The organism is Butyrivibrio sp. WCD3002, assembly GCF_000424265.1.
Classification (GTDB): domain Bacteria; phylum Bacillota; class Clostridia; order Lachnospirales; family Lachnospiraceae; genus Butyrivibrio.
This window is the reverse complement of sequence record NZ_AUJO01000001.1, coordinates 1-57,671: the sequence shown is the minus strand read 5'-3', so window position 1 is coordinate 57,671 and position 57,671 is coordinate 1. Positions and strand designations below refer to the sequence as shown.

The 57,671-nt window shown below is 42.4% G+C and carries 51 protein-coding genes (1 of these 51 running past the window's edge); 3 read left to right on the top strand and 48 right to left on the bottom strand.

All coding sequences use genetic code 11. From position 1 onward, the window contains the following. Together G608_RS0100255 and G608_RS0100250 are read right to left on the bottom strand one after the other, a co-directional pair. A protein-coding gene (locus G608_RS0100255; RefSeq protein WP_081677233.1) for a leucine-rich repeat domain-containing protein crosses the window boundary here: on the bottom strand, window positions 1-421 show its beginning. The gene continues 1,016 nt to the left of window position 1, outside the view; 421 of the gene's 1,437 nt are visible here — the first part of the coding sequence; its start codon is at window positions 419-421; its stop codon lies beyond the left edge, outside the window. Between the two features lie 308 nt (window positions 422-729). Continuing rightward, window positions 730-2,121 (bottom strand): PhoH family protein, encoded by a 1,392-nt coding sequence (locus G608_RS0100250; RefSeq protein WP_026494303.1) that lies wholly within the window; start codon window positions 2,119-2,121, stop codon window positions 730-732. A gap of 210 nt (window positions 2,122-2,331) precedes the next feature. Here G608_RS0100250 and G608_RS0100245 point away from each other — a divergent pair, with 210 nt between their 5' ends. Beyond that, window positions 2,332-3,600, top strand: a complete 1,269-nt coding sequence (locus tag G608_RS0100245; protein ID WP_026494302.1) for a hypothetical protein — start codon at window positions 2,332-2,334, stop codon at window positions 3,598-3,600. Window positions 3,601-3,896: 296 nt separating this feature from the next. Here the strand turns inward: G608_RS0100245 and G608_RS0100240 are convergent, their stop codons facing one another. Next, window positions 3,897-4,625: an SEL1-like repeat protein gene (locus tag G608_RS0100240; protein ID WP_026494301.1), complete on the bottom strand. Its 729-nt coding sequence runs from the start codon at window positions 4,623-4,625 to the stop codon at window positions 3,897-3,899. A gap of 88 nt (window positions 4,626-4,713) precedes the next feature. Here G608_RS0100240 and G608_RS22030 point away from each other — a divergent pair, with 88 nt between their 5' ends. Beyond that, on the top strand, window positions 4,714-5,772 hold the full coding sequence (locus G608_RS22030) for a CPBP family intramembrane glutamic endopeptidase (RefSeq protein WP_051208644.1): 1,059 nt from the start codon (window positions 4,714-4,716) through the stop codon (window positions 5,770-5,772). A 65-nt stretch (window positions 5,773-5,837) separates the two neighbouring features. On the opposite strand, the gene G608_RS0100230 is transcribed toward G608_RS22030, so the two are convergent. From G608_RS0100230 to G608_RS0100125, 22 genes are all read right to left on the bottom strand, one after another. Next, complete coding sequence (locus tag G608_RS0100230) at window positions 5,838-6,089, bottom strand: hypothetical protein (protein WP_026494300.1); 252 nt, start codon at window positions 6,087-6,089, stop codon at window positions 5,838-5,840. An 18-nt stretch (window positions 6,090-6,107) separates the two neighbouring features. Further along, complete coding sequence (locus tag G608_RS0100225; RefSeq protein ID WP_026494299.1) at window positions 6,108-7,586, bottom strand: methyl-accepting chemotaxis protein; 1,479 nt, start codon at window positions 7,584-7,586, stop codon at window positions 6,108-6,110. Between the two features lie 128 nt (window positions 7,587-7,714). Beyond that, entirely contained in the window at window positions 7,715-8,869 is a 1,155-nt protein-coding gene (locus G608_RS0100220) for a fibronectin type III domain-containing protein (RefSeq protein WP_026494298.1), read from the bottom strand. A 54-nt stretch (window positions 8,870-8,923) separates the two neighbouring features. Continuing rightward, entirely contained in the window at window positions 8,924-10,273 is a 1,350-nt protein-coding gene (locus tag G608_RS0100215) for a BspA family leucine-rich repeat surface protein (protein ID WP_026494297.1), read from the bottom strand. Window positions 10,274-10,421: 148 nt separating this feature from the next. Further along, window positions 10,422-10,919 (bottom strand): hypothetical protein, encoded by a 498-nt coding sequence (locus tag G608_RS19335; RefSeq protein ID WP_155833187.1) that lies wholly within the window; start codon window positions 10,917-10,919, stop codon window positions 10,422-10,424. A 10-nt stretch (window positions 10,920-10,929) separates the two neighbouring features. Beyond that, complete coding sequence (locus tag G608_RS0100205; protein WP_026494296.1) at window positions 10,930-11,991, bottom strand: glycosyltransferase; 1,062 nt, start codon at window positions 11,989-11,991, stop codon at window positions 10,930-10,932. Continuing rightward, window positions 11,984-13,873, bottom strand: coding sequence for a hypothetical protein (locus G608_RS0100200; protein ID WP_026494295.1), 1,890 nt, complete (start codon window positions 13,871-13,873; stop codon window positions 11,984-11,986). Before G608_RS0100200 ends, G608_RS0100205 begins: the two co-directional genes overlap by 8 nt. A gap of 19 nt (window positions 13,874-13,892) precedes the next feature. Next, window positions 13,893-15,494 (bottom strand): helicase HerA-like domain-containing protein, encoded by a 1,602-nt coding sequence (locus G608_RS0100195; protein ID WP_026494294.1) that lies wholly within the window; start codon window positions 15,492-15,494, stop codon window positions 13,893-13,895. Between the two features lie 477 nt (window positions 15,495-15,971). Next, window positions 15,972-16,250 carry an HU family DNA-binding protein gene (locus G608_RS0100190; RefSeq protein ID WP_026494293.1) on the bottom strand — a complete coding sequence of 93 codons (279 nt, stop codon included), beginning with the start codon at window positions 16,248-16,250 and terminating at the stop codon, window positions 15,972-15,974. 195 nt (window positions 16,251-16,445) lie between these two features. Next, window positions 16,446-17,867 carry an amidophosphoribosyltransferase gene (locus tag G608_RS0100185; RefSeq protein WP_026494292.1) on the bottom strand — a complete coding sequence of 474 codons (1,422 nt, stop codon included), beginning with the start codon at window positions 17,865-17,867 and terminating at the stop codon, window positions 16,446-16,448. A gap of 24 nt (window positions 17,868-17,891) precedes the next feature. After that, window positions 17,892-19,259, bottom strand: a complete 1,368-nt coding sequence (locus tag G608_RS0100180) for a GGDEF domain-containing protein (protein ID WP_026494291.1) — start codon at window positions 19,257-19,259, stop codon at window positions 17,892-17,894. A gap of 114 nt (window positions 19,260-19,373) precedes the next feature. Continuing rightward, on the bottom strand, window positions 19,374-20,495 hold the full coding sequence (glgD, locus tag G608_RS0100175) for a glucose-1-phosphate adenylyltransferase subunit GlgD (RefSeq protein ID WP_035794228.1): 1,122 nt from the start codon (window positions 20,493-20,495) through the stop codon (window positions 19,374-19,376). After that, the gene (locus G608_RS0100170; RefSeq protein WP_026494289.1) at window positions 20,482-21,636 is read right to left on the bottom strand and encodes a glucose-1-phosphate adenylyltransferase; all 1,155 of its coding nucleotides are present in this window, start codon (window positions 21,634-21,636) and stop codon (window positions 20,482-20,484) included. Before G608_RS0100170 ends, glgD begins: the two co-directional genes overlap by 14 nt. Window positions 21,637-21,912: 276 nt before the next feature. After that, entirely contained in the window at window positions 21,913-22,665 is a 753-nt protein-coding gene (gene nadE, locus G608_RS0100165; protein WP_026494288.1) for an NAD(+) synthase, read from the bottom strand. 17 nt (window positions 22,666-22,682) lie between these two features. Beyond that, window positions 22,683-23,156 carry a GAF domain-containing protein gene (locus G608_RS0100160; protein ID WP_026494287.1) on the bottom strand — a complete coding sequence of 158 codons (474 nt, stop codon included), beginning with the start codon at window positions 23,154-23,156 and terminating at the stop codon, window positions 22,683-22,685. Between the two features lie 173 nt (window positions 23,157-23,329). After that, window positions 23,330-25,132: a glycoside hydrolase family 35 protein gene (locus G608_RS0100155; protein WP_026494286.1), complete on the bottom strand. Its 1,803-nt coding sequence runs from the start codon at window positions 25,130-25,132 to the stop codon at window positions 23,330-23,332. A 157-nt stretch (window positions 25,133-25,289) separates the two neighbouring features. Further along, window positions 25,290-26,990, bottom strand: coding sequence for an ABC transporter substrate-binding protein (locus G608_RS0100150; protein ID WP_026494285.1), 1,701 nt, complete (start codon window positions 26,988-26,990; stop codon window positions 25,290-25,292). Between the two features lie 62 nt (window positions 26,991-27,052). Next, the gene (locus G608_RS0100145; RefSeq protein ID WP_081677232.1) at window positions 27,053-27,979 is read right to left on the bottom strand and encodes a carbohydrate ABC transporter permease; all 927 of its coding nucleotides are present in this window, start codon (window positions 27,977-27,979) and stop codon (window positions 27,053-27,055) included. Between the two features lie 14 nt (window positions 27,980-27,993). Next, on the bottom strand, window positions 27,994-28,953 hold the full coding sequence (locus G608_RS0100140; RefSeq protein WP_026494283.1) for an ABC transporter permease: 960 nt from the start codon (window positions 28,951-28,953) through the stop codon (window positions 27,994-27,996). Between the two features lie 278 nt (window positions 28,954-29,231). After that, window positions 29,232-30,293, bottom strand: coding sequence for a LacI family DNA-binding transcriptional regulator (locus G608_RS0100135; protein WP_242829311.1), 1,062 nt, complete (start codon window positions 30,291-30,293; stop codon window positions 29,232-29,234). Window positions 30,294-30,879: 586 nt separating this feature from the next. Beyond that, window positions 30,880-32,205, bottom strand: a complete 1,326-nt coding sequence (locus G608_RS0100130; RefSeq protein ID WP_026494281.1) for a glycoside hydrolase family 27 protein — start codon at window positions 32,203-32,205, stop codon at window positions 30,880-30,882. A gap of 98 nt (window positions 32,206-32,303) precedes the next feature. Beyond that, entirely contained in the window at window positions 32,304-33,425 is a 1,122-nt protein-coding gene (locus tag G608_RS0100125) for a DUF362 domain-containing protein (RefSeq protein ID WP_026494280.1), read from the bottom strand. A 239-nt stretch (window positions 33,426-33,664) separates the two neighbouring features. Between G608_RS0100125 and G608_RS0100120 the strand changes: the two genes are divergently transcribed. Next, complete coding sequence (locus tag G608_RS0100120; protein WP_026494279.1) at window positions 33,665-33,925, top strand: hypothetical protein; 261 nt, start codon at window positions 33,665-33,667, stop codon at window positions 33,923-33,925. 43 nt (window positions 33,926-33,968) lie between these two features. Here the strand turns inward: G608_RS0100120 and G608_RS0100115 are convergent, their stop codons facing one another. The 23 genes from G608_RS0100115 to G608_RS0100005 all read right to left on the bottom strand — a co-directional run bounded on the left by G608_RS0100115 (window position 33,969) and on the right by G608_RS0100005 (window position 57,485). Beyond that, a complete protein-coding gene (locus G608_RS0100115) occupies window positions 33,969-34,439 on the bottom strand; it encodes a hypothetical protein (protein WP_026494278.1) in 471 nt (156 codons plus the stop codon). Window positions 34,440-34,520: 81 nt separating this feature from the next. Beyond that, window positions 34,521-35,501 carry a phage tail tip lysozyme gene (locus tag G608_RS0100110; RefSeq protein WP_026494277.1) on the bottom strand — a complete coding sequence of 327 codons (981 nt, stop codon included), beginning with the start codon at window positions 35,499-35,501 and terminating at the stop codon, window positions 34,521-34,523. 13 nt (window positions 35,502-35,514) lie between these two features. Continuing rightward, complete coding sequence (locus G608_RS0100105; RefSeq protein WP_026494276.1) at window positions 35,515-36,297, bottom strand: CheR family methyltransferase; 783 nt, start codon at window positions 36,295-36,297, stop codon at window positions 35,515-35,517. A 165-nt stretch (window positions 36,298-36,462) separates the two neighbouring features. Next, entirely contained in the window at window positions 36,463-36,906 is a 444-nt protein-coding gene (locus G608_RS0100100) for a DUF3021 domain-containing protein (protein ID WP_026494275.1), read from the bottom strand. Next, window positions 36,899-37,390 carry a LytTR family DNA-binding domain-containing protein gene (locus G608_RS0100095; RefSeq protein WP_026494274.1) on the bottom strand — a complete coding sequence of 164 codons (492 nt, stop codon included), beginning with the start codon at window positions 37,388-37,390 and terminating at the stop codon, window positions 36,899-36,901. The genes G608_RS0100100 and G608_RS0100095 overlap by 8 nt, the downstream gene beginning before the upstream one ends. Before the next feature lie 152 nt (window positions 37,391-37,542). After that, window positions 37,543-38,973 (bottom strand): Ig-like domain-containing protein, encoded by a 1,431-nt coding sequence (locus tag G608_RS0100090; RefSeq protein WP_026494273.1) that lies wholly within the window; start codon window positions 38,971-38,973, stop codon window positions 37,543-37,545. 266 nt (window positions 38,974-39,239) lie between these two features. After that, window positions 39,240-40,376, bottom strand: a complete 1,137-nt coding sequence (gene rpsA / locus G608_RS0100085; RefSeq protein WP_026494272.1) for a 30S ribosomal protein S1 — start codon at window positions 40,374-40,376, stop codon at window positions 39,240-39,242. Then, entirely contained in the window at window positions 40,357-41,211 is an 855-nt protein-coding gene (ispH, locus tag G608_RS0100080) for a 4-hydroxy-3-methylbut-2-enyl diphosphate reductase (RefSeq protein WP_026494271.1), read from the bottom strand. Before ispH ends, rpsA begins: the two co-directional genes overlap by 20 nt. Window positions 41,212-41,227: 16 nt before the next feature. Next, window positions 41,228-41,890: a (d)CMP kinase gene (gene cmk / locus G608_RS0100075; RefSeq protein WP_026494270.1), complete on the bottom strand. Its 663-nt coding sequence runs from the start codon at window positions 41,888-41,890 to the stop codon at window positions 41,228-41,230. 74 nt (window positions 41,891-41,964) lie between these two features. Further along, window positions 41,965-43,269: an NAD(P)/FAD-dependent oxidoreductase gene (locus G608_RS0100070; RefSeq protein ID WP_026494269.1), complete on the bottom strand. Its 1,305-nt coding sequence runs from the start codon at window positions 43,267-43,269 to the stop codon at window positions 41,965-41,967. Window positions 43,270-43,292: 23 nt separating this feature from the next. Continuing rightward, a complete protein-coding gene (locus tag G608_RS0100065) occupies window positions 43,293-43,847 on the bottom strand; it encodes a TetR/AcrR family transcriptional regulator (RefSeq protein ID WP_026494268.1) in 555 nt (184 codons plus the stop codon). A 213-nt stretch (window positions 43,848-44,060) separates the two neighbouring features. Further along, window positions 44,061-44,963, bottom strand: coding sequence for a hypothetical protein (locus G608_RS0100060; RefSeq protein ID WP_026494267.1), 903 nt, complete (start codon window positions 44,961-44,963; stop codon window positions 44,061-44,063). Window positions 44,964-45,311: 348 nt separating this feature from the next. Next, window positions 45,312-46,661 carry an NCS2 family permease gene (locus tag G608_RS0100055; protein ID WP_196810106.1) on the bottom strand — a complete coding sequence of 450 codons (1,350 nt, stop codon included), beginning with the start codon at window positions 46,659-46,661 and terminating at the stop codon, window positions 45,312-45,314. A gap of 184 nt (window positions 46,662-46,845) precedes the next feature. Then, window positions 46,846-48,861 carry a methyl-accepting chemotaxis protein gene (locus G608_RS0100050; protein ID WP_026494265.1) on the bottom strand — a complete coding sequence of 672 codons (2,016 nt, stop codon included), beginning with the start codon at window positions 48,859-48,861 and terminating at the stop codon, window positions 46,846-46,848. A 140-nt stretch (window positions 48,862-49,001) separates the two neighbouring features. Further along, window positions 49,002-49,751 (bottom strand): triose-phosphate isomerase, encoded by a 750-nt coding sequence (tpiA, locus tag G608_RS0100045; RefSeq protein WP_026494264.1) that lies wholly within the window; start codon window positions 49,749-49,751, stop codon window positions 49,002-49,004. Between the two features lie 27 nt (window positions 49,752-49,778). Further along, window positions 49,779-50,276, bottom strand: a complete 498-nt coding sequence (locus tag G608_RS0100040; protein ID WP_026494263.1) for a shikimate kinase — start codon at window positions 50,274-50,276, stop codon at window positions 49,779-49,781. A 90-nt stretch (window positions 50,277-50,366) separates the two neighbouring features. Then, window positions 50,367-51,113 carry a triose-phosphate isomerase gene (tpiA, locus tag G608_RS0100035; RefSeq protein WP_026494262.1) on the bottom strand — a complete coding sequence of 249 codons (747 nt, stop codon included), beginning with the start codon at window positions 51,111-51,113 and terminating at the stop codon, window positions 50,367-50,369. A 266-nt stretch (window positions 51,114-51,379) separates the two neighbouring features. Continuing rightward, window positions 51,380-52,615: a phosphoglycerate kinase gene (locus tag G608_RS0100030; RefSeq protein WP_026494261.1), complete on the bottom strand. Its 1,236-nt coding sequence runs from the start codon at window positions 52,613-52,615 to the stop codon at window positions 51,380-51,382. 67 nt (window positions 52,616-52,682) lie between these two features. Further along, window positions 52,683-53,708, bottom strand: a complete 1,026-nt coding sequence (gene gap / locus G608_RS0100025; RefSeq protein ID WP_026494260.1) for a type I glyceraldehyde-3-phosphate dehydrogenase — start codon at window positions 53,706-53,708, stop codon at window positions 52,683-52,685. Between the two features lie 208 nt (window positions 53,709-53,916). After that, window positions 53,917-54,681 carry a DNA-processing protein DprA gene (gene dprA, locus G608_RS19330; protein WP_207637674.1) on the bottom strand — a complete coding sequence of 255 codons (765 nt, stop codon included), beginning with the start codon at window positions 54,679-54,681 and terminating at the stop codon, window positions 53,917-53,919. 38 nt (window positions 54,682-54,719) lie between these two features. Next, the gene (locus G608_RS0100015) at window positions 54,720-56,327 is read right to left on the bottom strand and encodes a YifB family Mg chelatase-like AAA ATPase (protein WP_026494259.1); all 1,608 of its coding nucleotides are present in this window, start codon (window positions 56,325-56,327) and stop codon (window positions 54,720-54,722) included. 83 nt (window positions 56,328-56,410) lie between these two features. Next, entirely contained in the window at window positions 56,411-57,040 is a 630-nt protein-coding gene (locus tag G608_RS0100010; RefSeq protein ID WP_026494258.1) for a transposase, read from the bottom strand. Window positions 57,041-57,119: 79 nt separating this feature from the next. Further along, window positions 57,120-57,485, bottom strand: coding sequence for a helix-turn-helix domain-containing protein (locus G608_RS0100005; RefSeq protein ID WP_026494257.1), 366 nt, complete (start codon window positions 57,483-57,485; stop codon window positions 57,120-57,122). Between the last annotated feature and the right edge of the window lie 186 nt (window positions 57,486-57,671).

Sequence of the window (57,671 nt, the reverse complement as noted above, 5' to 3'; positions counted from 1 at the left end):
ACTTACATTCGCCATAGGAAATCCGAGATACCTTACTGAAATTGGAGCTCGGATTTATATTATTAACACTTTTTTCATCCTGCTTATAGACGGAAATTTTACAGAAGGAAGAAGATCCTACATTACTGTATCCGACAGTTATTTCATCCCCTCTCTTAAACAGGAACTCTCCTGCAGGGAACTGATTGGACAGAGCATTTATGGATTCATTGTTATAATTGAAAATATTTGTGGTATCAATCTGATATGTGGTTGCAAGAACTGTTATTGAAGTCATAACAAGCATAGCCGCCGCGGCTACGATGCCAAGCTTCCTGCCTTTACCAAACTTATTGAAAATTTTGAAACTATGGTTACACGAATTATCAGCGCTTATAACCTTTCTGATTCTTTTCATTCTTAAACTATCGTTGCTTTGCATAGAAATCCCCCTCTTCAACAAAAAACATAACCACTTCTTATATTATACCATTTTTAGCAAATTACGACTCGCCACATATATATCAAAAAGCTCCATCAGCGTTTTTATACTGACAGAGCTTTTGTTTTGGATAAACACGTCGGTTTTTATGAAATTATTTTCAAGCTACGGATCTCTTGGCAACAACCTTTATTCCCTTATTGGGATCGGGGCAAACAACCAGATAAACTGTGATGCCAAGAACTACAAATTATAATAAGCGTCAAAATCATTTGCCGCTTACTATTGCGCTATACATCCGAAAGCCTCTACATGGTCACCTTGTCTCGCATTCTGCCTATTGCATCCATTGCAAGCCTTGATCTCTCACACTCTTCTGTAGTAAGTGATATCTGCCAGCAAAGCTCAGAGCCCTTCATGTGCTCTGATGCATAGGACAGACCGTTGGTCCTCTCATCAAGGAACGGGCGGTCTATCTGATTGGGATCCCCGAGAAGGATTATCTTGGTATCCTTACCTGCTCTTGTGATGATACCCTTGGCCTGGGCCGGTGTCATGTTCTGTGCTTCATCGATAATAAGATAGGTCTTAAGAATAGAGCGGCCTCTTATGAAGTTGAGAGCCTCGCACTGAACAATGCCTCTCTCGAAGACCTCCTCTGTTTTATCCTGAAGTTCCTTCTCATTCTTGTAGCGCTCTTCTTCGCTGGAATCAATGAGCTGTTCCAGGTTATCAATGATAGGTCTCATAAGAGGACCTATCTTGTCCTGCTCATCGCCCGGAAGAAAGCCTATATCATCATCAAACTGTGAATTCGGCCTGCACACAAGAATTCGTCTGTACTCGTCTGTTGGACGATTGATCATCTTTTCAAGACCTACAGCCAGTGAATAGAAGGTTTTAGCTGTACCTGCCATTCCCTTTACTATTACAAGCGGTGCCTTGTCAGCAGGCTGCATAAGAGCTTCCTGAAGGAAGTACTGTCCTGCATTTCTCGGCGTTACGCCGTATGGCTGTGCCTTTTCAAACTCAAGCTTCTTAATTACTCCATGATCGACTCTTCCCATCTGTGTCTTGTTGGTGGACTGATCGCTCTGAAGTATTACAAATTCATTTTCATATAGCTCCGGCTTAACCTTTTCCCCCTTTTCATCGCAGATGTACACTGCCTCTACCGGAACGCCTTTTCTCCTAAACTCCTTAAAAATCTCCTCCGGTGCAAATACTCTGATACGGCCGGAGTACTGCTCGCCATGCGATACAACCTGCTCAGTAGTAAAGTCCTGAGCTTGTATTCCAAGGAGCTGCGCCTTGATTCGCATGAGAATGTCTTTGGTTACAAGGATGACCTTCTTTTTCTGCGTATCTGAAAGTCCCTTACATACTCTCAGGATACGGTTATCGGATTTGTATTCCACCATATCCTTCGGAAGCTCCACGTCCTTATAGTTCTTCTCAACTCTAAGCATGGCGCCATCCTGCAGCTCTACCCCTTTTGTCAGATCTCCTTTCTCCCGCAGCGCTTCAAGCAGGCGGATAACTTCTCGGACATTGGCACCGCGCTCACCCTCGTCGCGTTTGTGCGTATCCAGTTCTTCAAGTACCACAAGCGGCAGAACGACGTCATTATCGTCGAAGCATCTCAGCGCGTGCGGAGCCTGAATGAGGACGTTAGTATCGAGTACATAGATCTTTTTCATGCACCTTCTCCCCTCTGCTTATAATAGATAACATTTCCTGCTTTCACAGGGTATTATCCTTTTGAACAATTATACCATATTTTGTATTTAGAGTGAGTTTTAATTACAATAAATTGTGTTTTTGAAGAAAATTTTCTGATTTTCAAATGTGAGAATTTAGGCTATACTAAAGATATCTATGAAGTTAAATTCTTTGGGGAGATTAAGGCTTTGGCACTTTTTGGGCGAAACACTTTCGACGAACTTGATAACGACTATATACCGCTTGAAGAATTTGCTCCTACCTTAAGTAAGCAGGAGGTTGTAAAGCGTCACAAGCTTGCTGAACTCATTGCCCCAATCCGTGATATTCCCATGGCTCTTCGCGGCAGACGCGATCAGATTGAAAATGACCTTAATGCTTTTTGCATAGATCAGGATGAGGATTTTGAAGACCTTCAGAAGGCATTTCTTGCCATGAGAGAAAACCAGATAGGTCATATTGATGATGTGATCACACTGCTTAATACCATGGAACAGGTAAGAAACGCTGCGGATGAAGTAAGCAGCGCGGTTGAGGAGGAGCCTGAATCTCCGGAACAGCGAGTATTTATGGCAGAAACAGAAATCCCTACCATAAATCTTAAAAAGCTCTCCGAGGAATACATGCCGGATCCGGAAATGGTTGAGCAGATAAGAAGCTACTCTTCCTTTTCCCATATATTAAAAAAATCTACAGAATATGCCGTATCAGCAATAAATCAGTATCACGAGCAGGTTAAGAATCTGTCCGCCAGACAAAAGGAGCTTGGCGAGCTGGCTGCTGCCGCAGACCTTTTAGCTCTCCATGCAACTATAGATGCCACCCATATGAGCGAAGAAAGCCGCGAATTCTCCACAAAAATCGCAGGAGAAATAAGTGACTTATCAAGAAAAATCCATGAGCTCTCCGCTTCCCTTGATGCAGAGCTCGGAGTACTGGAGACCGGCTACAATTCAGTACATTCCTCAATGCATACTATTGAGTCCGCCCACAGAGACTGCACTAAATATATGGATATGTATTCATCAAACTGCAATGAATATTACAGGCAGAGTACCAATTACACCAATATCCTTATAAGCAGCCTATCTACTCTGAACCAGGAATTTCGCGAGACTCTTAAAAAGAAGGACGCCGCAACTGAAGATTACCTCAAGGCCTTTGATTCCTTCTGCAAAAAAATATCTAAGAATTACAAACAGATTCACACCAAGAATGAAGGGCTAAAAAGTGTCATCGACGGCTGTATAAGAGGTGCCGCTTCTCTTTCAGAGGAAATGGATACCACCATGAAGCTTATAGGCGAAATACGTGAATCGCTGTTGGCCATAAGAAAAACAGACAGTGTGAGAAAGTCAAAGTATTCAAAGGCTCTTCTTAAGGCTTTTGATCAGGACCTTCTGTGGCTGAGTAATAAGATTGAATCAACCTTTGAAAAGGCTGAGGAAACAGACTAAACGCAAAGGACCGATGCTGCAAAGCACCGGTCCTTTTCCCTCATACAATTAAAACCGCAGAACGATTTATAAATTCTACTGTTAAAAAATTCATTTGTTATAAAAAGATTTTATCATATCACCGCAATAAATCAATATGCATATCAAATTTTGCAATGTTTTTATTAAAAATTGCTCTCTTTTTATATCCCAGAAACTAATTATTAGTTTAACAGATAATCCCCATTTTTCAAGCCCTTTCGATGGAAACTTTATAAAAATTATCGTTTCCTTTAACTTTTGAGTGATTTACCACACTAAAATTTCATATATCTGGGTCGTCCGGAGCTTACCACATAATCCTCTGCACAGATAAATGCCACAAGCTTTCCCCTGTAGTAAAACTCTGTTCTGTTGCCTCCATGCCCGTTCATCACAAGGTTTACGGAATCGATCCTTATACAGTCCGCAGACTCGCTATACCAGATATCTGAAACATTTTGTGCGTAGGTAATAACAAAATCCTTGAGCTCACAATAATGGAATCTGTCATAGGTTATCAGCATTCTTCCATGGGGGCTCTCTTTTCTGCCGCTCTTTGGAATTCTTGCTGCAACAACCTTGATCCTTCCGCTTTTCATGCGTCTAAAGGACGCCATCAGCTCATGCCCCTCTGAAAGCGCCTGATATAAAACGAAGGGATGTGTGCTGCAATAAAGTCTTTCACTGCCATAGCCCAGTCGCCTTCTTAGCTGAGTAAGTGCAAGTCTCACCCTGGCAAGAAAAGCCTCATCCTCTGAAGATCGTCTGACCTGAAGACGCAGTGTAACAGCGTACTCAGCCTGAAGGTAATAGAAGTAAGCCTGGGCGATATCCACAGGGCCTCCCTCTCCCTTTCTATACATATCTCCTATCTCATAGGCTGCTTCTGCAAATCTGCATCTGTAATGCCCGATTCCTTCACTTATAAACTTTTTCAATTCCGTGCGGTACTCATGTCGCTTCTTAGTGCGTATGCCTACCCTGCTCTCATCTCTTTCTTTCATAGTCCCTATGATAGCATACTTTACCTTGCTTTACACAGTGGTTTTAATCTCTTATAATCAGCATGAAGACAGTTTTTAAGGAGGAGTTATGAACGCAGTTAAGCGAAAGTTTTCACATCTTGGATTTGCACTTATAGCATACCTTATAATTGCGAACGTTCTAGGATCAATATCTTCAGGAATCTATACATTTATCAAAATTTTAACAGAAATGATAAGCACGGCATCAGCCGGCGGAGATCTTACACAATTCACAGATCCGGCATATATAATGTCTGTATCAGGAAGCCTTTCTTCAAATGCATTGCTTCTTGTAATCATCTCAATGGTGCCCGGCTATTTTATCGGTGTTCCGCTTACACTTTTAATTCTTAACGCAGGAAAATACAGGGATGTGCCCCTTAAGGGACTTGATTTCTACACTCCCTATGAAAAGACCATGAAAAGAGATCTGTCCCTGAAGGAATTCTTAATGTTCTTCTTATTTACATTCCCCATGGGCATTATCGGATCTACGGTCGGCGGAGTTCTTGCAGCTGTATTTACACGCCTTACAGGCTATGATATGACGAACGTTCTTGACTCAGTTCTTGTAGGCATGAGTCCTGTAGCGGTACTAATTTCAACAGTAATCCTTGCACCGATATTCGAAGAAATACTTTTCCGCTACGGTGTTATCGGCTATGCAAGGCGCTATGGCGAATGGAACGCCATCATTGTATCAGCAGTAATATTTGGTCTAATCCACACTAACGTTTTCCAGTTCTTCTATGCATTTTTACTAGGAATAATGTTTGGATACATCTACGTATATACAAGGCAGCTTAAATACACCATCGGCCTTCACATACTGTTTAATTTCTTTGGTGCCTTTGTTCCGCTTATGATTTCACCGGATGCCAGCATGACACCTGCGCTTGCATTTTATTCAGGCCTGCAGTATTTGGTAGCGGTCATCGGTCTTGTATTCCTTATTCTGTTTATTAAAAAGGGAAATCTGATAAAGGCCACAGAAGGCTCGCCGGTTCCCGGAATTTGCAGCAAGGATTCCTTCCTGAACTTTGGAATGATAAGCTTTATCATAGTGTGCCTTGTTCTCACAGTATTTATCGGCATGTCATCTTCGATTTTGGAATCACTTATGTAAAAAGACATAAAGCTGCCCCGATAGGCTAAAAACCTATCGGGGCTTAATTATTTTCAATATCAAATTTACAGCATCTCTACTCTCTGCTGTGAGAAATCAGCGAAGCCATTCTTATACAGCTCCTGGACAAATTCAATTGCACTCTGTCCTGATTCTTCAATGGGAACATCCTGACTGTAGATGAACTCAATCTTGTTTCCGTTTGCCATAATAAAGTTTATCTGGGTACCGATGATCTGTCCGTCACCTACATCCATTCCTACTACTTCGACATCAGTTACTTCTCTAACTCTGCCTGCTGCGAATAATACTCTCATTTGATGTCCTCCTTAGCTTTACTCGTCATCATCTCCTGCATCACTCAGCTCATTAAGCTTGTGTGCCTGCTTATAAATACCATCAAGTGCCTTTCTGAATGCTTCAAACTTATCAACTGCATCCTGGGCATTTGTAAGTCCATCATTGGAAAGAGCTGCAACCTCTTCACTGGTAGCTGACAGGTTGGAAATACTGTCGTTAATCTCATTTGTGGATTCATTGATAAGCTCCATGCTTCCACCAATATCATTTATGTTGGAGATAAGCTCTGCTACGTTGTGATCGATTGTCTCGAATGCTGCTGCAGTATCATGAATAACTTCATTCTGAAGCTCAACGGATTCAACAGTCTTATCGATACTCTCCATTGCCTTATTTGCATCATCAGTAAGCTCTCCGATAATCTTTGTGATCTCACTGGATGCATTGTTTGTCTGCTCTGAAAGCTGTCTGATATCATCAGCAACTACTGCAAAGCCTTTTCCTGCTTCACCTGCTCTTGCTGCCTCGATTGAAGCATTAAGCGCAAGGAGGTTGGTCTGCTTGGAAATCGCCATGATAGAACCAAGAATCTTCTGAACATCATCTACCTTATCAATAACTGCCTTTGTGGAGTCAGCAGTAATATTACTTGCATCTCTAACGCCTCTGGCCTTATCTCTGAGAACTTCAATAGTCTCAGCAACCTTAGAAACGATTTCCTGAGTATTCTTTGAGGATTCGATCATCTTTTCGCGCTGAGTATCAGCAACAGCTGTCTGCTCTTTAATCTCAGATACTTTCTGAGCTTCATCAGTAACGGCCTGTGCCGTACTCTCTGTAGATGTAGCTATATCGCGCATTCCGGAGCTTGTATTTTCAATAATCTGCTCAAGCTCTTCCACATTCCCCTGAGCCTGATCAAACAGCTTTGAGATTCTGTTTGCAATCTTGCTCATTTCCTTGGATGTAGCTTCCTGAGTTTCTGTATGTTCCTGAATTGTAGCGTTATTTTCTTCATTAAATGCGAGAATAAGTGAAATCGAGAAATATGCTGACATTACGCACAAAAGCGTTGCAATACCGAATATTGCAACCTCTGCGCTGACTGAACCCTTTGAGATAATTACACGAAAAGCCGTAATGACGGACATAATTCCAATCGCTGTGCTTCCGCCAATTACGATTCTCTTATTCATGTAGATCATAGATGAAAACAGGATTGCAAGTCCAAATACGCCGCAACCGATCTGCACTTCTACCAGCATAACAATTATATAGGAAACCGTAGCCCCCAACATGATCATCGCTGCACCTGTCTTGTTATCTCTAAACTTAATCGCAGCCACATTCATAATTACTATACTTATCGCAAAAGCAACAAGTTCGAGGACTCTTCCAACAGTAAATCCACTCTTTGTTCCCTCATAAATAAAAGCAATGGCACATACCACCACTATGATCATACAAACTGTAAGTGCTCTTTGATTAGCTCTTTGGAATTGTTCCTTATTCATCTTTTTTCCTCCTGATTAGGATAATCGATATTCAAAATACACCTACAGATATTTTATCAAAATTAACGAAATAAAGTTCTAAATTTTTACTAAATAAAGCCCCTTTCTATTTATACTTAATTTATAAATTAACTTTTATCCTTGGCGCTTTTTGGCTTACTCCAATCAGTGTAAAGCTTACCGCTTCCGCTGTTTTTATAGCCTCTAATGCGAACGTAATATTTACCCTTCTTAAGTTTTTTAACCACCTTTGAAGTAGTCGATGTTTTCTTAATTGTGATAGTTTTTACCTTTTTGCCAAAGCTCTTATCTGTGCTGTACTGAACCTCATATCCGTTCAAGCCTTTGGCAGCCTTTTTCCAGGTAATCTTCATCTGCTTTTTGCCTGCTGAGACTTTCTTAATTGCAGGCACTTTAAGCTTACTGTCGACATTTTCTGCTTTTTGCGTTGTAGCTGAAGATGAGTCCGCGCCCGTGCTTGTAGCACTTGGATTCTGCGGCTTATCAAGTTCCTTTTTCTCATCATCCTTCGGAGCCGGCTTCGGTACCGGATCTTTGGGCTCTTCCTTGGGCGGGAGATCAACTGCAGGTCCCACCACTATAACAAGATCCGAATTTATTTTGGTAGTTAAATCGTCGGTTAAATGACGTAAAACTATTTCTGTTTCTTTGCTTCTGGCATCAACATGCGTGCAATTCATCTGACCTATTGTGACCATGGTTGCGTTCGGAGAGCCAACAAACATCGCCATACTCTTTTTATCTTTGTTATCCCAGGATATTTCATATTTTATGCCATAGTAATCTACTACTTTTACTTTCAGGTTAGATGGCACTTTCATCTTATCGCTGCCACTCAAAGTATATGTTTTTGAAGCAACTACTGCATCGGTTCTTTTCTGATAATCCTCCAATGTATCGCAATAATTTTGAGATTCATAGTTTTTACTTGCAAAAACATATAGCTTTATTGTTCCTGAATAATTGTATCTTTTCAAAAGTCTGTAATCGACTTCCTCATAGACTTCATTAGCCTTCAATTCCTTGTTGTAGACTCCGGAAAGCAGACACTCTTTTCCGCCTGATTTCTTGTAGGTGACAAGAGACGTATAATATCCATCAAAGGAGGCCTTGTAGTGTATTTTATTTTTCACAAACTTAACTTCGGTGGGAGCTTTTAACTTAGCCTCAGCCCTTACAGCCACAGAAACACCGCCAAGCATAATAAACACACAAAAAAATGCTGCTATTATATTTAATTTCTTTACCCTGTTCTTTCTCATAACTATTTCCCCTAAAATCATTAAGACTTATCCTGTTATACCAGGCCTGCTCTCTTACTTTACAGATGCATTAGTCTGCTTTTTGATTCTTGAAATAACCTTTTTCTTTGAGTTTCCTTTTACGCCATTAACCTTAATAGTTGCTCCCTTTTTAAGCTTCTCGAAAGCCCCTTTACCGACAGCAAGCTTTTTGCTGCAGGTAACAGTGATTTTTGAAAGCTTCTTGCAACCCTTAAACGCATTCTTTCCTACAGATTCCAATTTTGAAGTGATGGTAAGCTTTTTAATTCGTGTATTACCCTTGCAGGCATTGTCAGCTATAGCGCAGACACTGTACTCTGCGCCGTTATGTGTAACCTTTCCAAGCTTAACGCTTCCCTTTGCGGTTATAGAAGTAACCATTACCTTCTTATCGCCAATAATCTGATAAGTGATTCCTGAATCTGAAAATGTATTTCCGGAAGATGCTGTTTTATCTGCATTTTTAGTATTGGTTTTTGTATCTTCTTTGGGACTGTCCGGTTCTGCAGGCTTCTTTTTCAGTAACCTTGCATTGCGGTATATGTTGCTTTTATCAGAAGGAAGTATTGCTGTATATATCTGGTCAGAATCAGCATATTCATCATCATTATTGTCTATTGCCATTTCTGTATACATATCTATGGACTTGGCAGTCTTTTTGGGCGAAATAACACACGCGAAGTCACTGCCTGTATTAAGCATGGAAGTGACATCGGTGTCCTCACGGATCGTTAAACCGCTGAGATTTACACCACTTAAGGATGTACAATTCAAGAACATACGATTCATGTCTTTTACCTTTGATGTATCAAATGCCGATAAATCCAAGTGATTTAAACGATAACATCCACTAAACATTGAATGCATATCTTCTACATTTGATGTATCGAAATCATCCAAATACAGCCACCCGATCTGGCCTGCCCTGTAAAACATACATTCCATGGTTGTTACCTGAGAAGTATCTACTACCTCATCATCAAAGCTTATATTATCCAAAGTCCTGAATGAGGCAAACATAAAGTCACAATCAGGATTAAACTTAATCTTATCGGGGCTGTATACATATATAACGTTCCTGCCTTCGGTGAAATATGCATAGACATCGTTTCCTACAACCACCTTGGTAGGCAATTTTTCTATTCTTTTCTTATTATTTGTAAATATAATTGAATCAATTATCGTATCTTCTGATGTCCCGATAACTACCTGATTGGCATGCTCTTTAATTATGGTATTAAATCTTCTGCCACTATAAAGCATTCCTTTTTCCGGATTAACAATGACTTTTGCCTGGGAATTGATGGACGAACGTCCAAACACTAAAAAAAGACACAGTAAAACTGCGCCTGAAGTTACAAACTTCCCCCAAAATCTCTTCATTACAATTTCCCCTTTAACTTCCCTTACTGAGAAATCACTTTTTTCTTCCCCTCAACAAACCAAATTATACCAAACAGTTTCCTTCCGCTCAACAAATTAATCCGCGATGGAACTTTGTTTTCATTAAAAGTTCCGGCGCGGATTTTCATCACTGACGATCGTAGTAGTCTTTGCCACTACAGATAAAATATGTACGGATATAGCCGTCTGTGGAGACAAAGGCTATCTCGTCTGTTGCTTCAAGATAGTAGACATCATCACCATCCTCTGCCTCATATTTATGAAGCGCTTCAGGATTATTGATAAGAGCATTAGCAGCATCAAGGTATGCCTCCGGGCTATCAAAGCCCATCTCGATACCGTGCTTATCATAGTGACTGTCACGCTGCTTCTTAGTCCTGAAGTAGCGATATTCATTCTTCTGTTCAATAGCTTCAATTGCCGCTGCTGTGGCATCGTCCTCTTCAACAACTGATGTCTTTTCCTCAAAGGACGAAACCACTCCTGAATTTGCATCGTCCTCAGCCTCCTGCCAGGTGGCAAACTGGGGATATATGATTATATACATAGCGCAGAAAAACAAAAGCACTATCATTCCGGTTGAATAGGTCTTAGACATCTTGGGACGTCTCTTATTATTTTTCATGACAAATCCTTTACTTATAAACGATTTCCCTTTGTACCACAAAGCTCATAAGGAACAAAAAGCAGTCAACAGGGATCTTTACATATAACTCCGGGGACCCGGGAACCATGCTGTGGAAAAAGCTTACCAGCGTTCCACTAAGAAGCATTATTATAACCGCCAGAATCACATAGCGGACAGCGGCTTGGGTCTTACTTCCCTTCCCCTTAAATACAACCTTGTAATTTATAAAGAAGTTGTATATAGCCGAAATAATTCGGGCAAGCACCGTGGACACCATGATATACCCAAATGGAATCCCCGATACGCCTCTGAAGATTCCGCAAAATATCGCAAACATCACCATATCAACAACGCTTGATGACAATGATGAAAAAAGGAATTTCAGGAATACCGCATAGATCATGGCAGAATCCTTAATGGGCCTAAAATGGCTGGTCCTGTTTTCCTCGATATAGATAGTCTTTATGGGTACTTCAACTATCTTAATCTCCTCTTCCTTAGTCATAAGGAGCATATTGGTCTCAAACTCAAACCGCTCTCCATTGCAGCTAAGGAGCTTTTCCATAAAGCTCTTTGAAATAGCACGTAGCCCCGTCTGGGTATCGCATACGCTGACCCCGGCCAGAATTGACATAACCTTGCTTGTAACTTTATTTCCAAAAACCGATCTTGCAGGAACGCCGGACTTATCAAAATCTCGAACTCCCATGATAAGCGCCTTCGGGTTCTCCCTCAAAGCCTTCATGCACTTTTTTATATCCTCTACGCTGTGCTGTCCGTCTGAGTCCGCTGTAACAACGCCCACAAGGTCTCTATATTCATTGAGGCAGTAATTAAAGGCATCCTTCAAAGCGCGGCCCTTTCCAAGATTAACCGCATGCCGCAGAATAACTGCATCAAACTCTATTTCAGCCTTTTTAAAATAGCCTCCGTACAATGAGACATCAGAGCCGTCATCATACACAATAACCGGCGAAGCGCCTGCACTTTTAAGCTCGGATAAAAGCTTTATCAGCTTCTCATCCGGTTCGTATGAGGGTATTATTACCGGTATTACTCCATTAGTCATGTATCAAAACTCCACCATTTGTTCTATCTATTTTATACACATATCCTGCGCTGAATTTCTGCCCATCCTTCATAAGAGAATCAAAAACCTTAAGGGATTCTCTCTCCTGTGGCTCCACATACAGATACTCCGCGTGTGAATTTACTAATTTTTCTGTCATGGAAGCCTCTGTATCATCATCCATCAGGGTCTCATAGATAACAGGCACAGGAGATGCTTCCTTGCTTAAATAGGTATCATGAACCCAGTGATTAAAGCTACTGCTTCTGACATTCAGGACGCGGTGACCCCACAGGTCCTCTCGTCCGTCTACGGTCTTAAGGAAATGAGCGGCGCCTTCATCTATCATATCAGAATTATACTGAACCTTCTCGGCTACGCTGTCCCTGTAGCCATAAAGGGCATAGGCCGTTCCGGTATAGTCAGCAGTAAGCAATATAAAAATCACTATAACTAAATATACAACTCCAAAATAAGACGAACCTAAAAGCTTAGCGCCAAATTTTAAATCAGCGCTCTTACCCTCACCTGCAACTGCCCACCTAAGAGCAGCCATAATCAGCAGATACATACATCCCAGTATAAACGGTGCGCCGTATCTGGCAATGGAATTTGTCATAGCAAAGGCATCAAGATACTGATCCTCTGACTGAAAAAGCGATACATGAGCCACAAAAATAAGGCCGTAGGTGATCACAAAGGTAAGTGCGAAAAATATTGAAACCGCCTTACTCTCACCCTTCTTAAATGCGCCCTTCTTTATCAGCAAAATTAAAGCTATCAGAATTATAATAAACATTCCGCCAATAGGCAGATCGAAGGTTATGTTGTGATCTGCGTGCATATGCATTGTCCAGAGTCCAAGGAAAAAGTATCTTGCCTTATCGGCCGCATTTGCAGGAACCGCATAGGAGCCTGTGGCCATCTTTATTCCTAGTCCCGTAACCTTGGCAACTCGCCTGTTTATGAGACAGAACATCAGCCAGCTTCCGTAAAAAGCTGCTGCAGGAACGGCTGCCTTGAAGATTCCAAAATCCTTTTTATATAATAGAAACCAGAAAATAAGGGCAAATACAGCCCATTCAATTCCCACGGATTTTGTTAGAAACAGCACTGATGTATATACCGCTATCCTGCCATAATAAAACAGGTTTGTGTGTCCCTCTCTGTCCCAGATTGCACACAGAACAGCGCCATACACAAGTCCCATGGTTATATCAGCAGGTGTTCCGTAAAATACGATTCCGTTAACTATACCGGGAATCATGAAAACTGCCACTGTAAAAAGTGCCGTAAGAAGCTTTTTTTCTGTCTTCTCCACATATTTAACAAGGGGAAGAAGCATGAGAAAGCTAAGCACATAGTATCCCGAAAACTGAAGTCCTTCTTTATATACATCTCCCGAAAGCTGTAAAAATATCCATTTAAACAGCGAGGTTACCGGCGGATAATCGCCAAATTCAGGAGAAACATTTCCATATTTACCGGGAAATCCCTTCAGGTAAAAAATCTGCTTTGCATCTGAGGACCAGAAATTGATGTCATCCCACCAGGAAAATACCTGATCCTTTGTAAGAATTGTAACCACCACTGACACTGCAAAAAATGTAAGCGTCGCAGGTGATATCAGCCGTTTACCAACCTCTGAAAGCAAAACCATCCGCCTGCTTTTTTCAGCTCTTGTGACCGCAAAAATAAACACAAGAAGAAAAATGCATGCCAGCGGAAATATCACAGGTAATGCATCAAAAAATCCGAGTATGTATAAAGCCAGGATCAGTCCTGCCCCGGTAACGGGCAGGACATCACACATGCTTTCATTATAGTGAATGGATAATGCAGCGGCGAATATGAAAAATGCCGCCATCAAAAGAAACCACATAAAATCGCTCTCAATCTGTTTATAGTTTAAAGAGGGTTCCGATTATACCTCTTCCAAGGCTGGCACCAAGATTGCCGCCGAGGGTCTTACCGAACTTACCAAAGCCGGAGCCCACTGATTTTCCGACCTCTCTGCCAACAGTTCCTGTAACTGATGAGGCAACGGCCTTGGCAGCGCGCTTTTTCGCATTTGCAGCCTGCTGCTTTTCTCTCTCTTCCTTCTTTGCAGCAGCGGCAGCTTCTCTCTCAGCAGCCTTTGCTGCGGCTGCTTCTTCCTTTGCCTTAGCCTTAGCTGCCTCTGCTTCTGCCTTTGCTTTTGCTGCTTCCTCGGCGTCGATCACGCCCTTTCTAAGAAGCATCTCGTAGGCAGAGTCATTGTCCACAGCTTTATAATATCTGCTGTAAAGAAGACTTCCCTTAATAGCATTGTCTCTTGCAGCATCATCGATTGTGCCAATCTTACTCTGAGGAGGCAGGATAAATGCTCTTTTTGCAATTGTGGGAATACCGCCCTCATCAAGGAAGGAAACAACAGCTTCTCCTGTTCCAAGCTCCATGATTACATCGAAGGTCTTAAAATCAGGATTCTCCCTGAAGGAATCAGCAGCTGCCTTAACAGCCTTCTGATCTGCAGGAGTATAAGCGTGAAGAGCATGCTGAATCTTATTTCCAAGCTGCGCAAGGACGCCGTCCGGAATATCTCTCGGATTCTGAGTGATGAAGTAAATGCCGACACCCTTTGAGCGGATGAGCTTAACCACCTGCTCTATCTTATCAAGCAGAGCCTTGGAGGTATCCTTGAAAAGAAGATGTGCTTCGTCAAAGAAGAATACCATCTTGGGCTTCTCAAGATCTCCCACCTCGGGAAGTGTCTCAAAAAGCTCTGAAAGCATCCACAGAAGGAATGTAGAATACAAAACACCGTTGTTGATAAGGCTCTCGGAATCAAGGATATTTATCATTCCTCTTCCGTTTGTATCTGTTGTAAACCAGTCTGTAAGGTTAAGTGCCGGCTCACCAAAGAAGTTATCCCCACCCTGAGTCTCAAGAGCTACAACGCTTCTGATGATCGCACTTATGGAAACAGGACTCATCTTGCCGTAATCAGCAGCATAGTCCTTATTATTTTCAGATAACTCATTTAAAAGCGCCTTCAGATCCTTTGTATCAAAAAGGAGCCACCCATTGTCATCTGCTATTTTAAACGCAATTGTGAGGATATCGGACTGAAGGTCATTAAGTCCTAAAATTCTTGAAAGAAGAATGGGGCCCATCTCTGTAATCGTGGTACGAAGCTGGATTCCCTTTTCTCCGAAAAGATCCCAGAAATTAACCGGGTATTTTTTATATTCATATCCTGTGCCAGAGAGACCAAATCGCTCAATTCTCTCTTCCATGCCACTGCCTTCACTTATCATACCTGCCAGGTCGCCCTTAACATCAGCAAGAAAAACCGGCACTCCCATATCACTGAAGGATTCTGCCAGGACCTTCAGGGTTACTGTCTTACCTGAGCCTGTTGCCCCTGCAATAAGCCCATGCCTGTTGGCCATTTTAGGAAGCAGGAATATTTCCTCTCCTTCCCCGGTCTTTGCCGCCAGTATTTTGCCATCCTTTACCATACCTATGCCCTCCGTTTATATTTTTAGCTTTTTTATGCTAATTTGATATACCCTATACCCTTCTAGTCTATCATATTTGCATGGAAAATGGGCGCAAAAAAGCCCTGCCCCTCTATATGAGCAGGCAGGACTTTTATCATATTACTTTATTGTGTCTTCATCCAGATATTCTTATTCTTGTCATTCGTAAGAAGTATCCAACCATAATATTAGAATATAATGCCCTTCGTCTGCGCCATCCCCCTTTCCAGAAATAATAAAAAGCTTTTCCAAAAGCCATATGGTCACATAACTATTTTATCAAAATAACCATATAGCAAACACAAAATAAAGAGGCTTTATAAAAAGTTAATGAATACGATATGTACAAAGTATTACTTACGGTCTTAGCTTTTGGGAAAACACCCGGAAATAAAAACTGGCAGACATACATAATGTCTGCCAGCCTTCTTCATCAATTTCTTGATTACTTCTTGATTATTTCTTATTAACAAGATCCTTAAGAGCCTTACCAGCCTTAAACTTAGGAGCGATTGAAGCAGGAATCTTTATGCTTTCGCCAGTCTGAGGGTTCTTACCTGTTCTAGCTGCTCTCTTAGATGTCTCGAATGTACCAAAGCCAACAAGCTGAACCTTGTCCTTCTTCTTAAGCTGCTTTGAAACAACATCAACGAAAGCCTTAACAGCCTTCTCAGAATCCTTCTTAGAAAGACCTGTCTCCTTTGCAATTGCTTCTACTAATTCTGTCTTGTTCATATTTTTTTCCTCCAAAAAATAAGAAAATTTAGCTACATTGACTATGTTAGCATTGAAATTATTGAAAAACAAGCCTTTTTTAGCATTTGAAGTCGAATTTTTCCCTATTTTATCGCTTTTTGGTGAAACTATTCAAAAAATAATCAGTATTCTTGTACAATTAAGCTATTGAAACTTTGAAAAAAGTAGTATTTATCACTCTTTTCCGCTCCAACAATATGTACAAAGCTTGCAGGGTTCAATGGGAATAGCCTCCACCATATCATCAAGTCTGTGATAATGAAGTGATGTAAAGTTAAGCTCCTTCCTGATTTCTTCAAGCATTGCCTCATACTGAGGTGAATCGGGATCTGTGTACTTTCTTACAGTCTCTTCTCCCGGCTTTGGATATCCCTCAAGTTTCTCAATAACTCTTCTTGTGATAAGCTCCATCTCAGAGTTGGATCTTGAGAAGTTAAGATACTTACAGCCGTAAATAAGCGGAGGACATGCAGGTCTTATATGAACCTCGCTGGCACCGCTCTTATACAGGAACTCTGTGGTCTCACGAAGCTGGGTTCCTCTTACGATTGAATCGTCGATAAGAAGAAGGCTCTTATTTTTTATGAGCTGATTGATTGGAATAAGCTTCATCTTGGCTATCAGATCGCGTCTTGCCTGAACTGTGGGCATAAAGGATCTGGGCCATGTGGGTGTGTATTTTACAAAGGGTCTTGAATAGGGGATGCCTGATGCATTGGAATATCCGATGGCGTGCGCAACACCTGAATCCGGAACCCCCGCTACAAGATCAGGGTGGAGACCTCTTTGCATATCGCGCTGTGCAAGCTTTTTACCACAGCCATATCTCACATCCTCTACGTTAAGTCCCTCGTAGGCAGATGCCGGGAAACCATAGTAAATCCAAAGGAATGTACAGATTCTCATCTCCTCGAAGGCAGGAGCAACTATCTCAACGCTTTCCGGAGTGATATAAGCTATCTCGCCTGGACCAAGCTCCCTGTAGGGATCGTATCCAAGATTTAAATATGAGAAGCTTTCAAAGCAAACACAGAAGCCCTCGTCCTTGTGGCCTATTTCCACAGGGGTTCTGCCGTATCTGTCTCTTGCTGCATAGATTCCATTCGGAGTCATAACCAGCATGGTCATGGAGCCCTTAATGATCTCCTGAGCATAACGGATACCCTCAACGATAGTAACCTTCTGGTTAATTATAGAAGCAACAAGCTCTGTGGGATTGATGTCACCACCACTCATTTCAAGGAAGTGGGATCTGTTATCCGCAAAAAGCTTATTGGTGATTTCGTCGATATTATTGATTTTTCCTACTGTTGTTATGGCATAGGTGCCGTGGTGTGAACGTACGATGAGCGGCTGCGGCTCGAAGTCAGAAATACAGCCAATACCAAGATTACCCTCCATTCGAAGCATGTCGTCCTCGAATTTAGGTCTGAAATAAGATCTCTCAATGTTGTGAATAGAACGGTCAAAGCCCTTCTTTTTGTCATATACCGCAAGACCTGCGCGGCGTGTGCCCAGATGTGAATGATAGTCGGTTCCATAGAAAAGATCAAAAACCGCACTCTCACGTGATGCTACTCCGAAAAATCCTCCCATAATGCCTCCTCTAAATCTTTGCTGTTATCTGTTTTTCAGTTCGGGATGCTCCTCATAAAAAACTTCCTTATCCAGATACATTGCTGCGTCAGCTATGCTCATGGCTTTTCTGATATCTCCGCCGATTGTCGCATAATAAGAACCTGCCGCACAGGTAATTTCATTCGGATAAGACATTTTATCCCTCAACCTCTCTACTTTAGCATAAAATGCCTCTTCATTGTCAAAAGAAATTACAGTAAATTCATCTCCGCCTGCACGATATACCTCATCACCGCGGAAAACCGAGGCAATTATCTGGGCACCATTAAGAAGCATCTGGTCTCCGGCCTCATGACCATATCTGTCATTTACTCTTTTAAGGCCGTTAAGATCAATGTAAACAACACCATAGGGCGTATGGGACAGATTAGCATCAACCACAAACTGATCCACGCGGTTATTCATGGCGTTTCTGTTGGCAACACCGGTAAGCATATCAAGGCTGCTCATTTCCTCAAGCTTTTTCATGAGGTTATAGGTTATGAGCTCGGACGTTGTAAAAAAAGATGTAAGCTCTATAAGCTCTTTTATCTCGGCAAGTCTCATGGTGTCAAAATTGACAACGTAAAGATATCCTATCGGTCTTTTGTTTTGGAACATAGGATAAAAGCAGATGCTGTAAACCTCTTCATGTCTGAGGCTCTTAACCCATTCAGGGTTTCTTTTTTCAAGAGCTGCCATATCGGCTTCCGTTGATACAATGACGCAGTTACTGTCGCCCACCGTATCTATCCATGAGGTTACAACCTCATAGGGGATCGTAGGCAGGATTTCTCTCATGGGCTTATAGCCATCCATGATACTCTCACTGAGAACCGAGACCTTTTTAATTTCTTCCTGAAGGCCGATTACAACGCATCTTTCTGCATCGCTCTTTTTTCTGAGGTTCTCCGTAACACTTGAAAGCGCAACAAGGAAATTATCCGCGGACCTGAAAATAGCACAATTCTTGATAACCTCTGCTGCGGTATCAATATTTACATTGGCAAGCCTGTCGGGATCGGGATCCTTGGTAAACTCAAACATAAACTGACAATAACCGTATTCCTCATCCTGAACAAGGGGAATCAGTATCATATCGGTCCATGACTCCAAAGCCTTAGTCTCAACATAAGTGTGCCTGGGCTTTCCCTCTATTGCCGTATCGTAGACAAACTGGTCAAATTTCCTGTCCTTTGGCACAAGGTCACTGTAAAGCATATTGTCATGATATCTGTCTTCACCCATTGACTTTTTGTACATGTCATTGGCACAGACTATCCTGATCTCACCTATATCATTCTTATCCTTTTTTATGGACATGACACAGCACGCTTTATTTACAAGATTTACATATCCCTGAAAGTCCATATTCCGCCCTCATAATTTATGGAAATTCTCCGGTCATCTATATTATAAAAACCCGGCACAGCTTGCGCCATGCCGGTAATTTTAGTAAGACTTCTCTATATAGGGAGGGAAGTTTTACAAAATGTCATTCCTCTTTACATACGCAGGCGTAATAGAATCTGATACCAGCTTTTTGACATTCTTTATATCAGCCCACTTATCGATTACAGCATTCTCGATATATACGCCATCTGCTATATCTGAATAAGCAAGTATGATTGAATTTTTAACTATCGCTCCCTTACCGATGTGAACATTACGTCCAATAATTGAATTCTCAACAGTACCCTCAATAAGACATGCATTACATATCATCGAATTGGTTACCTTTGAACCGTGGAAGTACTGTGACGGACATGCATCCGTAGTCCTTGTGTAGAAGGGCCAGTCTGCCTTAAAGAAATCCGTCGATGTTGAGTAATCAAGCAGCTCCATGTTTGAACGATAATAATCATCCAGACTTGTTATAGCTGCGAAGTAACCTTTGTGCTGATATCCTCTGATATCAAGATCGCTGCACTCGAGACCGATCATATCTGCCAGAGAATATGCAGAAGACTCTCTCTTAGCCTTCTTAATAAGATATATGAACATCTCCTTGGACATTACATAAGTATCCATGCTGATAAGCTTATCCTTTGCAGTGCCCATGTTGCGCTCAATTTTCTGAACGCCCTTCTGCTTGTTAAGAGTGATGCAGTTACAGCCTCTGAAGTACTCTTTTGCCTGATCAACCTTGTGGTACAAGACAGTGACATCCGTTCCGGAATCAACATGCGCATCCAGAAGTTCCTGGAAGTTCTGTTTGAAAACCATGTAGCTGGGTGCTATAACAACGTAGTCCTGATGCATACGCTCAATCTGCTCAATGTTCTCAAGATATCCGTTGATATCTGTGTTGTAGATTGAGCTTGCACCGTTGTTCTGTGTGAACATCATCTGTATACCGCCCCTCTTGGAGTTGATGTTGTAATGACGGCCGGAACCGATATGTTCAACGATAGAACGTGGTCTGCTGTTAAGGTAAACATGAATTCTGTCGAATCCACTGTTACTGAAATTGGAAATAGGGAAATCGATCATACGAAAACGTCCAAGGAACGCAAACGCACCTATTGGTCTGTAATCATGAAGTCCCTCTACTCTTATATAATTTGCTGCTGAATTTATAACACCAAAAGCTTTATTCTTTGCCATTTTTATCCTCCCCCTTCACATTCTTTGCTACGAGAAGGATTTCCTCGCTCTTACTGCTTCCAACCCTGGCATCCTTACCGATCTTTACATTGTCGGCTACGAGTGCCCTTGTAACAGTTGCCCCTTCAAGCACTGTTACTCCCGGCATCAGTACAGAGTCAACGACTTTAGCGCCGGGTGCGATCTTTACATTAGAGAAAATAACAGAGTTCTTAACCTCTCCGCCAATGGCAGCGCCCTGGTTAATATATGCCCTGTCTACCTTTGCTGTCTCAGCAATATAAGCAGGTGTGATTCCTGTATCCTCGGAATAAATCTTCCAGGATGTATCATCCAGATCAAGCTCATTCTCACTGTCCAGAAGATCCATGTTAGCTTCCCAAAGGGAATCGATAGTTCCAACATCCTTCCAGTAGCCTGAGAATTCGTATGCGTAGAGAGCCTTGCCCTCACTCAGCATTACAGGTATGAAGTCCTTACCAAAATCATGACTGGAATTGGGATTCTTCATATCCTCAATAAGCATCTTCCTCATGGTCTTCCAGTTGAAGATATAGATACCCATTGAAGCCAGATTGCTCTTGGGCTTAGCGGGCTTTTCCTCAAACTCGATGATCATATTATCTTTACCGGTATTCATGATACCGAATCTGCTTGCTTCCTTAATAGGCACTCCGCGCACCGCGATAGTTGCGTCTGCCTTATTTGCCTTATGAAATGCCAGCATCTTGTCATAGTTCATCTTATAGATGTGGTCTCCTGAAAGTACCAGAAGATACTCAGGATCATAAGCATCGATAAAGTCGATATTCTGAGAAATTGCATCAGCTGTTCCGCGATAAACGTCCAGACCTGAATCAGCCTTTTCTCTAGGCGTAAGAACAAATACACCACTGTCCTTGGTGTCCAGTCCCCATCTTCCGCCTGCCGCAACATAACTGTTCAGAAGCACTGACTCGTACTGAGTAAGTACTCCTACAATGTCGATTCCGCTGTTTGCGCAGTTACTCAGCGGAAAATCGATGATTCGATACTTACCACCGTACGCCACAGCCGGTTTGGCAACCTTGTTAGTAAGGTCATGCAATCTACTTCCACGACCACCGGCTAGAATCATAGCCAACATATTGGTTTGTGCCATATTGATTACCCCTCTTTGAATATATAGAATTTAATGTGCCTGTGTTCAGAATAGACCTTAACACTTTCCCCTCACATCATATTTCTATTCTAAAGGCTAAACAGTGATAGCGCAAGAATTAAACAGTTATTTTGCTCGATTTTTGCGCTATTTTTTGAAAATTTATCTTCTTATATTAAATAAACTTGCAATTATATTTTGAAGATATAAAAAGCAGCCATATTTTGAAAATGGTTATCAAAATATGGCTGGATCAATTTACTTCAGTTTTTCTGATTATTGATGAAACATAGGCATCAACTGGATTTTATGAAGGTTTATTCTGTGAAGTCGCTCGATCTTTTCCTTCTTGGCCTGATCCTCGCAAACGCCTGTAAAAATATAGGTATCGAGCTCGTCATAGGTAAAACCAAGCTTGTCCTCATCCGACATTCCGGAAAGTCCGTCTGAAGGTGTCTTATGAATTAGCTCAGATGGAAGTCCCAAAGCATCACCTATCATGCGCATCTCTGTAACCGTAAAATCAGAGCAGGGACTAAAATCTCCGGCAGCATCGCCGTACTTTGTGGAGTAACCTACATAGTCCTCTGATTTATTGCAGGTATTAGCAACTCTTCCGCCTCCCGGAAGTGACTGTGCGATTGCATAGAGCGTAGTCATTCTGATTCTTGGCGGAGTATTTATTCTTGCATCCCTTGAAAGCTCTGCGCCGCTTTTTTCAAGAGCTTCATAAAATTCCTCCGTAGCAGGCTTTATATTAACTATGAAATGCTTTATATCAAGAAGCTCTGCAACGCGCTTTGAATCGTCTATATCCTTCTGCTCTCCGTCAGGCATAAGTACGCCCACAACTCGGCCTTTTCCAAGAGCCTTCACAAGGAGAGCCGCAACAATTGTTGAATCCTTGCCGCCGGAAAGTCCGATAACAGCGTTGGCGCCGCTTCCGTTTTCCTCAAACCACTGTCTTATCCATGCTACTATTTCATCAATCTTTTTCTGAGCATCAAAATTCTTGAGTGCTTCAATCATTGTGAATTTCCTCCTAATTATTCCCAGCTGATGTTCTCTTCAACTATCTGCACGAATTTCTGAAGTCCCTCTGCGTCTGTCTCATCAAAGCGCTCTTTTATGGGGCTGTCGATATCAAGAACGGCAACGATCTCTCCGTTATGATGGATCGGCACAACGATTTCTGACTCCGATGCGCTGTCGCAGGCAATGTGTCCCGGGAACTGATGCACATCGGGAACAAGCTGCAGCTTATCTTCAGCTACCGCGGTTCCGCAAACTCCCTTTCCTACCGCAATATGTATGCAGGCAGGTTTTCCCTGAAAGGGGCCAACCACAAGCCTTCCGTCTCTCATTATATAGAAGCCGGCCCAGTTGAGCTTTTCCATTGTATCCATTATAAGTGCGGAGAGATTGCTCATGGCAGCTGTGTACCAGGGCTCCTCCTCCAGCATTCCTTTAGCCTGCAGTGCCAGTAAATCATAATCTGTTCTCTGTGTTAATTCTGCCATTATGTAAGTATTCCTTTCGCCATTTAAGTAAAGTGATTAAGTCATTAACAATAATAACACTGAATGTATGGCTAATACTATCTTTAAATAGGATTTCACAGTTTATCCATGAAATGAAAAAACAGACAAGCTCTGAATTGTTCAAAGCCTGTCCGCTAATTCTTTTCATAATATCAGCCTATATCCGGCTCATCCTTAAGAGTGATGATATCTTTAACCTTACCCTCAGTCTCAAACATGATTATCTCGTTCTTTCCCTTTTTGATAAGGGGTGCCGGGATATAAAGTCTCTTCTGAGGACCAATCTCCCAATATCTTCCAAGGTTGAAGCCGTTTAAGAAGGCGCAGCCCTTGCCCCAGCCCTCAAAATCAAGGAAGGTGTCGGTGCACTCATCTGCTTCAAAGGTAAATTTGTAGAATGCAGGTGTGCCCTCGATATAATCCTTGGAGAAGTCTACCTTATCTATGTTATCAAGAGGAAGTGTATACATATCCCAGTTATTGTGCATGTGGCCGTTTATCTGAACGCATTGACCAATACCCTTTCTCTGATGCTCCATTCGGGGGCCAAAATTAACTCTTCCCATGTTCTCAACAAGAATATCAAGATCCTTACCTCTCTGGGAAAGCTTCATCTGCTCCTCCAAAGGAAGTGCCATAGCCTTTGCGATTTCCTCATCCGTAAGGATTTCTGCCTCTTTTGCAAGCTCAAGGTCGTAAAGTGTTATAAGAGGCTTTTTGTCCACAAGGATATTTGCCCTGTCCGCAGTATCCCAAAGACGGATCTTAGCAATAGCATCCTCAGTTTCAAGAGTAGAATGGTAAAGTATATATCCGTAGTTCTGATCAAGCTTTTCCATGCTGACAGGATATACACTGCTTGTTTTTTTACTGATGTCATCAAGTACAGAGAAAAGACTAACCTTTTCCTCGCACTTAAGCTCGCCGTAGGCACCTCTTTTTATGACTGATTCTGAAAGCTCGGGAACCTCGGGGATCTCTGTATATTTGGAAATTACTTCCTTATATCTGCGATATTTCTCTGTGATCTGACCATCCTCTGTAAGGATTCCGTCGTAGTCATAGCTTGTAACATCCGGGGTAAGCTCGTCGTAGTAGTTAGATCCGTTCATGAAGCCAAAGTTTGTACCACCCTCGAACATGTAAATATTGACGTTACCAAGCTCAAGCATCTTATCAAGATCTCTTACGCTCTCTTCCAGATTACCGGTCATGTGACCACCGTTTCCCCAGTGGTCAAACCAGCCAACCCAGAACTCAGCACACATAAGAGGGCCGCCATTAGTATAGTTTTCAAGCACCTTAAAGCGCTCTTCTGTTCTTGATCCAAAGTTTCCTGTGGGATGTGCACCTTCTATAGAACCGCCGTTCAGGTTCTCCGGGAAAGGTCCATCACTGGTAATAAGAGGTACTGTGACGCCGTGCTTTTTCATGATATCCATCATGCGCTGCATATAGCTCTTATCGTTTGCATAATAGCCATACTCATTTTCAATCTGCATCAGGATCACGTTGCCGCCGTTATCAATCTGATACTTTGTGATGATGGGCATCAGAACATCATAATAGGCTTCAACTTCCTTCATGAAGGGCTCGTAATTAACCCTGAGCCTCATGCCGTCTTCCTTTAAAAGCCAAGCCGGAAGTCCGCCAAATTCCCACTCTGCACAGATGTAGGGCGAGGGACGAAGTATCAGCTTAAGGCCAACCTCATCGGTAAGCTTTATGAAGCTCTCAAGGTCCAGCATTCCTTCAAAGTTGAATTCGCCTCTTTTAGGCTCATGCATGTTCCACGGAATATATGTCTCAACGGTGTTTCCACCCATTGCTTTCAATTTTAATAATCTGTCTCTCCAATACTCTGGGACAGTACGAAAATAGTGAAAAGATCCTGAAATTATCTTAAATGGTTCTCCATCAAGGTAAAACTTGTCTTTTATTTGAAATCTACTCATAATTTAATAATTCCTATTCATTAAAAAAAGGGGAATACCAGCTATGGTATACCGGTATTCCCTTTTGATTTAATGTATCAAGTAGTGTTCTGCTCTCATGCTTCGCATTCGCCAGAACTAAGTAGTACACTAAGCTCGAAAGAATCGCGCCAGGTGATTACTTATAGAGTGCATCCATCTGTGTCTGAAGTTCAGCAGCTACATCTGCGATACCTGCCTGTGCAAGAGCATCCTGCATCTCAGCTACGATTTCCTCAGCAGTACCTGTGTACTTACCGAATGAGATCTGCTTCATGTAGTTTGTGTAAACTTCGTTACAGTTATCAATCTTAGCCTGGATAGCATCTACATCAGGTACGAACTGTCCATAAGGATAGTCAATCTTAACCTTGTCATACTTAGCATAGAGCTCGTCGATCTTATCCCAGTTACGTGTTGCATCTCTGATCTCGATATCGTCGTTACGTCCCCACCAGTAGTTTGTCATACCATTGATGTTGTCTGTTGCTGAATCATATCCCTCAGGAGTTGTTCTGAGACCTTCATCGTTGATCTCATATGAAACGCCTTCGATACCATAGTTGAAGAGCTTGTAGCACTCAGGGTCGTTTCTGATAAGGTCATAAACCATAAGAGCTCTCTCAGGGTGCTCAGATGCTGCAGAAACTGCCATAGCACCGTGTGTGATTGAAAGTGCAACTACGTTGTCTGTCTCTTCGCCGAAGTAGAAGAAGCCTGACTCAGCCTTCTCATCATCAGCATAAATTGTGTTAGCTTCTGTTGCAGAGCAAAGGTCTGTCCATGTCTGTGTGTGGTGCTGCTCAGCTGCAACCTGACCTACACGGTACTCATCTCTGTTCTGTGAAGATGTGTTGTTAAGAACGTCTGTAGGCCATACACCGATCTCATCCCACTCCTTCATCATCTTTGCATACTCAACAAGTGAGTCTGTCTCTGTCATAACAGGTGTAACAACTGTGTAAAGGTCATCCTTTGTGCCACCCCAAAGAGCGCCTGTTGCAAGACCATCGATAGCTACGAAGTTAGTGTGTGAAGCAATCCAGCCGTTAGCCATCTGTGCATACTGTGTTCCGTCTGAATCCCAAACAGCCTTGAGTTCAGGATGATTCTCTTTTACATATCTGAAGTATGTTGTAAGGTCTTCCCAGCTGTGTACGCCATCAGCAAGACCTGCATCCTTAGCCCAGTCAAGACGATAGATGAATCCGTGGTTTGTCCACTGTGCATAGTTATCTTCGGGAATCAGATAGATGTCACCGTCATACTTACACATATCCCAGTGGTCAGCAGGTACGCTAGCCCATGTCTTGGGAGCATATGTCTTAAGCATATCCTCTGAAAGTGCAAGGAAAGCGCCGTTCTTTGCATTCGGCCATGCATCAAGCCAGTCAGATGCTGTACCAACAAGGTCTACAGAACCATCCATCTGTGCAAGTGTAAGGTTGTAGTTTGCAAGATAATCTGTCCACTCAATGTAGTAGATCTGAAGCTCAGCGTTAACCTTCTCGGTGAGGATCTCATTGAGCTTTGCAAGCATCTCATCAAGACGCTCAGCAGACTTTCCATCAGGTCTGTCACCTGTTGTCATGTAGTTGATAACTACGTGCTCAGAAGTATCAATATCAGATGCAGCTGCCTCTGTAGCCTCGCCTGCCTCTTCTGTTGTTTCTTCTGTTGACTCAGCTGTCTCTGCTGCAGCGGTATCTTCTGCAGCTGTTTCTGTGGTAGCCTCTGTCTTGTCTGCAGCGCTATCACCACTGTTTGATGAACCACCACAGGCAGCCAGTGAGAATACCATTGCAGTACTCAGTAAAACTGACAATACCTTTTTTTTCATTTCAAATCCCTCCTATTAAAAATGAATAGTGTATATCTGAACTCGTTTCGAGTAAAGATCAGTTAACCTTTAACAGCTCCTACCGTGATACCGCCGATGAAGTATTTCTGTACAAACGGATAAAGAAGTACGATAGGTCCCGTTGCAAGCATTGCGTTTGCCATCTTTACAGTCTCTGTAGGCAGATCGGTAAGTGAAATATACTGTCCTGCTACTGACTGCTTAAGGGCCTGGGTCTTATTAACAATTTCGTAAAGGCTGTACTGAAGTGGCTTTACGTCTACCTTACTTGAAAGGAAAAGTGATGACTGATACCACTCATTCCAATAACCAAGTGCAAGGAAAAGTCCGATTGTTGCAAGCGCCGGCTTAAGCATCGGAAGAACCAGTCTTACGAAAATAACCATATCTCCTGCTCCGTCGATTTTTCCCGACTCTGTAATCTCGTGAGGAATCTGCTTAACGAAGTTCTTCATGAGAATGATCAGCCAGGGTGACATCATCAAAGGAAGAAGTACTGCGAAGTAGCTGTCCTTTAAGTGATATGTCTGAGTCATCAGCAGGTAGTAAGGTGCAAGACCTGCTGAGAAAAGGCTTGTAAAGTAAATATAGAAGGAAATCGCGTTTCTGAAAGGGAAATCCTTACGCTGAAGCGCATATCCTGTCATTGAGATGATTGCAAGTCCTACACCTGTTCCAACCAGCGTCATGGTGATTGTAAGTGCGTATGACTTCCAAATGAGTCCGCTCTTTGTAACCATCTCGTATGCTTTAAATGTAAACTCGTGGGGCACAAGCTGAACTCCGTGAAGTCTTATGTAATTCTCTGAAGTAAAGCTTGATGCCAGAATTATAAGGAAAGGAAAAATGCAGGCCAGTGCGTAAAAGGTTGTAAGGAAATAACCTATTCCGCGGACAACCATATCGGTCGCACCAATTTTTACCTTGGCTCCGCTTTCCATTAAATCTAAATCTTTTGTCTTAGCCATTTTTATGCTCCCAATCAAAACAGTGAATATTCAGGATCGATCTTCTTGATAACCCCGTTAACTACCATAACGATTACAAATCCAACTAGTGACTGATAAAGACCAACTGCCGAAGCTGTTGAGAAGTTGAAGTCTGTCATTGTAGCTCTGTAAACGAAGGTCTCGATGATATCTGTCGTATCATAGAGCAGTGAGTTTGTTCCTACTATGTTGTAGAACAGACCGAAGTTACCCTTTACGATTCCGCCAAGTGCGAACAGGAGCAGGATAATGATCGTAGGCTTAAGGCTCGGAAGAATGATGTATCTGATTCTCTGGAACGCGTTAGCTCCGTCAACCTTGGATGCCTCTATGATTTCTGCATCTATTCCGCAAATAGCTGCGAAGTAAACTACTGAGTTATAACCTGTCTGCTGCCAGAGATAAATGATAACCAAAAGTACCGGCCATACATTCGGATCAGCGTAAGGCTGCCATTTTTCCATTCCCAAAACTTCAAGTATTCCGTTTACAAATCCTGTATCGTAGTTCAGAAGGTTGAATACCAGAACTCCTACAAGAACCTGTGAAATGAAGTAAGGAAGGAACATCATTGTCTGAGAAACCTTCTTAAACAGCTTTGCCTGCATCTCGTTAAGAAGAATAGCCATGATGATCGCAAGCACATTACCCAGGATAATGAAAGCCAGGTTATAAAGAATTGTGTTCTTAGTCAGTGACCAGAGCTTTCCGGATGATGTAAGGAATTCGAAATTCGCAAGTCCTATGAATTTACTTCCGAATATTCCCTTACCGTAGTTATATTTAACAAATGCAACCCATATACCCGGCAGAGGCATGTAACTAAACATGAAGAAGAAAACAATTGCCGGTATACACATCAGAATCAAAGTTCTGTACTTTATTATGTTGCCGATAAATCCTCTCTTTTTGTGCGGAACTGCTTTCGCTTCCGCGCTATTTGATTTACTCATCTAAATCCACTTCCCTTTACGTATTGAACGTTGTTATTTTAACCAATTTGCAACCGGTTTCATAATTTTATTTAAACATAGTGCTGTCATATCGTCAATGAATATTTTGAAACCGGATTCAAATTTGTTGAATATGTACAAAAAGAGGTGCTGCGAATTAGCACCTCTTAACTATTGACCTTTTCTGTTCATTTTATATTCTTTTATCGTTAATATTTTGTTCATATACTATGAAATGCGTTTCAAAACTTGTTTCATATTTTCAGTTTCCTGAAAGTTCAGGCTCTGCTTGGCCCGCTGCTCTCACGCTTCACCAGAGTCGGTTCTACGCTCTGCCAGCGGGGAACCTCTTCTCCCTTTGAAACTGCTATGGCCGTGTCAATCAGGCATTTGCCAAAGCTCTCATAGTTATAATCAACGCTTGTAAGCTTGGGGATCATAACCTCTGAAATATACGTATTATCGAAGCTGGCCACAGAGAAGTCCTGAGGAATGCGATACCCGCTGTCTCCTATTGCACGGACAACACCGGCAGCTGTGAAATCGTTGATAGCAATGATCGCCGTCGGGAGCTTGGGAAGCTGCATGATTTTCTTCATTGCATCATAGCCATCCTCTATAGAGTAGCTGCCATCCACGATATAGTCAGGATTCACCTCTATTCCATGCTCTTTTAGAATATTTGTATAGATGACCTTCTTATCATATGATGACCTTACGTCCGGACGTCCGCCAACTATGGCTATTCTGGTATGTCCCAGTGAAAGCAGATGCTCCATAACAAGGCTTGTGGCGCTTCTGGCGTCAATTTCAACGCTGTAGCTGGGAATACTCTCATCAAGACGACCTGTGACTATAAGCGGCACGGTATCTGAAAGCTTCTTTACGATTTCGCCGTAATGTCTGTCTGTTTCAAGATCATCAACTCGTCCGCCGATCTGCACAATAGCATCAACCTTCTGCTGTCTTAGCATCTCAAGTTGCTCTATCTCGTTCTCAGTTATACCAAAGGAGTTGTACAGTGAAACTGTATATCCCGCCTTCTGAGCTGCTGCTTCGCAGGCAACAAAAAGCTGGGCGTAGAAAGGGTTTCGTACGTCAGCAGCGATTATTCCTATTGATTTGGTCGAGGTCTCGGATAATCCCTTTGCGAGTGCATTGGGCTTAAAGTTATACTTTTCGATTATCTGCAGAACCCGGTTTCTCTTCTCTGCGCGGACGTTAGCACTGTTTGTCATAACGCGCGACACAGTGGCCGGTGAAACACCCGCCTCACGAGCAATATCATAAATTGTGATGCTTTTATTCTCTATGGCTCCCATAATTTCACACGCTTTCATGAAATTTGAAACCGGTTGCAACTCCATGATAAAATAAACTCCCTGACAATGTCAAGGAGTTTGTGAATGGGTCTCCTGCCTGCTTTATAAACATATATATTCCTCTCTGCTGACGCTCTCGCTCGGTTAAAAACGTAGCGGTACTAAGGCCGCAAAGAATGCAGCCTAAGTACCAACATTCTTTCACTAAGCTCCGGTTTGTTTGTGCTTTAATTGACATTTGAAGTGCCATTTGGGATTCGTAACGTAATTGTCTGCCGCGATTGAACAAACTGCTTAAATGGGCAGGCAAATATCGGCTAATTTTTCTGCTATAAACAGTCAAACCGCAAATACGGGCAGTCAAACATCCCTAAAAATGCCTGCCCTAAACAGGCAAATTGCAAATTTAAGCAGGCAAACATCCCTAAAAATGCCTGCCTTAAACAGAAAAACCTCAAATACGGGCAGGCAAAAAGTTCCAAAAGTGTCTGCCCCAAAAAGGCAAACCGCAGATACAGGCAGGCCGCCAGGGGAAAGACCTCTACCACTTCTCATTTGCTGAAAAGAAATACCTTTGGAAAAGGGAATACATTTTTATCTGCGTTTAGAACAATCTGTAAACTACTACACCGTGGGCAGGGATTTTTGCTGATATTATGCTCTGCTCGTTAGAATCCCAGTCATTGGTTTTGCCGGTCCAGACGTCCTTTATGTTGGAGGCTGAATGGACGATGGCTGCGCCGGTTGTGAATTGGGAAGTATCACAGCTTACTTCCTTCTCGCTGTCAGTAAGATTGAACATACCGATGAATAGCTCAGTGCCGGCTTCGTCGATGTTGAGCCAGATGGCTTCGTCATCGCTACGTCTTAGCTGGAAGCCTCTGTGCTTGCCGTCCATTACGCGAAGGAGCTCTTTGTTGGTGAGCTGTGCTTTGTTTACATCATCGAGCTTTGTGAGCTCGGCGCCTATCATAAGCGGTGATCCGAAGAGGCACCAGAGGCTCATCATAGTGCGAACCTCGTCAAAGGTAAGGTTGGAGGTTCTCTCCTGTCCAAAGCCGTAGCCAAGCTGTCCGAGAGGAAGCATGTCGCAATCAGGATAGTTGCCCTTGGAGGTTCTGCCGTTCCAGGTCTCGCATCTCCAGAACATCTCCTTAAGAAGTCTCCAGTCATCCCAGAAATCATCTGTGATTCGCCACATATTGGCATTTTCTTCATAGAAAAAGTCTCTGTCCACATGAGCAGGTCCGGGAGAAAGTGAAAGTACGATGTCTCTTCCGCACTTCTCGATTGCTCTGTGGATCATCTTAGTCTCTTCGTAGCCGCTGAATTTTATTCTGCCGCTGTCAGGATACAGGAAGCTGTCGCAGATATCATCGCACTTGATAAAATCAACGCCCCAGTCAGCATACATTTTTATAAGATCGTCATAGTATGCCTGGCCTGCTTCATTTGCTCTTACGCCGTACATGTCAGGATTCCAGCCGCAGATAGACCATGCATCGGCAGCCATATCTGCTGTGAACTGTGTTCCATGAATAGGGCACTTATCGTGGGCTGCCTGTCTGGCAATTCCTCTCATGATGTGAATACCAAACTTAAGTCCAAGGTCGTGCACGTACTCCGCAAGATGAGTAAAGCCGCTTCCGTCAGCTGATGAAGGGAATCTGTTAACAGCAGGCTGAAGCCTTCCAAACTGATCCATCTCATCATTTCCAAAAGGAATATACTGGAAATCCGCACGTCTTGCGCCGGCATCCTTTGAATACCACTCAATATCCACAACCACATACTCATAACCGAATTCCTTCAGATTTTCAGCCATATATTTTGCATTGGCCTTAACCTGCTCCTCTGTTACGGTAGTATCGTAGTAATCATAGCTGTTCCACCCCATAGGCGGTTTCTTTAAAAAGTTCTTCTTTCCCATACCATTCTCCTCATAAAATAATAATGACTTCAATAATGAATCATAACACTTTTGAACCGGAGTTGATACTATCTCGTCCGGTCCAAAAAGTCAGATTTTCAGATTTTTACAAGCTCATAATCTCTTGTTCCAAGTCCTATCTTCTCGCCGTGAGCAAGGGTTTCCTTCCACTTAACATTAGGATTGTTATCAAGGAAATTGTCATCGTGACGATGCCAGTCCATCTTAGCAAGGTTGTCACCAAGCTGACTGTTTCTCACAGGCTCAGCCGCAAGGCACATATCTGCGCAGGCCTGATCGATGGCAACAGGGTCAAAGGATGCGAACATTCCGATATTAGGAAGAATAGGCGCATCATTCTCACCGTGGCAATCGCAGTTAGGCGAAACGTCCATGATAAGACTTATATGGAATGAAGGCTTGCCATTTACAATAGCAGCCGTGTACTCAGCCATTTTACAGCAAAGAGATTCTTTCGCAGAATCATTGTTAGGATGTATAGCGTCAAAAACGCAAGCTCCGATACATCTTCCACAGCCCTTGCACAGGTCCTGATCTATAACAGCCTTGCCTGTCTCATAGGAAATAGCATCAGATCCGCACTCCTTCGCACACTGCTTACAGCTCTTACACATAGAAGGCTCAACCGAAGGTTTTCCGTCGTTATGCTGCAGCATCTTTCCCGCACGACTTCCTCCGCCCATTCCAATATTCTTGATGGCTCCGCCAAAGCCTGTCATCTCGTGTCCCTTAAAATGAGACAGAGAAATAATAATATCAGCATCGTAAAGGGCATGACCGATGATTGCCTCCTGGCAGTACTCGCCGTTTGGCACGGGAACGCTTATCTCATCCGTTCCCTTAAGACCATCTGCAATGATAACGTAGCAGCCTGTGGTAACGCTGTTAAATCCGTTTACCTCTGCATTATAGAGGTGATCCACCGCATTTTTACGGCTTCCTGGATACAGCGTATTGCAATCCGTAAGGAACGGCTTTCCACCCAGCTCCTTGATCAAATCCGCAACGGCCTTAACATAGTTAGGTCTAAGGTATGAAAAATTGCCAAGCTCGCCGAAATGCATCTTGATTGCTACGAACTTACCCTCAAAATCAATTGTATCTATCCCCGCTACCTTAAGCAGCTTTTGAAGCTTAACACCCTGGCTCACACCAATATGTGTTCTAAAGTCAGTAAAATATACCTTTGATTTGCCCATAAGAATTCTCCTTCCATTAGTAAATGCCATAAATATATTTTCGCAATTTCATAGACTTTTTTCAATGAATAATTCTTGTCTTCTTTGCTGACATAAGCTAAACATCACTTATCCCGCGAAATTTAAAAAATATGCTCCGGCCCTCTTGAGAGGTATGTAGTTTTGTGGTATAGTCTATGTAGTATTAAAAACTACATGCAGGCAGATTTGTGTAACAACCGGCCGGAACGGAGGAAATTATGACAGTACAAGAATTACAGAGTTTTTTCAAAGAACATCTCGTTCCTTCAAAGCTCTATACTTTTGGGAAAGGGCATGATGGCAGGATCTGTCTCACCAAGGTCGGCGAGATCTGGGAACTGTATTTCATGGATCACAAGGAAAAAATCGGACTTATGAAATTTACTGACGAAAACAGCGCTTGTCTCAAAATGATGGATGAGCTCCGCAAGATAATGGAAAGCATATACGAAATAACCTGGCTTCCGAAGAAAGCTTAATCAATATAAAAATCAAGGCTGGCGCCGCAACGCCAGCCTTTTTTCATGATGTAAAATACAGTATAGCACAAACAAGTGCCAATACCCAGAAAACTACGCTGAAATAAATAGTCCATCTATTACTGTCGTATTTTTCAGTCTCGATGTAGTTTTCCTTAATAAGCTCTATTCTCTCTTCCTCATGTCCGTCGTAGATAGGCTCCTCGGGCGCTTCCTCTTCTTCGCCTTTGCCCTCTCCTTCGCCTTCATCCGACTCATCGCCTTCAGGCTCATTATCAAGAGAAATATCCTCAAGAGTTGTCTCTTCAGGCTCAGGAACAGGCATTTCCACGTCCTCACCGGACAGCTCAGATACGCCCTGAGGTTCCGGCTCCGACTCCTCTTCCTTGCCGATCATGTCAGGATCCTTAAGCACAGGCTTTTCTACTCTGTTAAATTCGCCCGCAATGAAAAAGCCTAGGCCCACAAGGAAAAGAACCAATGTATAAATCAGATAGATAAGATTATGCTTCATGAACATCCCCCTCTGCAGTCACGAACTAATCACCTCAAATATGGTAAAACTTCCTTCAAAGAGATTCTAATCCAAACCGGATCAGCCCTTCTTAAACTTAACACCATCCGGTGTCATCGTCTTAAGCACAGACTTATAGGTCTTAAACGCCTTCTTATTGATCTTAATTACCGCTGTCTTATTTATCTTTGAAAAGCAACCGGGGCCAAACTCAGCTATCTGCTTTGACTTGATTTTTACCGAAGTCAGATTTTTACATTTATAAAATGCATTTTTTCCGATCCTTGTTACATTCTTACCTATTGTGACGGTTGTAAGTTTTTTATTTCCCTTACATGCGCCATCCGCCACCTCAGTGACCTTCGCCTTGATATCGCCGATAGTTACTGTATTTGGAATATTAAGCACTGTAGCCTTTTTATTTGCAACCTTCTTAAAGCTGACTGTGTTCTCAGTAAGGGCTATAAAGGTACCTTCATCTGTCTTATACTTCTGGCCCGGAGTAAGGGTAAGAATTACATCCTTATACTTGGGATAATAAACGCTCTTGGCAAGGTCGCCTCTCTGCTCTGCCCTGGTCTCCTTATCTGCGGGAATTTCGTAGTAATAACACCATCTGTAGCCGGCATTATAAGCACCATTTTCATCATTACTTACGCTCTTAAGCGGATCAAGAACACTGTTTTTGTAATAGTAATCACCCTCAAGCTCTGATTTTAAGTACTCAAGCTGTCCCTCTAAATCCCTGTAATCATAGCCTTCTCTTCTGCAAAATCTTTTCAGAGCTTCATATCGCAGTCCATGCCACTGACAGATTCCGAAGCTTGTTCCGTTATCGCTCTCAACATTGGGCCTAAAGCTGGATTCCTTCTCGATATTAGCAAGAACGCCTGCGCTTGCTGCATTATTAAAGCTCATTTTTTCCATGAGGTAATAAAAAATCTTTTCCTCATTGTTATTTCCGCGCAAAGATGCAGCCTGTACGCTGCCCTGTGGCACAAACAGACTGCATCCTAAAATAATCGTAATTCCAACAAGTGTTTTTCCCCAAAAACCTTTCATAACTCCTCCGATGCTACATAGGCTTCTCGTAGTAGAACGAGCTCTTTCTGATAAAGCCTATTTCTTTGTAATTTATAATCTGCTCGGTACTACCGATAAACAGAACTCCGCCCGGTGCGAGAGCATCATAGTATTTTCTGAAAATCTCGTCCTTGGCTTCCTCTGTAAAATAGATAAGCACGTTTCTGCAAACGATAAGATGATAATCCTTCGGATAGGGCTCTCTTAAAAGGTCGGCCTGTTTGAAGTTTACTCTCTTCTTGACCTCATCAGATACACGCCACTTTCCGCCGGGCTCCTGAGAAAGATATTTCTTCTTCATCTCTGCAGGAACTGCCTTAACTTCCTTGTCATCATATACGCCTGCGCGAGCTTTTGCAAGCGCAACGGTATCAATATCCCACGCCATGATGTTGATCTGATTGATTGGAATATGGTTAGAGAGCAGCATAACTATAGTATATGGCTCATCGCCTGTTGAGCAGGCAGCGCTCCATATCTTAAGATTTTTACCAAACTTATTAATAAGCTCAGGAACCATCTGCTTATCCATGAGATTCCACTGATCGATATTTCTGTAGAACTCGGATACGTTGATGGTTAGATATGTGATAAATGTCTCTCTCGCAGTCTGGTCCTTCTTGATAAGGTCCATATACTGATCATAGCCCTTACACTCAGTCTTACTGATAAGCGTATCAATCCTGCGCTTCATCTGCTTTTCTTTGTATGCATTAAGATCAATCTTTGTAAGCTTATAAACTTCGCCTTTAAACCACTCATAATCAACAGCCATTTTTAAGACCCCCTGATCAAAAATTTTAGGACAGTTCCCATCAATATAACTACTGATTTTAGTATAGCCCACGTAATACATGAGTGTAAAATTAAATATATATAAACAAAATTATGATTATATAACTAACCACGACTCACTATTAGACTTTTCAAAATATCATACTTAATCACTACTTTTCTCGCCCTTAATATCCTCAAGGGCATTATTTATCTCCTTAACTTTTTTGCTGTAAATAAGAAAATTCACAAACCATATTGTAATGTAAGCCCATATAAACAGCATAACACCAAGCCAGAAAAATGGATTATTAATTAATAGCCATCCCTGAATCGCGGCCAGCACCCAAAAACCTGAGAAGGATATAATAAAATGAGTAAATGTAACTCGCAAAATGCTCCAACGATCCACATCATATACAGCAGATGATCCCATACTGACAGCACCATATATGCCTCCGGCCAATAATTCAAAGAGCGAATGTCCTGATAGTGTAAGACCACCAGGCTCTCCCTGGCTTGACAGATACCATACTGTAAGTCCTATAAGGATACCTATCCAGAATCCGATGGTGCCTAAGATGAGAGCTTTTTTCATTATTCTACTCATGCTTATCACCACCTTTCCTCAGAACGGCCAACCTCTCCTGGATATGCTTCATAAAACGCCTTGCTACCCAGGTCTGTGTACCATTAACAAAAATAACCTTAATAGTCCCCGCTATACTCATATCAAAGCTGGAAACCTTCTTAAGATTTACTATCTCACCCCGGCTGATTCTGACAAACGCATCTGACCTCAGTACATTCTCTAATTCCTTCAGCGGAATCCTTACTTCATAATCATCTGAATCAGTACACACCTTAAGCTTACGGCTCTCTGTATAAACACGGACAATATCCTTCTTATTAAGCAGAATGTCCATGTCCTCTTTGCGCACCGCAATCTTTTTGTCTGAATCATCTGCAGCGCATTGTTTTACGCTCTCAATTATCCTCTCGACTAATTCTGTCCTCTCAGATGCCCTGATCACCACCTGGGGCTTATCATATCCAGAATCAATCTCAAGACGAATGCTAATTTTCTCATCCATTAGCCATCAATTCCTCATGCGAAAAATCCAAGATCACCATCAATTACAACAGACAATATCATTGTAACAAATTGCGAGGATTCTTTGCATGAGGAATGTAGGATTATTCCACCCTCTTCTTATTAACAAGTCCCCCAAAGTATTCATTTAAACTATTTCTTCACCTTTGCTTTTATTGTTACAGTCTTCTTGCCGGCTTTTACAGTAATCTTGCAGCTGCCCTTTTTCTTGGCAGTAATGGTTATCTCGCCGGTTTCCTGATCAATCTTCGCAGTCGCGATCTTTTTATTACTTGATTTGACTGTGATTTTTTCCTTTGTAGATACATAGTCTGGTGAAGCTGTTGCTTTTACAGTTGCAATACTTCCTTTTGAATCAAGATTCACTGATTTCTTCGAAACCTTAAGCTTTGTGGTTGTAACTTTTCCGGTTTGTACTTTGACATTCAGCTTACATGACAGTCCCGATTTAGTGGTTACCGTAATCTTGGTAGAACCCTTCTTTATGCCTTTTATAGAAAGAGTCGTTCCGCTATAAGATACTGTCGCTATCTTGCTATTTGCAGATTCCACTGATTTTATTTCATCATTTGTAAGAGTTGCTTTAACAGTCTTAAGAGTCTTGCCCTTCTGAATGACTACTGACGATGTATTAAGCTTAAATGAAGGAATTGTTGCAGGCTTGGTTGTTTCATTATTGGTGGTATCGGAGTTATGGCTATTGTCGGTATCATTATTGTTGTTATTATTGTTACCATTGTTGTTATTTCCTACAGGCTCTATTACTACTGTTTTCGGATATGAGCCATCCGATGCTAATATTACCTTGCTATTGGAATCACCCTTACCAACATATCCTTCCGCCGGAGTCGTTATAGAAAGAGCCGGATTTATATTGATATTGCCAAAGGTTCTTAATGGATAATAAACATCAGAATTTTCACGGTAAATTGTCGCCGTTACTTTGGTGACATTTGCGCCTATATTTATATCTTTACTTCCATCAGAAAAATATCCCGTTTCTATTCCCCAACTACCTTTAGCAAAAAGCGTTCCATCTACGATGTTTACAGTGCCCGCTGAGAAGATGCCTCTGGAAGACCCACCAGTTGCCTCAGTGGTTATCTTACCTTTAAGATTAAGAGTTTCTGATTGATAATTTGTACAGATACCGCACGCGCCCGCACTGATATTTATTCCAGTGCCTGTACCATACACCGTTAAAGAAGCGTTGATATGATTACTTCCTATACCAATTGCGGAATTTGTTATGCTACCATACCCACTCACAGTAAGGCAGTCTAATTCAGAATATATACCGTATGTATTGCCGTCATTTTTTGAATATGAGCCTGTAATATTAGAACCTTCGAGCGTAAGGGTATTAGTATAATGGTTAAACGAAGCTGTACCATCTCCAAGAATGTCATCTTCATTGGCTGAAGTTACACGTGTATTCCCAACCCATAGATTATAGTTTTCTACTTCAACAGCACGTACATAAGTTGTGTTAACTGACATCATTGACAGAGTGACAACTGTACATATGATTTTCGAAATATAGCCTTTAGTATTTTTCTTCATTAGCTGTACCTGTTATCCTTTCCATACAAAGAATATTTTTGTATTAAATACTACATTTTCAGTATCATTAACCCTTTCAGAATTCATCAGATTACAAAAATAATATCCCAAATTCAACGCAAAAACTTTAATCTTTGTCTAAGCGGTCGTTTTTGATGTCTAAGCGGTAACTATGTAAACGTGCCCCATAATGCGCACAAAAAAGGACTGTAAAAAATGATAAATCATCTTTTACAGTCCCACTAATTACAAAATATTTAATTCAATTATTCAGCATCCTGCTCAGCGATAACCTTGTCGATATCAACACTTGCTACCTCTGCGTCATCAGCAGCCTCGTCTTCCTTCTCGGGAGCTGTAAGAGCCTTAATGCTAAGGCTGATCTTACGATCTGCTTCGTTGAAGTCTACGATTCTTGCTGTAACTTCCTGACCGATGCTAAGTACATCTGAAGGCTTCTCGATGTGCTCTCTTGCAATCTGAGATACATGAAGAAGAGCATCAATACCGGGCTCAAGCTCTACGAATGCACCAAAGTCTGTCATTCTGGCAACCTTACCTGTTACTTCGTTACCAACAGCATACTTTGTCTCTGCATCCTTCCAAGGGTTCTCATCATCGAACTTTCTTGAAAGAGCGATCTTGCTGCCATCGATTCCCTTAATCTGAACCTTAACAGTATCGCCAACCTTGAAGGTCTTCTTAGGATTCTCAACACGGCCCCATGACATCTCAGAGATGTGAAGGAGTCCGTCTGCTCCGCCAAGATCAATGAATGCTCCGAAATCTGTAACGTTCTTAACAACACCATCAACGATGTCGCCAACACCGATTGTCTCAAAGAGCTTCTTAGCCTGCTCAGCCTTCTCGGCTGTGATAAGCATCTTTCTGTTACCGATGTATCTTCTACGCTTCGGATTGTACTCTGTTACTACAAACTGAATCTCCTGTCCTTCGTACTTGGAAAGATCCTTCTCGTATGTGTCTGAAACAAGACTTGCAGGGATGAAGATACGAACCTCATCAACTACAACTGTAAGTCCGCCGTCAAGTACCTGAACAACCTTAGCTGTAAGTACTTCCTGATTGTTGAATGCTTCCTCGATACGCTTGTTTCCTCTGTCAAGGGCAAGACGCTTATATGAAAGGATAACCTGACCGTCTGCATCGTTGGTTTTAAGAACCTTGACATCCATTTTGTCGCCTTCTTTAACCACCTGAGTCAGATCGATGCTGTTATCATTACTGTACTCATTCTTTGTGAGAATGCCATCTGATTTGTAGCCAATGTTAAGAATAATCTCATCAGGCTTAACAGAAATGACAGTGCCTTCAACGACCTCCCCCGTATGAATTGTTTTGAACGACTCATTGAGCATCTGTTCAAATGATTGTTCTGACATGTTTCTGAACCTCCTCGATAATGTTCTTTGGGGTGGACGCCCCGGCGGTAATTCCCACTACTTTGATGTCTTTAGGAATATCCATTTTCAAATCATCAATAGTCTGGATGAAATATGTATTTGCACATTTCCTGCTGCATATCTCATACAGCTTACGTGAATTTGAACTGTGCGCTCCGCCAATCACTATCATAGCGTCAACCTGACCGGCAATTTTCTCTGCCTCTGTCTGACGTTCTTCAGTTGCACTACAAATAGTGTTCACAACATTAACATTGTAGCGCGAATTAGAAAATTTATCAACGGTTTCTTGAAATTTATTTGTATTAAATGTAGTTTGGGACACGATACAAATCTCCGTTCCCTCTTCGAGCGTTAAGCTGTCAACGTCTTCTGGCGTTTCCACAACGAAAACAGGCCCCGATGCATAGCTCACAATACCGTCAACTTCAGGGTGTTTTGCACTTCCAACAACCACAATTGTTTTTCCTGCAGCACTCTCCTTTTCAACGATATTATGGATACGCTTTACAAAAGGACAGGTGGCATCGATGGACTCAAGTCCCTGCTTCTCGATGATATCGTAAATCTCTTTTCTGATACCGTGGGATCTGATTATCAAAATTCCGTCACTTATGTTCTTTAATTCATCTAAGGACTCGATAACCTTTACACCCTTTTTCTCAAGATCCGAAACTACCGTCTCATTATGGATTATGGGACCATAGGTATAAATCTGCTTATCGCTGTTCTTTTCAATCTGCTCATATACTACGTCAACGGCTCTTGTAACTCCAAAGCAAAAGCCGGCATGCTCGGCAAGTATGACTTCCATCTTAATTCCTCGCTTATTATCTGTTCTCATAGAGACTGATGATCTTATCTGCTACTTCCTCAATAGTCATGTATGAAGAATCAACCTCAACGGCATCGTCAGCCTTTTTAAGAGGTGAATTTTCTCTTGTCATATCTCTGTGATCACGCTCTTTAATCTCTGCCTCGATTGTATCAAGATCACAATCTACGCCCTTCTCAATCATCTCCTTATAGCGTCTCTCTGCACGGACTCTGCTGCTGGCAGTAAGATAAACCTTAAGATCCGCATCAGGAAGTACCACTGTACCGATATCTCTGCCATCCATGACAACATCTGTGGTCTTAGCCTGCTTCTGCTGAAGCTCTACAAGCTTAACTCTTACCTTGGCATTAGCGCTGGTCTTTGACGCCATAGTGCTGACCTCCTCTGTCCTAAGGAAGCTGTTTACGTTTTCGCCGTTAAGATAAACAACCTGCTCGCCGTTCTCATGACCGATTGAAATATCAGCAGTATCGATGTTTTTCTCAATCTCTGCCGCATCATCGCCGGAAACACCGTTTCTTGTCATATGAACTGCCATTGCGCGGTACATGGCACCTGTGTCTATATAAATAAAACCAAGCTTCTTTGATACAATCTTTGCGATTGTGCTTTTACCTGCGCCTGCAGGTCCATCTATTGCAATACTTTTTCCCATTTTCAGGTTTTCTCCTTAAATCATAAAAATCTGTTCTAAAAATGCTGCCCAACATGCTTAAGCATCTTACAGCATTACTCGGCAGCTGCGCTCTCTCCTGCAAGATGTCCCGTGGACCAGGCAATCTGCAGATTAAATCCGCCTGTCTGAGCATCCACATCTATTATTTCACCTGCAAAATAGAGACCCTTTATCTTCTTTGATTCCATCGTCGACGGATTGATATCGCCTGTAGCTATGCCGCCTCTTGTGATAATTGCTTCGTTAAAATTTCTTGTTCCGGTCACAGTAAGCCTTAAATCCTTAATGAGGTTTACAAAATCCGCGCGCTCCTTTTTTGTTACAGAGTTAAGCGGCTTTTCCGGGTCTATTCCCGATAGACTGATCATCACAGGAATAAGCTTTGAAGGAAAAAGGCTATTTAAGCTGTTCTTGAACTGCCTGTTTCTTGAAACCTCAAACTCTCTCTGAAGCCTCTTATCAAGCTGTTCATGGGTCAGCGCAGGCTTAAGATCAAGATGGATCACATATTCAAGAGGATTGCCCTTTTTATCCTTCTCCTCGTAATAGCAGCTGGAGGTTAAGATCAGCGGACCGCTTACGCCAAAATGCGTAAACAGCATCTCTCCAAAGCCGTCATATACTATCTTCTTTTTCTTCTTTCCGCCGGATGAACCCTCTCCACCTGTTACATCCTTTGATGCCGGAGGGAGCTGTTCAAGCTTAACAGCCACATTCTTAAGGGACAGTCCCTGAAGCTCTCTGCACCAGTCCTCTTTTATCTCAAAGGGCACCAGAGAAGGCTTAAGCTCTGTAACCTTATGGCCCAGTTCTTTGGCAATCTTATGTCCCGTGCCTGTTGAACCCGTTGACGGATATGAAAGACCGCCTGTGCACACTATTACAGCATCTGCCTCAGTTATCCCGGAATCCGACGAAACAACAGCCTTGACGTTATTCTCAGAATCTGTCTGAATCCATGTAACCTCATCCTGATATCTTATCTCCACCTTGTTTTTCTTAAGAACCTTAACAAGGGTGCTGATAATATCCGATGAATGGTCTGACACAGGAAAAACCCTGTCTCCGCGCTCTGTTTTCAGCTTGCAGCCGTTACTTTGCAACAGGTCCATAACCATCGTATTATCATAGCCATAGAGCGCACTGTATAAAAACTTTGAGCCGTGGGGAATCTTATCAAAATACTCACTGATATCACAGGCATTTGTCACATTACATCTGCCCTTTCCGGTGATGTATATCTTTTTCCCGGGCTTTTCATTTTTTTCAAAAATAATAACGGATGCGCCAGCCTTCGCAGCAGCTATCGCCGCCATCATCCCTGCAGCCCCGCATCCGATAACAACAACATTCTTCATTCGAAAAAATAACTCCGTATAAGTTACGCCTTACTGAAAGCTTCGTAAGCAGACTTAAGCATTGCTACTGAATCAGCCTCTTCAAGGTCATAATCTCCTGTAACAGCCATGCAGCCTGCGCCGTGAATGAATATCCACATCTTCATGAAAAGATGCTCAGCGTTCTGTACGCCCTGCTCTCTTGCGCGTGATACCTCTTTAACGATGTTCTCCTCAGAACCGTTTACGATATCATACATACTTTTAGCATCTTTTACGTCATTTGAAACAAAAAGAAGCTTAAAGAGATTAGAGTGCTGCTGAGCAAAACAAATATAGCTTATTCCAAGATCTACAAAGGGAGTATCATGCTTTTTCTCTCTACCTCTGCAAAAATCTTCAAAATACTTGATTGCTTTATCTAAAACATCCTTCTTAAGCTCATCCATATTGTCATAAATACGGAAAATAGGCTGTGTTGAGCATCCTGCTGCGCCCGCCAGCTTTCTGGATGTGATCTGATCAAAACCTTCCTTAACGGTAATCTTAAAAGCGGCATTTACGATTTCTTCCTGTGTAATAGTTGCCTTGCGTGACATACTTAAAATTTCCTCCTTAGAATATCATACGTTATAATATTAGTGTTTAGAATTATTTCTGTCAATGACTTTAAGTACGCATATAACAAAAATAGTTTTTCCATGAAGCCAAAAAGTATCCGGTCCCATTAGCAATAATAAAGGACCGGATCTCTTATTTTTTATATGCAAAATACCATGTGCAATCACAGGAAAACTACTTAAATCACTTCATCAAATGCTAAGCTGAAGCTCTTTCTCAGCCTCCTCCTGTCCGCCGCCATTGCCGGCAGCGTTGTAGATTGCCATTCTCTGCTCTCCCGTAAGTGTACCTGAAGCTTCATCCGAAAAAGCCTGCTCCACAGATTCAGAATCTCTCTGTAGCTGCTTCTGATTAGCCAGATTCCTTACAATTCCTTCTCTGAAAACCTGCTCGCTTTCTGAAAGCTCCTGGTTTTCTTCAGTACGCGACGTCATCTCCGTATCATATGCATATCTGGATATCGCACCGCTGAGATACATCTGCCTTAATTGCTGGTCCGAATATCCCTTAAAGGAAGTGATCTGAGGCTCGTATTTCGTGCCCTCCACATCAACATCAATAGAAGCTGCCAATGTCTCCAGCCTCGATGTATCAGGCATAACAGGCTCTCTTGGAACCTCTGCGGCTTCTTCACTTACAGGCTCTGCGTCGCCAATATTATTATTGACCTCCATTATCTCCTGCTGCAGCTCGCGCTTCAATGCCTCGATGTAGCGATTAGGCTCATTCTGATGGACCTTGGACATTTCAACAGTAGCATCACCGGTAAGATTATCTGCAACCTCCTCACCGGCAATCTGTACATACAAATTATTAACTGTTCTCTCGGCCCTTGCTTTTGCCTGAACCTGCACAATATTCTCTTTATTTTGTTCAATCAGCTTATGCCTTGCTTTCTCAGTTGCATGAGCTGTATCGCCATCTCTTGAAACCGAAATGACGTCTTTACCCGGTTTTGAAGCTCCTTTTCGTCCCTTGCCGGAATCCGAAGCTTTGCCATTTACATTCCCAGGTCTTTTCGCCGTGACAGACAACGATTGTCTTGCGGCATTTATCGCACCGCTCTGAGCGGCTTTAATAGTGATATCTGCCATATAGGCCTCCTTGTCTCCCCATCACATAAATTCCTACTCTGATTATATCATAATTATTATTATCTGACAATTCATTCTTTTGTCTGATATTTTATTGCAATTAAAACGCAATAATGTGAAACAGAAATACAAAGCTGCCCTAGCAAGCATCTGTCCATAACATAAAATAGGATTTCGCTTGCGAAATCCTCGCGCGCGAGCGGTATTGCGAAGCAATAAACTTCAATTCCGCGAGCTGCGCATCCACACGGAGTGTTTTTTATCTTATAGGAAATCCGTAGGAATTTCCTATAAGATAAAAAATCCCCGCCACTTAAGAAGTGACGGGGAGTAAATATCAATCCTATATTACTGGAAGTTTGTAACAAGTACTACTACTCTCAGAGCAAACAGTACGAATACAAACCACATAACAGGAGATACATCCTTTGCCTTGCCGATAAGAACCTTAACGATTACCCATGCAAGAACTGCGAACATGATACCTGTTGCAATTGAGTATGAAAGAGGCATCATTACGAGTGCCATGTAAGCACCAAGTGTATCAGCCACATCACCGTCAAATGTAATGTTCTTAGCACTTGAAACCATAAGCATACCTACATAGATAAGAGCCGGAGCTGTAGCGAATCCGGGGATTGCAAGGAAGATAGGGCTAAGTACAAGTGATACAAGGAACATGATACCTGTTACAAGAGCTGTAAGACCTGTACGTCCGCCTGCAGCAACACCTGCACTTGACTCTACAAAGCTTGTTACAGTTGATGTACCAAGGCATGAACCACATACTGTACCGATAGCATCTGACATGAATACGCTGCCGACTCTGGGAAGATTGCCATCCTCATCAAGAAGGCCTGCCTTATCAGCAACACCTACTACTGTTCCAACTGTATCGAACAGATCTACATAAAGGAAGCTGAATACGATAGCGATGAACTGAACAAGGTGTGATGCAGCCCAGCCAAAGTCAAACTTAAATGCAGTCTCAGAAACAGCACCAAGCTGAAGACCTGCTGAGAAATCAGGGAATACGTTACCTGCTGTGTACCAGCCTGTAGCCTGAGCGATCATACCAAGAATCCATGTAGCGATGATTCCGATAAGAACTGAACCTGTTACATGATAGTGCTCAAGAACAATGATAATGATAAGACCAACAAGAGCAAGAACAACCTCAGCGTTTGAGAAGCTGCCAAGTGCTACAGTAGTAGACTCATCAGCAACGATGATGCTTGCGCCCTTAAGGCCGATGAATGCAATGAAAAGTCCGATACCTGCAGAGATACCATACTTAAGGTTCTGAGGTATGCTGTTGATGATCTGTTCACGGAACTTGAAAACAGAAAGGATGATGAAGATGATACCTTCAACAAATACTGCAGTAAGAGCAATCTTGAATGCACCGGGTTCTCCGCCAAGCTCGCCAAGACAAACTGTAAATGCAAAGTAAGCATTAAGTCCAAGTCCTGCTGAAAGAGCGATCGGATAATTTGCAAGGAATGCCATACAGAAGGTTGCGATTGCAGAAGCGATTGCAGTTGCAACAAATACACCGTTTGCATTCATTACAGCACCAAGAATACTGGGGTTAACGGCCAGAATGTAGGCCATTGAAAGGAACGTGGTGAGGCCGGCTATAATCTCGGTTTTGACCGTAGTATTATGCTCCTCGAGTTTAAAAACTTTTTCCAACATGTTTAGTCTCCTCCATAAAAACAATGTCTCCAAAACAATAAAAATATAGCATAATTTAAGCTCACAGAAAAGAGGTTTATCACAATATCAAAAAGGAAATTCTGCTCCGATTAAATATTTTAGTACAATAAAAAACTGCCCCCGATTTTATCTCGGAGGCAGCCATATATCAATCTATTTTTTATTATTTGAAGAACTTCATATCTTCGTTTAGCTTCTCGGCAATGCTCTTTAAGCCGTCAGCTGAAGAAGCAAGGGTTGTAACTGTTGCGGAAAGCTCCTGCATGGAAGCTCCTGTCTCCTCTGAGGATGCAGCATTCTCTTCGGAAATTGCTGACAGAGCACTCATTGTATCTACAACCGCATTCTTGGAGGAATCGCAGGTATCAGCGCCTTGGGAAATAAGGTCTACGCCGCCGACTGTGCTGCCGATATCCTCAAGCATTCCGTTAACAGCTTCAAGGGTCTCGCCAAGAGCGATCTGCTGATCCATATTGCCCTGCTTAACATCAGCTGCTGCGGAAACAGCGGCATTACTCTGTTCAAGAAGGACATCCATCTCACGTCTGATATCATCAGCCATCTGCTTGGAGTCGTCAGCCAGCTTACCGATTTCCTCAGCAACAACCGCAAAGCCTTTTCCTGCCTCTCCTGCTCTTGCAGCCTCGATAGAAGCGTTAAGTGAAAGGAGGTTGGTCTGAGTTGCGATAGATGCAATTCCTTCTACCTTATCGTTGATATTTGATACTGCTTCCTGAGTTGCGGAAATAGTATTTGAAATATCATCGATCTTGTTTGTCATATCAGATGAAGAATCCTGCAGAGAAGCAAGGGATCTGCTTGAAACCTCAGATGCTTCCTTCATCTTCTGAGCAAGGGTTGAAAGGTTTCCTGTAGAATTCTGCACATCGGATACAGCATCACCGATTCTTCCAACATTCTCAGAAGCACTCTGAATCTCATCAGCCTGCTGGGTTGCACCGGATGCAATCTCCTGAACCGCATTTGAAACATCCTCTGCAGTCTGGGAAATCTGATTAGCCATATCAGCCAGCTCTTCAGATGATGATCCGACATTTGCAGCAGATTCCTTGATATTGGAAACAATATCATCAAGGGTTTTGATAACCGAGTTCGTATCTCTCGAAATCTCACCAAATTCATCTTTTCTTGCGCCGAATTTTTCCACTTTTACAAAACGTCCGTCTGACAGAGCCTTAAGTGACTCTCCAACAGCATGAATAGGTGCAGCAAAGCTGTTTGCCATAACAAAGGAAACAGCTATAGCAGCAGCAAGAAGAACAAGGCCAACAACAACTACTATCATAGCTGAACGTCTTGCAGCGGATAAAACTTTTGTTGAATTTGTTGCAGAGCAGATACGATACTGTGATTTTGGCTCCATTACATAAGCAACGTATGCATCATAACCTTTTCCGGTATCAACGAAATAGAAACCGCTATCTTTACCGGAGGTCATGAATTCTGACTGAGCTCTGCTCTCCTCTTCATGAGCACCTTCACCAATCTCATACTGAGAGTGGGCAGCTACCATGCCTTCTCTGTCAACTAGAAATGCGTCTTCTGCTTCTGCAGCAAGCATTTCATGGAAATTATTCAAATCGAAGTTTCTTTGAACAATACCAATTATCGAATCGCCATTCTTTATCGGTACTGCAAAGGTTATAATACGTTTTCCTGTAGTCTTACTGATCTGAATATTAGAAACATATGTTGATCCTGTAATTGCTTTCTGAAAATATTCTCTGTCAGCTACATTGATCAGATCACCTTTTGCTCTGGCAAGCTGCTGGCCGTCTGCACCTGTGATTACCGTGGTATCTCCATCATCAAGAATTGCATCACATTCAGTCAGTGTAGCAATTACAGCATCTTCAGGTATACCTGCCTCTCCTATTACATAATTAATAATTGTAGGGTTACCTGCAATACTCTTAATCATGTTCATATTTGCATCCAAAATATTCACAAATTTACTGGATAAATACCTTGCCTGCCACTCCAAGCTGGCCTGGGCATCTTCCATGGCCTTATCAGTTGATGTCTTATAGCTTACTATTACTGCTACTATCAATGGAATAGCAGCTGCCAGAATCATTACCGTTATCAGCTTGGTCTTAATGCTGTCTTTAAAACTGATATTACTCTTTACCTTTTCAGATGCATCATTCTTAGCCATTCTCTTTTGCCTCCATAATAAAAAAAGATTTAAATGCAATAAATCATATTAATAATATACGACTTATCGCATCTAAATCTATTAAATAACCATAAAAAAAATGCTAAAACATTATATAATTTAAGCTTTGTTCGACTAAATTATTTGCAATTTACTATCTTTCCAAATTCAGGCTTCAGGGATGCTCCGCCCACAAGACCGCCATCAATATCAGGCTGCGCAAAAAGCTGTGACGCATTGCCTGCGTTAACGGATCCGCCGTACTGAATTCGAACACTCTGTGCTGTAGCATCATCATAAATGTCAGCTATACAGTCACGAATAGCCTTGCAAACCTCCTGTGCCTGTCCTGATGTGGCAGTTTTACCTGTGCCAATTGCCCAGATAGGCTCATAGGCAATGACCATATTAGCCACATCTGATGACGGAACTCCTGCAAGATCAGATTTTATCTGAAGCTTTATCAAGTCTAAAGTGATGCCCATTTCTCTCTGCTGCAGAGTCTCACCGCAGCAAAGGATAGGAGTAATGCCATGTTCAAAGGCCTTCTTAACCTTTTTGTTGATTTCCTCGTCTGTTTCGTGGAAGTACTCGCGTCTCTCAGAGTGTCCGAGGATAACATATTTAACGCCTGCTTCCTCAAGCATCTGAGGTGAAATCTCACCGGTAAAAGCACCGCTCTCCTCGTAGTACATATTTTCAGCACCGATCTCAATGTTTGTTCCACGGGTTGCTGTTAATGCAGGAACTATATCAATTGCAGGTACGCAGAAAACAACATCAACATCATTTGACTCTACAAGGGGTCTAAGTGTTGCAATAAGCTCCACCGCCTTTGCAGGTGTCATGTTCATTTTCCAGTTTCCTGCTACTATTTTTCTTCTTTCCATTTTATACTCCTCCAACAAACCATGCTTTTACAGCGCTGCCAGAACATCGGCCAGTACTTCTTCCATGGTATTATTTTTCTCATCTATGATAATGTCAGCATATTTTTCGTACAGCTTACAGCGCTCGTCATACAAGGACTCTATGGTCTGTCCTTCCTTCATTACAACGCCCCTCTGCTTCACATCTCTCAGGCGCTTTGTAAGGACCTCAAAATCTATCTTAAGATATACCACTTTTCCGATTTTCTTATAATGCAGCATGGCCTCTTCGCCGTAAACCACACTGCCGCCTGTTGAAATGACAGTCTTTTCAGCCTCAATGCCGGCATTTACTCTATTTTCAATATCTATAAAGCCATCGACGCCTTCCGCTTCAATGATCTCGGAAAGCCTGCGGCCCTCTTTTTCCTGAATCACAATATCCGAATCTATAAAATTATAGCCAAGAACCTTTGCCAGAATGACGCCCACTGTGCTTTTACCTGATGTAGGCATTCCAATTAAGATAATGTTATCTTTTTTCATAATACTCTCCTGATTACTGCCAAAAACGGATTCAATTTGAAATTGGCTCCAAATTGAATCCGTTTCATAAATCTTAATCAGCTTATTTTATTAAGCGTTAACGATCTTGCCAAAGTCGGGCTTAAGTGAAGCGCCGCCGATAAGCCCACCATCGATGTTGGGCTTTGAAAGAAGCTCAGCAGCATTGCCGGCATTCATTGATCCGCCATACTGGATACGAACTTCATCAGCTGTAGCCTGATCATAAAGCTTAGCAATAAGGCTGCGGATAAGTCCGCAAACCTCTTCAGCCTGATCAGCTGTAGCTGTCTCACCTGTACCGATAGCCCAGATAGGCTCGTAAGCGATAACAAGCTTCTTAACCTGGTCAGCTGTTACGCCATCGAGATCCCATGTGATCTGTCTCTCGATCCACTCCTTGTAGGTGTCAGCCTTACGAAGTGCAAGGGACTCACCGCAGCAAAGGATAGGTGTAAGACCTGAAGCAAATGCCTTCTTAACCTTCTGGTTGATAAGAATATCATTCTCACCAAAGATATCTCTTCTCTCTGAGTGACCGATGATAACGTACTCAACACCTGCATCCTTCAGCATGGGAGCTGAAATCTCGCCTGTGAAAGCACCACTGTCAACGATGTAGAAGTTCTCTGCTCCTACATGTACGTTTGTACCCTTAACAGCCTCAACAACGGGTACGATATCGATAGCCGGAACGCAGTAAACTACGTCAACGTCATCGTTCTTTACAAGATCTTTAAGCTCTGCACAAAGAGCTACAGCCTCACTGGGAGTCTTGTTCATCTTCCAGTTGCCGGCAATTATTCTTCTACGTGCCATTTTGTTTTCCTCTCTCAACAACGCCTTTCAAGTAATTATATCATTTCAGCGGACGCTTCCGCTCTGTTTCAGACGCAAGGGTACTAAATCTGTAAAATACACAGATTAAGTACCCGCGTCTTCAAAAGCCACTTCAATGATATAAATACTTTCAAGACTCATTTAGACTTCAAATACAAATTTATTATTCACAAGGAAGTTCGACTCTCGCTCACGCTCGATCGAACTAAGTAGTACACCAGGCTCGAAAATACCTCGCCAGGTGATTACTTATTGTCCGCTGCAACTACGCCGGGAAGCTCCTTACCTTCAAGGAACTCGAGGGAAGCGCCGCCACCTGTTGAAATGTGGCTCATCTTATCAGCGAAACCAAGCTGGTTAACTGCAGCTGCACTGTCACCACCACCGATGATGGTTGTAGCATCTGTATCAGCAAGAGCCTTAGCAACAGCCTTTGTACCTTCAGCAAGTACAGGGTTCTCGAATACACCCATAGGTCCGTTCCAAACAACAGTCTTAGCATTCTTTACAGCATCTGCGAAAAGCTCTCTTGTCTTAACGCCGATATCAAGACCTTCCTTGTCAGCAGGGATTGAGCTTGACTCAACGATAGCTGTCTCGATGTCAGGATTGTCGATAGGATCAGGGAATCCGCCGGATACAACTGTATCAACAGGAAGAAGAAGCTGCTTGCCGTTCTTCTCAGCCTTCTCCATCATTTCCTTACAGTAATCGATCTTTTCATTATCAACAAGTGAAAGACCTACTTCATAGCCCTTAGCCTTAAGGAATGTGTAAGCCATACCACCACCGATGATAAGTGTATCGCACTTCTCAAGGAGGTTATTGATAACGTTAAGCTTATCAGCAACCTTAGCACCACCAAGGATTGCTACGAAAGGACGTACAGGGTTCTCAACAGCGTTGCCGAGGAAGTCGATTTCCTTCTGCATAAGGTAACCAACTGCACAGTTGCCGCCCTTCTCACGAACATACTTTGTAACAACAGCTACAGAAGCATGTGCTCTGTGAGCAGAACCGAATGCATCACATACATAATCATCACAAAGATCTGCAAGCTCTTTTGCGAAAGCTTCGCCTGCATCTGAAGGCTTTGTCTCTTCCTTGCCACGGAAACGTGTATTCTGAAGAAGAACAACATCACCCTCACCCATAGCCTCAACAGCAGCAGTTGCATCAGCACCTGTTACGTTGTAATCAGCAACGAACTTAACGTCCTTGCCAAGCTTAGCAGAAAGGCTCTTTGCTACAGGAGCAAGAGACTCGCCCTCGTTGGGGCCATTCTTAACCTTACCAAGGTGTGAGCAAAGGATAACCTTGCCGCCATCCTCGATAAGCTTCTTGATTGTAGGAAGTGCAGCGTTGATACGTGTCTCGTCTGTGATCTCGCCGTTCTTAAGAGGTACGTTGAAGTCACAACGAACAAGTACTCTTCTGCCCTTTGCGCTGAAATCATCAACAGATTTCTTATTAAGTGCCATTATTATATTCCTCCTTGTTAAAAATAGGGTCCGGTCCTTACGGACCGGACCCCAATAGAATCAAAAATTACTTAACGAACTTCTCGAAGTACTTGATTGTACGAACCATCTGAGATGTGTATGAGTTCTCGTTGTCATACCATGAAACAACCTGAACTTCATAGAGATCGTCACCAATCTTTGTAACCATTGTCTGTGTAGCATCGAAGAGTGAACCATATGTCATTCCAACGATATCAGAAGATACGATCTCATCCTCGTTGTAACCGAATGTCTCAGGATCTGAAGCCTTCTTCATAGCCTCGTTGATGCTGTCCTTAGTAACTTCTGTGCTGCTCTTAACTACAGCGAAAAGAAGTGTTGTTGAACCTGTCGGAACCGGTACTCTCTGAGCAGCGCCGATGAGCTTGCCGTTGAGTTCAGGAATAACAAGGCCGATAGCCTTTGCAGCACCTGTGCTGTTAGGAACGATGTTAACAGCGCCTGCACGAGCTCTTCTAAGGTCACCCTTTCTCTGAGGTCCGTCAAGGATCATCTGATCACCTGTGTAAGCATGGATTGTTGCCATGATACCAGACTGGATAGGTGCATAGTCGTTAAGAGCCTTTGCCATAGGTGCAAGGCAGTTTGTTGTACAAGAAGCTGCAGAGATGATGTTGTCATCAGCTGTAAGTGTCTCGTGGTTAACGTTATATACGATAGTAGGAAGATCATTTCCTGCAGGAGCAGAAATAACAACCTTCTTAGCACCAGCGTTGATGTGTGCCTGAGCCTTATCCTTAGATGTGTAGAAACCTGTACACTCAAGAACAACGTCTACACCAATCTTGCCCCAAGGAAGGTTATTAGCATCAGCCTCCTTGTAGATCTCGATCTCTTTACCATTTACTGTGATTGAGTGATCGCTGAATGATACCTTGTCAGCGTACTTATACTTACCCTGAGAAGAATCATACTTGAGAAGGTGTGCAAGCATCTTAGGATCTGTAAGATCGTTGATTGCTACGATCTCTGTTCCCTCGTGCTCAAACATCTGTCTGAATGCAAGACGACCGATACGGCCAAAACCATTAATTGCTACCTTTACTGCCATTTTAAGTCCTCCTAAAATGATATTAAAATTATTTGCTGTTACTAATTCTTTACATGTGATTGTCAAAAATTTGACAGCAAATATATTTTATCTGACTTTATCAGATTTTTCAAGTAATCTTTAGGCAAAAACGCAAATAAATCATCTAGTGTTCATTATTTTAAAAATTGTCACATCCATGTCGTGTTAAAAGTACACGGTTACCGGATCAGACAACGATAACTTGCCTGCCATATCTCCTGCTGCTTTCAATTGTGGTTTCAGTACCACTGTGTCTTCCGGCGTCAACCACATACAAAGTGTCAGATAATGCTGCTATCAGACGATTACGCCTTGGAAAATTATATTCTCTGGGCATGGTACCGGGCGGATATTCCGATAATACACATCCACATCTGGCTATTTCCTCATACAATCTGTCATGCTCCTTGGGATAGCATATGTCTACACCATTTCCAAGCACTGCTATGGTGTAACCACCGGACTTTATGGCTGCTGTGTGTGCATATGAATCTATCCCCTTGGCCATTCCGCTGATTACTGCACTACCATGGCTGACAGCACTTGTCGCAAGCTCAATTGCCTTTCCCTTGCCCTCCTTAGTACATCTCCTGGCACCTACAATTCCAGCGGAGCTTTCATATTCGTTTATCATAAGGGATCCCTTCATATACAGAACAACCGGTATGTCACTTATATTTTTAAATCTGACAGGAAATGCGACATCCTCCCTTGTCACTACATCTATCCCAAGTGTCCTCGAAACTTCAAGAATTTCCTCTGCTCTGTTTCTTATATCCATATCCTGCCTTTGCTCTATAAAAGAACTGATTTTCTTCTTTCCTATGAGCTTTGCAGTATATAAGGAAACCAGATCATCATAACAGGCTTCAAAGCAGTTATTTATACAGCTGCAGCTATCGAGAAGAGCGTTCTGAGTCACAGGGCCAACCCCCTTCATCAATGTCAGCATTAAATATCTTATTTTTTCTTCATCAGTAATCATGCTTCTTATGCTATCGCATACATCTGGCTGCTTGATACATCAAGATCGCGACAGCCAAGTACTCTTGTGATGTCTTCCCTTCTTATATTCTCAGCTCCGTCAAGGTCAGCCGATGTCCTCGCCATCCTAAGCAGCTTATGGATTACTCTTGCGCTGTAACCATATTTTTCACTGGCGTTTTTCAACAGCTTCGTACATTCCTCATCAAGCTTACAGTATTTCTGTATCATGGTAGTCGTCATCTGCGCATTACAGCATACCTGACTATCATTTTTAAACCGCTCCTGCTGAATCTTCCTTGCCTTCTCTACCATCTCCCTTAGCTGTTTTGAGCTGTAGCTGCTCTCCTTATCACCAAGTTCAAAGAAATCCACATGAGCAACGCTCTTCTGAATATCAATACGCTCAAGGATCGGACCGGAAATCTTCCCTCTGTAATGAATTATCTCATAATCAGTACATCTGCATTTCTTTGAAGGATAATAACCGCACGGACACGGATTCATGGCCGCAACAAACATAAAATTGGCAGGGTATGAATTTGTCCCGTTTACTCTTGATATGGTCACCTTCTTATCCTCCATAGGCTGACGCAGTGCATCAAGCGTGCTCCTGGAAAACTCAGCAAGCTCATCAAGAAAGAGAACACCGTTATGGGCAAGTGATACCTCTCCCGGCTGCGCATAGCTGCCGCCTCCGATAAGTGCATTCAGGGACACGTTATGATGCGGTGCCCTGAATGGCCGTGACCTTAGAAGTCCCGTTCCTGCATCCAGCAGTCCTGAAATACTGTGTATCTTAGTGACTTCAAGTGACTCCTTCTCAGACATTTTGGGAAGAATTGTCGGAATACGCTGCGCTATCATTGTCTTTCCACATCCCGGTTCTCCAAGCATCAGTATATTGTGACCTCCTGCTGCGCCAAGAACGATTGCATCAATAAGCTCATCCTGCCCCTTTACATCAGAGAAATCCATATCACTTCCATAGTCTGCCTCATGGTTGTCCGCACTTCCTGTCATCACACCTGCCATGTTCCCTTTATCATCAGAACCTGTTTTACCCTCAAAAGCTCCATCGTCCTGCCCTGAGAGCTTCAGCCTTCCTTCAAGAAACCTTATTGTTTCAGGTAGTGATCTGACGGGGCAGACGTTTATTCCCGAAACAGATGCTGCTTCCTGTCTGTTTTCATAAGGTACGACCACAGACTTAACCCCGCATTTTCTTGCCTCTGTGACCATTGAAAGTACTCCAGTGCATGGCCTAATCCGTCCATCAAGTGCAAGCTCTCCTATAAATGCATAATCAGAAAGATTCTTTGGTGATATCTGATCTGTCTGATACAAAAGGGCTATTATCATCCCCAGGTCAAAATGAGAGCCTCGCTTTTTCTTATCTCCCGGTGCAAGGCTTATGATCGCTTTATCCTTAGGGATGTCATACCCGCAGGATTCTATCGCAGCCTGTATTCTCTCACCGGCTTCCTTTATTGCCTGATCAGGCAGTCCGATGATCGACATGGACTGCTGCTGTCCTTTTATGGTTGATGCTTCTATTTCTACCATGAACCCATCCACGCCGGATGTGGCCATGCTCTTTACTACTATTGCCATTTTGTTACTGGTTCATATCCTTTCTGTTCTGTCTTATCTTTCACCTGTTTACAAGTTGCAAACATCTAAAATTCTTATATTCTTTACCACGGAAGCCACATATCATCTTCCTTCATATCCTTCTGTATCAACATCTCCTGTTCAGAATGGGATATCTTCCCCTCTACAAACATACGGTACTGCTCACTGGGATTATTTTGAAAACATCTGAGTACTCTCGACGTATCTACCAATTTGTTCATAACTGATCCACTGCTGCAGCCATCATTCCTGCCAGAAACAAAATCGGCGTAACTGCTATACTTATATGACAGCGGTTCGCGTACCATCTGCGCCTTTACGGGATTAAGATGTATATATCTGCTGGCTTCAAGAAGATATGTATCATCTTCAATAATCTGACCTATGTATCTGTTCTCAAAAAGATGCCCAGTCAGCTTGTATTTCATGTTGTAAGTAGCTGCATATGACAAAAGCAGCTTATGCATTATCTTCCAGATCTCGGTTCCTCCTGTTTCAACTATCATGTGAAAATGGTTTGTCATCAGACATATAGAATGTATTTTGAAATCGTATTGTTCCTTTACACTCTTTAAGCACTCCATGAACATCCCGTAATCCCACTCATCCTTGAAAATGCTGTTCCTCCGGTTACCTCTGCTCATCACATGATATGTTGCACCCGGATACCATATCCTTTTCTTTCTTGCCATTTATGATACTTTCCTGCTTTACTTTCACTTTTCTGTTTTTTTAAATAAATCCATTTATACGAATTATTCGATAAAATTTTTATTTCCCCTCTTTTCCTTTTGTCATTGCTATAACGGCCTCCATATACCCCATTAGCCTTTCTCGCTGCTTCTCGTCCATACCATGGTATGTGCTGATCAAAACTCCCATCTCTGTATCCTTATCAATAACATACCAGTCAGACTTATTTCCTCTTCCACCGGTGTTTTCAATGCCTGACAGCAGCCACTCCGGCGTCACATTCAATACATTGCAGATGATCATGATCTTCTCTGATGTCGGATTTGTCCCCTTACTCTTCCACTCGCTTATTGTGCTCTGTGATATCCCAGTTTTCTCTGAAAATGTTTTCTGTGACATTCCTATCTCATTTAGCTTTTCAAATATCCTGTCGCTTATTGTCATTCTCTTCCACCTCTCGTGACCTGCTCTGTATTATCCCTAGGTAATGGTACATGGTACCAATGTAGATAATCGAATCGTTAAAATGTCTCAATTCAGTTTTACGAATTATATATCAAGAACAAATGTTTCGTCAAGTTCATTTGAATTTTTTCACAAAAGTTAATGGTACACGGTTACCGCATCTGG

Excerpts from the sequence above, each read along its gene's own strand:
- G608_RS0100250 (WP_026494303.1), bottom strand. The coding sequence starts at position 2,121 with ATGAAAAAGATCTATGTACTCGATACTAACGTCCTCATTCAGGCTCCG.
- G608_RS0100240 (WP_026494301.1), bottom strand. The coding sequence starts at position 4,625 with ATGAAAGAAAGAGATGAGAGCAGGGTAGGCATACGCACTAAGAAGCGA.
- G608_RS22030 (WP_051208644.1), top strand. The coding sequence starts at position 4,714 with ATGAACGCAGTTAAGCGAAAGTTTTCACATCTTGGATTTGCACTTATA.
- G608_RS0100230 (WP_026494300.1), bottom strand. The coding sequence starts at position 6,089 with ATGAGAGTATTATTCGCAGCAGGCAGAGTTAGAGAAGTAACTGATGTC.
- G608_RS0100225 (WP_026494299.1), bottom strand. The coding sequence starts at position 7,586 with ATGAATAAGGAACAATTCCAAAGAGCTAATCAAAGAGCACTTACAGTT.
- G608_RS0100220 (WP_026494298.1), bottom strand. The coding sequence starts at position 8,869 with ATGAGAAAGAACAGGGTAAAGAAATTAAATATAATAGCAGCATTTTTT.
- G608_RS0100215 (WP_026494297.1), bottom strand. The coding sequence starts at position 10,273 with ATGAAGAGATTTTGGGGGAAGTTTGTAACTTCAGGCGCAGTTTTACTG.
- G608_RS19335 (WP_155833187.1), bottom strand. The coding sequence starts at position 10,919 with ATGAAAAATAATAAGAGACGTCCCAAGATGTCTAAGACCTATTCAACC.
- G608_RS0100205 (WP_026494296.1), bottom strand. The coding sequence starts at position 11,991 with ATGACTAATGGAGTAATACCGGTAATAATACCCTCATACGAACCGGAT.
- G608_RS0100200 (WP_026494295.1), bottom strand. The coding sequence starts at position 13,873 with ATGTGGTTTCTTTTGATGGCGGCATTTTTCATATTCGCCGCTGCATTA.
- G608_RS0100195 (WP_026494294.1), bottom strand. The coding sequence starts at position 15,494 with ATGGTAAAGGATGGCAAAATACTGGCGGCAAAGACCGGGGAAGGAGAG.
- G608_RS0100190 (WP_026494293.1), bottom strand. The coding sequence starts at position 16,250 with ATGAACAAGACAGAATTAGTAGAAGCAATTGCAAAGGAGACAGGTCTT.
- G608_RS0100185 (WP_026494292.1), bottom strand. The coding sequence starts at position 17,867 with ATGGGAGGATTTTTCGGAGTAGCATCACGTGAGAGTGCGGTTTTTGAT.
- G608_RS0100180 (WP_026494291.1), bottom strand. The coding sequence starts at position 19,259 with ATGGACTTTCAGGGATATGTAAATCTTGTAAATAAAGCGTGCTGTGTC.
- glgD (WP_035794228.1), bottom strand. The coding sequence starts at position 20,495 with ATGGCAAAGAATAAAGCTTTTGGTGTTATAAATTCAGCAGCAAATTAT.
- G608_RS0100170 (WP_026494289.1), bottom strand. The coding sequence starts at position 21,636 with ATGGCACAAACCAATATGTTGGCTATGATTCTAGCCGGTGGTCGTGGA.
- nadE (WP_026494288.1), bottom strand. The coding sequence starts at position 22,665 with ATGATTGAAGCACTCAAGAATTTTGATGCTCAGAAAAAGATTGATGAA.
- G608_RS0100160 (WP_026494287.1), bottom strand. The coding sequence starts at position 23,156 with ATGGCAGAATTAACACAGAGAACAGATTATGATTTACTGGCACTGCAG.
- G608_RS0100155 (WP_026494286.1), bottom strand. The coding sequence starts at position 25,132 with ATGAGTAGATTTCAAATAAAAGACAAGTTTTACCTTGATGGAGAACCA.
- G608_RS0100150 (WP_026494285.1), bottom strand. The coding sequence starts at position 26,990 with ATGAAAAAAAAGGTATTGTCAGTTTTACTGAGTACTGCAATGGTATTC.
- G608_RS0100145 (WP_081677232.1), bottom strand. The coding sequence starts at position 27,979 with ATGGCTAAGACAAAAGATTTAGATTTAATGGAAAGCGGAGCCAAGGTA.
- G608_RS0100140 (WP_026494283.1), bottom strand. The coding sequence starts at position 28,953 with ATGAGTAAATCAAATAGCGCGGAAGCGAAAGCAGTTCCGCACAAAAAG.
- G608_RS0100135 (WP_242829311.1), bottom strand. The coding sequence starts at position 30,293 with ATGAAAGCGTGTGAAATTATGGGAGCCATAGAGAATAAAAGCATCACA.
- G608_RS0100130 (WP_026494281.1), bottom strand. The coding sequence starts at position 32,205 with ATGGGAAAGAAGAACTTTTTAAAGAAACCGCCTATGGGGTGGAACAGC.
- G608_RS0100125 (WP_026494280.1), bottom strand. The coding sequence starts at position 33,425 with ATGGGCAAATCAAAGGTATATTTTACTGACTTTAGAACACATATTGGT.
- G608_RS0100120 (WP_026494279.1), top strand. The coding sequence starts at position 33,665 with ATGACAGTACAAGAATTACAGAGTTTTTTCAAAGAACATCTCGTTCCT.
- G608_RS0100115 (WP_026494278.1), bottom strand. The coding sequence starts at position 34,439 with ATGAAGCATAATCTTATCTATCTGATTTATACATTGGTTCTTTTCCTT.
- G608_RS0100110 (WP_026494277.1), bottom strand. The coding sequence starts at position 35,501 with ATGAAAGGTTTTTGGGGAAAAACACTTGTTGGAATTACGATTATTTTA.
- G608_RS0100105 (WP_026494276.1), bottom strand. The coding sequence starts at position 36,297 with ATGGCTGTTGATTATGAGTGGTTTAAAGGCGAAGTTTATAAGCTTACA.
- G608_RS0100100 (WP_026494275.1), bottom strand. The coding sequence starts at position 36,906 with ATGAGTAGAATAATGAAAAAAGCTCTCATCTTAGGCACCATCGGATTC.
- G608_RS0100095 (WP_026494274.1), bottom strand. The coding sequence starts at position 37,390 with ATGGATGAGAAAATTAGCATTCGTCTTGAGATTGATTCTGGATATGAT.
- G608_RS0100090 (WP_026494273.1), bottom strand. The coding sequence starts at position 38,973 with ATGAAGAAAAATACTAAAGGCTATATTTCGAAAATCATATGTACAGTT.
- rpsA (WP_026494272.1), bottom strand. The coding sequence starts at position 40,376 with ATGTCAGAACAATCATTTGAACAGATGCTCAATGAGTCGTTCAAAACA.
- ispH (WP_026494271.1), bottom strand. The coding sequence starts at position 41,211 with ATGGAAGTCATACTTGCCGAGCATGCCGGCTTTTGCTTTGGAGTTACA.
- cmk (WP_026494270.1), bottom strand. The coding sequence starts at position 41,890 with ATGGGAAAAAGTATTGCAATAGATGGACCTGCAGGCGCAGGTAAAAGC.
- G608_RS0100070 (WP_026494269.1), bottom strand. The coding sequence starts at position 43,269 with ATGAAGAATGTTGTTGTTATCGGATGCGGGGCTGCAGGGATGATGGCG.
- G608_RS0100065 (WP_026494268.1), bottom strand. The coding sequence starts at position 43,847 with ATGTCACGCAAGGCAACTATTACACAGGAAGAAATCGTAAATGCCGCT.
- G608_RS0100060 (WP_026494267.1), bottom strand. The coding sequence starts at position 44,963 with ATGGCAGATATCACTATTAAAGCCGCTCAGAGCGGTGCGATAAATGCC.
- G608_RS0100055 (WP_196810106.1), bottom strand. The coding sequence starts at position 46,661 with ATGTTGGAAAAAGTTTTTAAACTCGAGGAGCATAATACTACGGTCAAA.
- G608_RS0100050 (WP_026494265.1), bottom strand. The coding sequence starts at position 48,861 with ATGGCTAAGAATGATGCATCTGAAAAGGTAAAGAGTAATATCAGTTTT.
- tpiA (WP_026494264.1), bottom strand. The coding sequence starts at position 49,751 with ATGGAAAGAAGAAAAATAGTAGCAGGAAACTGGAAAATGAACATGACA.
- G608_RS0100040 (WP_026494263.1), bottom strand. The coding sequence starts at position 50,276 with ATGAAAAAAGATAACATTATCTTAATTGGAATGCCTACATCAGGTAAA.
- tpiA (WP_026494262.1), bottom strand. The coding sequence starts at position 51,113 with ATGGCACGTAGAAGAATAATTGCCGGCAACTGGAAGATGAACAAGACT.
- G608_RS0100030 (WP_026494261.1), bottom strand. The coding sequence starts at position 52,615 with ATGGCACTTAATAAGAAATCTGTTGATGATTTCAGCGCAAAGGGCAGA.
- gap (WP_026494260.1), bottom strand. The coding sequence starts at position 53,708 with ATGGCAGTAAAGGTAGCAATTAATGGTTTTGGCCGTATCGGTCGTCTT.
- dprA (WP_207637674.1), bottom strand. The coding sequence starts at position 54,681 with ATGCTGACATTGATGAAGGGGGTTGGCCCTGTGACTCAGAACGCTCTT.
- G608_RS0100015 (WP_026494259.1), bottom strand. The coding sequence starts at position 56,327 with ATGGCAATAGTAGTAAAGAGCATGGCCACATCCGGCGTGGATGGGTTC.
- G608_RS0100010 (WP_026494258.1), bottom strand. The coding sequence starts at position 57,040 with ATGGCAAGAAAGAAAAGGATATGGTATCCGGGTGCAACATATCATGTG.
- G608_RS0100005 (WP_026494257.1), bottom strand. The coding sequence starts at position 57,485 with ATGACAATAAGCGACAGGATATTTGAAAAGCTAAATGAGATAGGAATG.